Source organism: Pseudomonas sp. IT-P100, assembly GCF_949767185.1.
Classification (GTDB): Bacteria; Pseudomonadota; Gammaproteobacteria; order Pseudomonadales; family Pseudomonadaceae; genus Aquipseudomonas; species Aquipseudomonas fluorescens_B.
In genome coordinates this window covers 55,562-112,215 of sequence record NZ_CATKQK010000008.1, presented here as the reverse complement: position 1 = coordinate 112,215, position 56,654 = coordinate 55,562, and the positions used below count along the sequence as shown (strand labels likewise).

Sequence of the window (56,654 nt, the reverse complement as noted above, 5' to 3'; positions counted from 1 at the left end):
TCGCAATAACCCTCCACCCGCACCTCAACCTGCGCAATCGCCAGCGAAGACAGCGGCACAAGGCTGCCCAGAAAATGCGCCAATGGTGCATTCCCCGCCATTTCCGCCAACTTCAGATGAAACTCCCCCGACAACCGGATCGCCGACCCACGCGCTGCACAGTGACGCTCGCTATCGATCAGGGCTCGTAGACATTTCAAGTCCTGTGAACGGGGCTGCTGGCACGCCAGCCGCACCACCATGGTCTCAGTCAACCGCCGGGCATGCAGTGTCTGCCGAATCAGCTCGCTATCGAGCATGGCGACGCGGGGGCGATGGTTGGCCCGAAGGACGATGACTTGCTGATGGGACAGTTGCGTCAACACCCCGCGAATCTCACTGCGGCGAACACCGAACATTTGCGCCAGGCTCTCTTCAGTAAAGCGGCTGGCAGCATGGAGGCGTTGCTCGAGAATGGCGTCGAAGACTCGCGAGTAGAGATCATCCGCCGGCGGAGAAAAGGGCAGGGCGACAAGAGTGTGTGGTGAAGCGAAGCTGTTCATGGCCTGTCTCCGGTTTTATAGGTTTCAACTGCCGAGGTTGTCGTCCGGAATATTCAATTCGATGCCCATCCGCTTTCCTTCGCGAAGGATATGGCGGCGCATTTCGGCACTGGCCTGGGCGCTGTTCTTGCTGCGAATCGCGCGCACCACGGCTTCGTTCTCTTCCAGACGCTCAGCCAGATGCTCGGGGGAGTTGCGCAACACCTGTGCGCTTTGCTTGAGGGCATTGCTCGTCTGCTGCACCACGCTCTGGAAGATCGGGTTCGAGGTCAGGGTGAACAGCTCTTCGTGGAAGGCGATGTAGGCGTTTACGCCCGCCTCGCTGTCGTTGGCCTCCAGGGCTTCGCGCATGTCCATCAACGTCAGGCGCAGTTGCCCGACTTCCTTGCTGCTGATGGATTGCGCCACCAGGCCGACGATAAACGGCTCAAGGGTGTAGCGCAGTTGCAGCACATCTTCGAGGCTTGCACCGGCCACCGCGCTGTCGTGGCTTTGGCTGTCACTCAGATTGGCGTCCAGCACCACCACGCCTTTGCCGGGCATCGAACGCACCAGGCCGAGGGTCTCCAGCACGATCACCGCTTCGCGCAGGCTAGGGCGGCTGATGCCCAGTTGCTCGGCCAGTTCACGCTGGCCCGGCAACATTTCGCCGGAGCGCCACTGACCACGGGCCAGGGCGGCCCGAAGTTTTTCTACCACTGAATTGACGACGGTTGACGAGGTAATCACTGTTCGCTCCAAGTCGCGATGAATGTGCCCGCCCGCAGGCAGGCACATGTTGTTTAAAATTCCTGCTGATGCGCCGGGGCAACCGGTTTTTTCGGCTGGAAGGTATAACCGACCTGACCCGAAAGCACTTTATTTGCCCGTTGGATATCGATGTCTTTTTCCCAGCGTGCGATGGCCACGGTGGCAACGCAGTTGCCGATCAGGTTGGTCAGCGCGCGGCCGATGCCCATGAACCAGTCCACCGCCAGCACCAGCACCAGGCCGACCACCGGAATCGCCGGAATCGCGGTCAGCGTCGCCGCCAGAATCACCAGCGCCGAGCCGGGAATCCCGTGGGCGCCTTTGGACGTGATCAATGACACCAGCAGAATCGTCAGCAGATCGGTCATGGCCAGCGGCGTACCGGTGGCATTGGCGATGAAGACGATGGCCAGGGTCAGGTAGATCGAAAAACCGTCCAGGTTGAACGAGTACCCGGTTGGAATCACCAGGCCCACCGTCGAGCTGCCGATGCCCAGATGCTCAAGCTTGCGCATGATTTGAGGCAGCACGGCGTCGGACGACGCGGTGCCCATGACGATCAGCAATTCTTCACGCAGGTATTTGAGCAAAGGCCACATCTTCAGGCCCGAAAGGCGCATCACCAGGCCGAGAATCAGTGTCACAAACGCCACGCAGGTCAGGTAAAACAGACCGACCAGGCTGCCCAGGTGTTGCAGCGAATCCAGGCCATATTTGCTGGTGGTGAAAGCGATCGCGCCGAACACGCCGATCGGCGCCAGGCGCACGATCATGCCCATGATGCGGAAAATCACGTGGCTGAGCTCGTTGATCAACCGGGAAATACCCGATGCCGCTTCGCCCACCAGGTTCAGCGCGCTGCCGAACAGCACCGAAAACAGCAGCACTTGCAGAATGTTGTTCTCCGCGAAGGCGCCGATGACCGAGCTCGGGATCAGGTTCATCAGGAACTGCGAGGTGGTTTGCATATGCTGACCGCGCTGGGCGATGTCGCCCATGTCGGCGGCGGACAACTGCTCCAGATGAATGTTCGCGCCGCTGCCGATGCCGGTGGTGAACGCGAACACCAGGCCAATCACCAGGGCAATGGTGGTCAGCACTTCGAAGTAGATCACCGATTTCAGGCCGATGCGCCCGACCTTCTTCAGGTCGCCGGCACCGCTGATGCCGCTGACCACCACGCAGAACACGATCAGACCAATGAGCATCTTGATCAGCTTGATAAAGCCGTCACCGAGCGGTTTGAGCTGGGCGGAATATTCGGGAAGGGTCAGCCCGCAGACGATGCCGAGCACCAGTCCGAGAACCACTTGGAGGAAGATTGAACGCGAGCACCATCTGAGCATGGGAGGAATCCTGGTCGGTGTCCTGGCTGCCGTGCGCGGGGCGCATCAGATTCAGGACTTAATTATTGTGGTCTTACCGGTATGTCCAGTGCAGGCGCAGTCTACGCTGGATTTTTTCAGGATTACAAGGGTAAGCAGACAAATTGGCATTACCGGTCTGACCAGTGGTGCTGGTTCCGTAGGAGCTGCCGTCAGATTAGCCGTCAGGAATTTCAGTCAAAAAAAACCGGCCATCGCTGGCCGGTTTTTTCATTGCTGCGGTTTAGCGGCTGATTAAGCGCCGTACACCGGCAGCTTCTTGCAGATGGCCTTGACCTTCTCACGAACGGCGTCGATCACCGCTTCGTTGTTCAGGTCAGCCAGGATGTCGCAGATCCAGCCGGCCAGCTCTTTGCACTCAGCTTCCTTGAAGCCACGAGTGGTCACAGCCGGAGTGCCGAAGCGCAGGCCGGAAGTAACGAACGGGGAGCGTGGATCGTTTGGCACGGAGTTCTTGTTCACGGTGATGAACGCTTTGCCCAGAGCGGCGTCGGCGTCTTTACCGGAGATTTCCTGCTTGATCAGCGACAGCAGGAACAGGTGGTTTTCAGTACCGCCGGAGACCACGTCGAAACCGCGCTCGATGAATACGCTGGCCATGGCCTGGGCGTTTTTCACCACTTGTTGCTGGTAAGCCTTGAACTCAGGTTGCAGGGCTTCCTTGAAGCAGATCGCTTTAGCGGCGATCACGTGCTCCAGCGGGCCACCCTGGGCGCCCGGGAATACCGCGGAGTTCAGCTTCTTCTCGATGTCGGCGTTGGCGCGCGCCAGGATCAGACCGCCACGTGGACCGCGCAGGGTCTTGTGGGTGGTGGTGGTCACGACGTCAGCGAAAGGAACCGGGTTCGGGTAGACGCCAGCGGCGACCAGACCGGCCACGTGGGCCATGTCGACGAACAGGTAAGCGCCAACCTTGTCAGCGATTTCACGGAAGCGCGGGAAGTCCAGGATCTGCGAGTACGCAGAGAAACCGGCCACGATCATTTTCGGCTTGTGCTCAACGGCCAGACGCTCGACTTCGTCGTAGTCGATCAGACCATTGGCGTCGATGCCGTACTGAACGGCGTTGTACAGCTTGCCGGACGAGGAAACGCTGGCACCGTGGGTCAGGTGACCACCATGGGCCAGGCTCATGCCCAGGATGGTGTCGCCTGCTTGCAGCAGGGCCAGGTAAACGGCGCTGTTGGCTTGCGAACCGGCGTGTGGCTGAACGTTGGCGTATTCGGCGCCGAACAGCTCCTTGGCGCGGTCGATGGCCAGTTGCTCGACGATGTCGACGAACTCGCAACCACCGTAGTAGCGCTTGCCCGGGTAACCTTCGGCGTACTTGTTGGTCAGTACCGAGCCTTGAGCTTCCATCACCGCAGGGCTGGTGTAGTTTTCCGAAGCGATCAGCTCAATGTGCTCTTCCTGGCGCTGAGCTTCTTGCTCCATGGCGGCAAAGAGATCGGCGTCGTACTTGGCAATAGTCAAATCACGGCTGAACATGGCGGTCCTCAAGGATCGGGGCAGAAAAGGGGGGCATTCTAACCCAATGGGTTTTAGATGGCATATGAAAGGAGATCATGTCGCAGACAAGTGGGCTTCATGACGGGATCAGCGGTGATCATGCCAGCCTGTGGCGAGGGAGCTTGCTCCCGTTGGGCTGCGAAGCGGCCCCAAAAATCTTGTGAGCGCTGCGCACTCAAGCGGGAGCAAGCTCCCTCGCCACAATAATTGCGCTTCAGTCGAACATGAACAACGCATCATTGCTGAACTGCGCTTCAAACCGGCCCGCCGGCATCGGACGCCCGAACAGATACCCCTGAACCTCATCGCAACCATGCTCACGCAGGAAGTCCAGTTGCTCATGGGTTTCCACGCCTTCGGCGATCACCGCAAGATTGAGGCTGTGGGCCATGGCGATGATCGCCCGGGCAATCTGCGCATCCTGTTCACCTGAGGGCAATCCGTCGACAAAGGTGCGGTCGATTTTCAGCACGTCGATCGGGAACTGCTTGAGGTAGTTGAGCGATGAATAACCGGTGCCGAAGTCGTCGACCGCGATGCTCAGCCCGAGGTTTTTCAGCCCGGCGAGAATCTGCATCGCCTCGCTGACTTCGCGCATCAGGATACTTTCGGTCAGTTCCAGTTCCAGGCACGCCGGCGGCAGGCCGGTTTCCTTGAGAATGGTGGCGATCCGCGTGCCGAGCTGGCCGTCGGAGAACTGCCGGGCGGAGATGTTCACCGAGACCTTCGGCACCCGCACCTTGGCCTGATGCCAGGACTTGAGCTGACGGCACGCCTCGCTGATCACCCAGTCGCCAACGTCCACCACCAGGCCGAGCTCTTCGAGCACTGGAATGAAGTCCCCCGGCGGCACCAGGCCACGGCGTGGATGACGCCAGCGCAGCAAGGCTTCGGCGCCGGTCAGGCGTTTGCCGTCGCCGCTGAACTGCGGCTGGTAATACAGAACGAATTCGTTTTGCTCCAGGGCATGGCGCAAGTCGCTTTCCAGCTCCAGGCGCTCGAGGGCGCTGGCGTTCATGTCGGCCTGATAGAACTGGAAGTTGTTTTTGCCGCGTTCCTTGGCGTGGTACATCGCGGTGTCGGCGTTCTTCATCAACTGACTGAGTTCGTTACCGTCCTGCGGACTCAGGGCGATGCCGATACTGGCGGTGACGAAAAACTCGCGGCCTTCGAGCACGAACGGTTTCACCAGGCTGGCGAGGATCTGCTCCGCCACGTGTATCGCCCGGTTCAGGGCGATTTCCCGATTGATGCGCGGTTGCAGCAGCAGGGTGAACTCGTCGCCGCCCATGCGCGCTACGGTGTCGTCGTCATCGACGCAACCGAGCAGGCGCGTGGCCATTTCCTTGAGCATGCGATCGCCGGCAGCGTGGCCCAGGGAGTCGTTGATCGGCTTGAAACGGTCCAGGTCGAGGAACATCAGCACCACCCAGGACTTCTGCCGTTCCGCCGATTGCAAGGCGGTGTGCAGGCGATCCTGGAACAGCGTGCGGTTGGGCAGGTGGGTCAGGGCGTCGTAATAGGCGAGGCGGTGAATCCGTTGTTCACTGGCCTTGCGCTCACTGATGTCGCTGAAGAAGCACACGTAGCTGGCCAGATCGCCTTCGTCGTCGAGCACCGCCGTGATGCCGACCCACGCCGGGTAATGCTCGCCATTGCGTCGCTTGAGCCAGACTTCGCCTTCCCAGGTGCTGTGCTGGTTCAGTTGCTTGAGCACATAGCGCAGATGCGCTTCCTGCTGCTCGTCGACGGTCAGCATGTTCGGCAACTGGTCGAGCACCTGCTCCACCGCATAGCCGCTCACGCGACTGAACGCTTCGTTGGCCTGGACGATGTAGCCCGCCGGGTCGGTGATCAGAATCGCCGAGGTCGAGTGTTCGAATACCGTGGCCGCCATGCGCAGGTCTTTCTCGGCGCGGCGTTGCTGGCTGATGTCGCGACCGACACCGAGCACGCCTTCGAAGGCGCCGTGTTCATCCCAGACCAGCACCAGGCGCAGCTCGATAGGAATCTTGCGCCCGTCGGCCCGCAGGCAATCGAACAGGAACAGCTGGGTTTGCACCTGACTGCGCAGCAACGCCAGTTGGTCGGGCTTGTCCAGCGCCTTGCTGACGCGGTCCATCAGGCTGTAGATGCCGGACAATTGCTGTGGGTTGGCAATGGTCGTCTGCCAGCCGTTCTGGAAGATCCAGTCGGTGTCGTAGCCCAGCACGGCCTGCACCGACGGGCTGACGTAGTTGAGCGAGAGCTTGCTGTCGGTGGAAAAGATCACGTCGCTGATGCTTTCGGCGAGCATCCGGTAACGCTGCTCGCTGTCGCGCAGGGACTCGCTGGCTTCGATCTGCTCAGTGATGTCCTTGGCCACACCGATGATCCGCGTGACCTGGTCATGTTTGTCCCGCGCCAGCGCCTGCTCACGAATGTCGAACCGCCGCCATTGGCCATCCCGATGACGGAAGCGCAGTTGGCATTGCAGCAATTGGGTGTAGCCGGCGTGACGCTGGGTCTGGCGCGAACGGTGGTAGTGGTCGGCATCTTCGGGGTGCAGGAGGATTTCCCAGAAGTACTCGCCCATCTGGTGCAGCTCGGTGCGGTTGTAGCCGAGTGTCTGGCCCAGGTGGTGGTTGCTGAAGATCATGCGCTGGCTGATCACGTCCTGCACATACAGATGATCCGGCACCGTGCGCACCACATCGGACCAGAACCCTTCACGCTCGAGCAGCGACAATTCAATGAGCTTGCGGCTGGTGATGTCGTTGATGCTCAGGATCACCGCTTTATAGTCATCCTGGTCTTCCGGCAGGCGCAGCACCAGCCACAAGTGCTGGTCGCGACCGTTGGCGTCCGGGAGTTTTATCTCCAGCTCGAGCTGTTTCTGCTGGTTGAGCACCGCGTCGAGCACTTGATTGCCGATGGCAGTGCCGTCCAGCGGATTGCCGTCGATCAGCAGTTTCCAGGCTTGTTCGCAGGTGTTGACGTTGAGCAGTTGCAGGGCAACCTGGTTGACCTCGGTGATGCGCAGTTCCTGCAGCAATTGCTGCCGTTGCTCCGCAGATTCCAGCCAGCCACGCAGTTGTTCGCTGCTGTGCAACCGGGCTTTGTCGAACGCCTGCTTGAGCCCCGACACGTCAAGTACACACAGCGCCACGCCGGTACCTTCGAAAATATCCTTGTAGCGCCGACGACCTTCAGTCACCTGGCGCTGACGGCGGCGCATGTTCAGCAGGGCAATCAGCGGCAGCAGGGAGAGCGCCAGCCCCAACAGGCATTTGCCGATGAACGCCGGTAACAATTCCTCAATCACGCGCTTGCGGTCGAACAAACCGCGCAATTGCCAGTCGCTGCTGCTCAGGGGAACCGTCAGCACGCTGTTGGCCACATCCTCTTCGGTCAGTTCGCCCGGCTTGGCCGAGGGGCGCGAATCATCGCGACTGATGACTTGGTGGTTGAAGCGGTTTTCCACCAGCCACATTGGGCGGATGCCGGTTTCGTTCTGTTTGGTCAGTGACGAGAAAAAGCTCGGCTTCAGGCGCAGGGCCCAGTAGCCACGCGTGCTGCCGCTGGACTGATGCAGCAGCAAGTGCACCGTCGAACCGTTATCGGCGTTGCTGAAATAGTGGGCCTGGCGACGGCTGTGACGAACCAGGTCGGCGAGGTAGTCGGCGTCCTCGCTGTCGGTGGCGCTGTCACTGAGGATTTTGCCGGAGGGACTCAACAGCGCAAGACTGATCAGGTCGGGCAAGGATTTTTGCAGCTTGCGAAGCAACTCCTGCTGTTCGTCGGCGCTTTGTGGCTGTTCGACGATCGGTAGCAGATTGAGGGCGATCTGCGCGTTGAGTGCCATGTTCAGGCTGACTTGCGCGGCCAGATCGGCGGTGTAGTCGATGGTGTACTGACGCTGGTTTTTCTGGGTTTCGCGCAGCTGATCCAGCAGTTGCCAGAACAGCAGGGCGAGCAGCAGCAACACCAGTGTCGCCAGCGCACCCTTCAAGGTTCCGCGCAGGGGGGAGCCGGGCGCAACAGTCGGTGCACGGGGGATCAGGGGCGGAGTGACATTGGACAAACTGTAATCCTGCGGTTTGGCTGGACTGGCGCGACGTGCACTATAAGCCGGACGCCCGGAGGGCGGCTAGCATGCCTTGAGTTGTGGCAAAGTGCCAGTCCCTCCCGGCTGGACTGCCTCTCGTCATTCAGGTAGCTTTGCCGGTTACGCGGGAGCGTTCCAGCTCCTAGAATCAGGCTTTTTCAGCGCGCACATATTGATAGCTTTCAATCGAGCGACGCGCACGGCCTGGCCAGGCATCGCCTGCGCCCTAATCATTCATCTGTCACTGACCCAAGGTTCTCCATGGCTCAATACGTCTTCACCATGCATCGGCTGGGCAAAGTTGTTCCGCCGAAGCGGGAAATCCTGAAAAACATTTCGCTGTCCTTCTTCCCTGGCGCCAAGATCGGCGTGCTCGGCCTTAACGGTTCGGGTAAATCCACGCTGCTGAAAATCATGGCCGGCGTCGACACCGAGTTCGAGGGCGAAGCCCGTCCGATGCCGGAGCTGAACATCGGTTACCTGCCGCAAGAGCCGATCCTGGACCCGACCAAAACCGTGCGTGAAGTGGTCGAGGAAGCGGTCAGCGTGATCAAGAACGCCCAGGCGCGCCTGGACGAGGTCTACGCGGCTTACGCTGATGAAGATGCCGACTTCGACAAGCTGGCAGCCGAACAGGCCAAGCTCGAAGCCATCCTGCAAGCCAGCGACGGTCATAACCTGGATCGCCAACTGGAAGTCGCCGCCGATGCGTTGCGCCTGCCGGCCTGGGACGCCAAGGTCGAATTCCTCTCCGGTGGTGAAAAGCGTCGTGTAGCCCTGTGCCGCCTGCTGCTGTCCGCCCCCGACATGCTGCTGCTCGACGAACCGACCAACCACCTGGACGCTGACTCCGTCGCCTGGCTGGAGCATTTCCTCCACGACTTCCCGGGCACCGTCGTTGCGATCACGCACGACCGTTACTTCCTGGACAACGTTGCCGGCTGGATTCTGGAACTCGACCGTGGCGCGGGCATTCCTTACGAGGGCAACTATTCCGGTTGGCTCGAAGCCAAGTCCGATCGTCTGGCGGCCGAATCCAAGCAGCAGTCGGCCCACGAAAAAGCCATGAAGGAAGAACTGGAGTGGGTGCGCAAAGGCGCCAAGGCCCGCCAGTCCAAATCCAAGGCACGTCTGCAACGCTTCGAAGAAATGCAATCGCAGGAATTCCAGAAGCGTTCGGAAACCAACGAGATCTACATCCCGGCCGGTCCGCGCTTGGGTGACAAGGTCATCGAGTTCAAGAACGTCACCAAGGGCTACGGCGATCGCGTGTTGATCGACAACCTGTCGTTCTCGATGCCGAAGGGCGCCATCGTGGGCGTGATCGGCGGTAACGGTGCCGGTAAATCGACCCTGTTCCGCATGCTGATGGGCAAGGAAACCCCGGATTCGGGCAGCATCGAAGTCGGCGAAACCGTGCAACTGGCGTGCGTCGACCAGAGCCGCGAAGACCTGGACGGCAGCAAGACCGTGTTCCAGCAGATCTCCGACGGTTCGGACCAGATCCGCATCGGCAACTACGAGATTCCGTCGCGTACCTACGTCGGTCGCTTCAACTTCAAGGGCGGCGATCAGCAGAAGTTCGTCAAGGACCTGTCCGGTGGTGAGCGCGGTCGCTTGCACTTGGCCCTGACCCTGAAGGAGGGTGGCAACGTCCTGCTGCTCGACGAACCGTCCAACGACCTCGACGTTGAAACCCTGCGTTCCCTGGAAGAAGCCCTATTGGACTTCCCGGGCGCCGCCATTGTGATCTCTCACGATCGGTGGTTCCTTGACCGTGTGGCGACGCATATCCTGGCGTACGAAGACGACTCGCAAGCGGTGTTCTTCGAAGGCAACTACACCGAGTACGAAGCCGATCGGAAAAAACGCCTCGGCGAAGCGGCTGCCCAGCCGCATCGTGTACGGCACAAAAAACTGGCCTGATATCGGGTTGGTTGCATGAAAAAAAACGGAGCCCCGAAGGCTCCGTTTTTTTATGGGCCTCAGAAAGACCGCGGCGCGCCTTGCTCGTGAAAGCGATCTCCATGACGGTGCAATACTTGAATTGTGAATCCCTGTTTAGGTGCGACGAACGGCTTAAACACGCATTATTTATATCCAGCGCACCATTTAATTTCATAACTGCGACATTTTGCGCTGTCGTGGTGCGCATTCCGTTTGCTAAAGTCCGGCTCAATCTTCTCCAACGATAATAAATTTTACCGAGACTTTTCCATGATCGAATCCGTCGAAACCTTCCTTGTCCGACTGAAAAAACGCGACCCGGATCAACCTGAATTCCATCAGGCTGTGGAAGAAGTCCTGCGCAGCCTGTGGCCGTTTCTTGAAGCCAATCCGCATTATCTGACCTCCGGGATCCTGGAGCGGATGTGCGAACCGGAGCGGGCCATTGTCTTCCGGGTTTCCTGGGTCGACGATCAGGGCAAGGTGCAGGTCAATCGCGGTTTCCGGGTGCAGATGAACAGTGCAATCGGTCCGTACAAGGGCGGCTTGCGTTTCCATCCTTCGGTCAACCTCGGCGTACTGAAATTTCTCGCCTTCGAACAAACCTTCAAGAACTCCCTGACCTCGTTGCCCATGGGGGGCGGCAAGGGTGGCTCGGACTTCGACCCGAAAGGCAAAAGCGACGCTGAAGTCATGCGCTTCTGCCAGGCATTCATGAGCGAACTGTACCGTCACATCGGTGCAGATGTTGACGTGCCGGCCGGCGATATCGGCGTGGGGGCCCGCGAGATCGGTTTCCTGTTCGGCCAGTACAAGCGCCTGAGCAACCAGTTCACCAGCGTATTGACCGGCAAGGGCCCGAGCTATGGCGGCAGCCTGATTCGCCCAGAAGCGACCGGTTTCGGCTGCGTGTACTTTGCTGAGGAAATGCTCAAACGCAACGGTGAAACCGTCGAAGGCAAACGCGTTGCGATTTCGGGTTCGGGCAACGTTGCACAGTACGCGGCACGCAAGGTCATGGACCTGGGCGGCAAGGTGATTTCGCTCTCGGATTCCGAAGGTACGCTGCACTGCGAAAGCGGTTTGACCGAAGAGCAATGGCTGGCGCTGCTGGAGTTGAAAAACGTCAAGCGTGGACGGATCGGCGAGTTGGCCAGTCGCTTCGGCCTGGAGTTTCGCGCCGGTCAGCACCCCTGGAACCTGGCGTGCGACATCGCGCTGCCATGCGCGACGCAAAACGAGCTGAATGCCGAGGCTGCTCGCACATTGCTTCGCAACGGCTGCCTCTGTGTGGCAGAAGGCGCGAACATGCCAACCACCCTTGAGGCCGTGGACCTGTTCATCGAGGCGGGAATCCTGTTCGCGCCGGGCAAGGCGTCCAATGCCGGCGGGGTGGCGGTGAGCGGGCTGGAGATGTCACAGAACGCGATGCGCCTGTTGTGGACCGGGGGTGAAGTGGACAGCAAGCTCCACGGGATCATGCAGTCGATCCACCACGCCTGTGTGCACTACGGCGAAGAGAACGGTCGCATCAACTATGTCAAAGGCGCGAACATCGCCGGCTTCGTCAAAGTCGCCGACGCCATGCTCGCCCAAGGCGTGGTTTAAGCCGGTTCGATGCGGATGATTTCGATCATCTGATTGCCCGCCGGGCGTTGCCACAACACCTCGTCGCCGAGCTGCGCCCCGAGCAATGCCCGGCCCAGCGGCGAACCCCAGTTGATCAGGCCCGCCGCCGCATCGGCCTGGTCCTCGCCGACCAGTTGCACGGTTTGCTCGGCGCTGTGTTCGTCGGCGAACGTTACCCGGCTGCCGATCTGCACCTTTTGCGTTGAGGTGGCGGGCGTCACCACCTGAGCGCTTTGCAGGCGCTGATTGAAATACCTCAAATCCCGCTCAAGGTCAGCCTGGCGCTGCTTGTCGGCCTGCTCGCCCATGGCGGACTGGTCGCTGTGCAACTGTTGCAGCTCGGCGACTTTCGCCTGCAACTGGGCAAGTCCGGCGGGGGTGACGTAATTGGGCTGCGCGCTGACCTGCCGTTCGACTGGCTGATCGGCTTGCGCAGCAGCGTTATCTTCATTGACGAAGGCGCGACTCATGGTTTTCTCCCGTTATAGGGTTTGGGCCATGGTCACTGTCTTTTAGTTTCGGCGGATGTCTGGAAGCGACTCATTGCGAGCGAAACGCACGGGCAGCGTCCTGGTCTTTCTGGTGCTGCCAGGCTCTTTCACGCTCGTCCCAATGGTGGCTGCGATAGTCCTCGCGATCTTCGCTTTCGCGCATGGCCTGGCATTGGCGAAAACCATCGCTCCAGCCTTCAGCGTATTGCTTGTCCTTGAGATAACGCGGCACGTTCTTGCGAAATTCACCGGTGATCGCCCCGGCAGCTTGTCGGCCACTGCTGCAGCCGTCGTCGAAGCCGTCGGCGAAGGCCGGTGGATAGCCCTTGGCAATCAAATCTTCATGGGTGGTCTGGCAGCCCGCGATCGACATCAACACAACCACCATACCTACACAACGCCACATCTCGGACTCCCGGCCGTGCGCCGGCCTATACGTGAAGTCTAGGAGTGGATTCGTGAGGCGTTTGTAGTCGCTCTGTGAAAAATCCATTCAACATCACAGGGGAGCAAGTGCCTCTGAGTCAGTAGTGATACCACTTCACCTCAAGCATCACTTCGTTTTCAGGGGAGGCGAGGTGGCTGAATTCACGCTGTGCACTCAGGCGCAAACCGAGGTTGCGCGACAATTCCCACTGCTGGTTCAGGCTCACACTACGACGCACTTCGCCATTGGTGAAGAAATCTCCCTTGGCCTCAAGGCTGAAGTTGCCCAGCGGGTTCTTCCACAGCACGCCGCTGTTGAAACCCGCCGCCGGAGCGATGAAACCGGCAAAGTCATTGTTGTGCTCGACGCGCACCGTGCCCAAGGCGAAACCGAGCATGTCCTCGCTCAACTGCCAGGTGCCGCCGCCACCGCCGTTGACGTGGCTGACCAGGGTTTCATCGTCATGTTTGCCCGGTACGCGCTCAAGGCCGCCCGTGACTTGCCACGACAGCGGCTGCAACAACTCATTACGCGGTGTCAGGGAGCGAATGGTCGCCAGGTCCAGTTGCTGCAACTGCCATTGATTGCCTTCGTACTGGCGCAGTTTCATCTGCAGGATTTCAATCTGCGCGCCGAGGGGGAAGCTTTCCGAGTTGTCGTTGAGGTCGTGATAGGCCATGCGCAGGCCATATTCACCAAACGCCTTGTCGCCCCGGGTGCCGATGCCGGCTTGCCAGGTGCGCGATTCATGGCCGTCTTCAGGCAGGCCGGGTTGGGGAATGTTCAGCTCGGGGGGCGGGTTCTGGTTGATCGCGCGCAGCAATTCGAAACTTCGTTGGGCCCGTTGCGGGTCGCGCTCCTGGCCGTTGGCGCGGTAGCGTTCCAGCCGGTAAGCCGCGTCGATGATCAGCGCCTGACGCTCGCGCGATTGCGCCTTGAATACTGGCTCCTGTAATTGTTTCTGGTCGGCGCTGACTTTCAGCACCCACTGCTGCTCTTCAGGATTCAACGGTTCGGCGCGGCTCAGCAGCTCACGCTCGCGGGACGGACGATACTCAATCGACTCCACCAGACCGGCTTCTTTGACGGCTTTGACGGTGTCGGTTGGAATCGCGGTCAGCGGGAATTGTTCGGTCAGGCGCAAACTCGGACGCGCCACTTGCAGTAATTCCAGCAGGCGATAGGAGCAGTTTTCGTCGAAGAAGAAATAATCGAACTGGATCTGCTTGAGCTCCCAGACATGCTCGACCATGCGCTCGGTTTCTTGCTGCGTCAGGTTCAGCCGGTATTCCCACAGGTCGCGGTTTTCGAGGCTGCGGTATTCCGAGAGTTTTTCCTGATACGGCACCAGCGCAAACAGGCCCGGATAGCCGCCCATCAAGCCCTTCCAGGCGTAGAGGATGCTGTTGTCCGAACCTTCGATGTAGGCGCCGAAATTGATCGCGTAGCTGAGCAGCGACGTCTTGTCGCTCTGCACACCCGCCTGATCGATCCGCAGCAACGTATGGCCGAACATCGATGACGGGCTGTTCAGATAGGCCGCCGGGAAAATCATCACCGCGCTATGGGGTGAGACATCCTTGAACCATTGCTTGAACTCGGCGCAGTCCAGGGGCGGCAGGTCGGTCAGATTGAGTTGTGCTTTCAGCCAGCGAGTACGGGCCGGGTAGACGCATTGCGCGTGCAGCTCACCGGCAGTGGCCGGGGCGTACAGCGCTTGCACGGTGGCGGCCAGTTCACGGTCGGGATGTTCGTTGCCGTCGGGCGCCAGGAAGAATTTCCTGTCGCTGACATAGCTGCGCCAGCCGCCCAGTTTGGCGGTTTCGTAATGACCGAGGGAAATCCAGAAGGGGTCATTGGCCAGTTGCTGCAAACGTTGATTGTCGATGTGTGGCGCGGCGGACAGCGGGGCGCAGACACAGAGCGCCAGCCAGGCAAGGCGTTTGAGCATAGTGGGCAACTTAGAGATTCGAGAATAAAGACCCAAAAAAAGGGGCAGGTCCAAAAAACAAAACCCGCTCCCCGAAAGGAACGGGCGGGTCGAGCTTAAGCTTGAGTGGCGTACTTGGCCAGACGTGGATCGCTCTTCAGAACGGCCAGGGTGTTGGTATGCACGTCGTCAGCGGTCACGTCAGCCTTGCTGAAGATCTGCTGGAAGTGCTCATGAGTGACGGCGGCGAAGTGCGCACGGTCTTCCGGCGCCACGCCCAGTACCACGGCGTAAGTGGTCAGCGCTTCGCCCTGACCCTTGGCCATGTCTTCGGACAGCTCGTTCATCATGCCATTCATGGCAATCCAGGATTTGCCGCCATAGGTCAGCGACGCATTAGTCGAGCAACCGTTGGTACCGGAGGTCATACCGAAGGTTGCGTTGCCGGAAGTGCCGTTGGTGGTGGATGCCAGGAAGTGAGCCGGGGTGCCACGCTGACCTTCGAACAGCATGTTGCCCCAACCGCAATCCGGGCCGCCTGGCGCCTGAGCCATGGCATTGAGGGATACAGCGGTGAAGAGAGTACCGAGAAGAATCCGTTTCATAGCTTTGTTCTCTTTATGTGCATACCAATGGACAAGGGGTCTGGCCCGATCTGGCGCCAGTGGGCCGGTTATTGTTCCAGCCGCGCAGTTTGGAGTTTAGGCACGTTCCAAGGGTTCCGTGACATTTTGCGAAATATTCGTTGAAAACGTTGATTTAGACCCGGTCCGCCTGGGGATAGCAGTTTAGCTATGCTTTGGCTAAAGGCGCGCCTTGCCAGTGGGGTACGGGCAGCGCCAGAATGCCGCTATCTGCCCCGCCTGATGTAAGGAAGCCCGATGCCTGATCCTGTTGCTGCCAGCTTGCGTCTAGCGCCCGAAGCGCTGACCCGTCCGTTTTCCGCTGAACAGTTCAGCTTCTCTACCACCAATGATCTGGAGCCTTTCCGCGGTGTGCTTGGCCAGGAACGTGCGGTCGAAGCCTTGCAGTTCGGTGTGGCCATGCCACGCCCCGGTTACAACGTCTTCGTCATGGGCGAGCCTGGCACCGGCCGGTTTTCGTTCGTCAAACGCTACCTGAAAGCCGAAGGCAAACGCCTGCAGACCCCGGCGGACTGGGTCTACGTCAACAACTTCGATGAGCCCCGTGAACCCCGCGCCCTGGAATTGCCCTCGGGCACCGCTGGCGCGTTCATCGGTGATATCAACGCGCTGATCGACAACCTGCTGGCGACGTTTCCGGCTGTATTCGAACACCCGTCCTACCAGCAGAAGAAAAGCGCCATCGACCGCGCTTTCAACCAGCGCTACGACAAGGCGCTGGACATCATCGAACGCCTGGCGCTGGAGAAAGAAGTCGCGCTTTACCGCGATGCCAGCAACATCGCGTTTACCCCGATGAGCGAAGGCAAGGCATTGGATGAAGCGGAATTCGCCCAGTTGCCGGAAGCCGATCGCGAGCGTTTTCACGATGACATTTCCGGTCTGGAGGAGCGCCTGAACGAAGAGCTCGCCAGCCTGCCGCAATGGAAGCGCGAGTCGAGCAATCAACTGCGCCACCTCAACGAAGAAACCATCACCCTGGCCTTGCAACCGTTGTTGTCGCCGCTGTCGGAGAAATACGCCGAGAACGCGGCGGTATGCGGTTACCTGCAGGCGATGCAGGTCTATCTGCTGAAAACCGTGGTCGAGCAACTGGTGGACGACAGCAAAGCCGACGCCGTTGCCCGCAAGATGCTGGAAGAGCAATACGCGCCGAGCCTGATGGTCGGTCATTCGGCCAGCGGCGGTGCGCCGGTGGTGTTCGAACCGCACCCGACTTACGAAAACCTGTTTGGCCGCATCGAATACAGCACCGATCAGGGCGCGCTCTACACGACGTATCGTCAACTGCGCCCGGGCGCGCTGCACCGTGCCAACGGCGGCTTCCTGATCCTCGAAGCGGAAAAAATGCTCAGCGAACCGTTTGTGTGGGATGCGCTCAAGCGCGCCCTGCAATCGCGCAAGCTGAAAATGGAATCGCCGCTGGGCGAGTTGGGCCGCCTGGCCACCGTGACCCTGACACCGCAGCACATTCCGTTGCAGGTCAAAGTCGTCATCATCGGTGCCCGACAGCTGTACTACACGCTGCAAGACCTCGATCCGGACTTCCAGGAGATGTTCCGCGTCCTGGTGGATTTCGATGAAGACATCCCGATGGTCGACGAGAGCCTGGAACAGTTCGCCCAGCTACTGAAAACCCGCACCTCCGAAGAAGGCATGGCGCCGCTGACCGCCGACGCGGTGGCGCGTCTGGCGACGTACAGCGCGCGTCTGGCCGAGCATCAGGGGCGTTTGTCGGCGCGGATCGGCGATCTGTTCCAACTGGTCAGCGAGGCGGATTTCATTCGTCATCTGGCGGGCGACGAAATGACCGACGCCGGGCATATCGAGCGTGCGCTTAAAGCCAAGGCCACCCGCACCGGGCGTGTTTCGGCGCGGATTCTCGATGACATGCTGGCCGGGATCATCCTGATCGACACCGATGGCGCGGCAGTCGGCAAGTGCAACGGGCTGACGGTGCTGGAGGTCGGTGACTCGGCGTTCGGTGTGCCGGCACGGATTTCCGCCACGGTCTATCCGGGCGGCAGCGGCATTGTCGACATCGAACGCGAAGTCAACCTCGGCCAGCCGATTCACTCCAAAGGCGTGATGATCCTCACCGGGTATCTGGGCAGCCGTTACGCCCAGGAATTCCCGCTGGCGATTTCCGCGAGTATCGCGCTGGAGCAGTCCTATGGTTACGTCGATGGCGACAGTGCGTCGCTGGGTGAAGCGTGCACGTTGATCTCGGCCTTGTCGAAAACGCCGCTCAAGCAGTGCTTTGCCATCACCGGTTCGATCAACCAGTTCGGTGAAGTGCAGGCGGTGGGCGGGGTCAACGAGAAGATCGAAGGCTTCTTCCGTCTCTGCGAAGCTCGTGGGCTGACCGGCGAGCAGGGGGCGATCATTCCCCACGCCAACGTCGCCACGCTGATGCTCGACGAGAAGGTATTGGCGGCGGTGCGTGCGGGGCAGTTCCATGTCTACGCGGTGCGTCAGGCCGATGAGGCATTGAGCCTGTTGGTCGGCGAGCCCGCCGGTGCGCCGGATGAGAATGGCGAGTTCCCTGAAGGGAGCGTGAATGCGCGGGTGGTGGAACGCTTGCGGGTGATTGCGGAAATGATCAGCGAAGAAGACCTGAAAGAGGCCGAGAAAGAAGCTGCGCAGGAAGCCTTGGTCGAAGCCAAGCCGGCCTGACGCGCAACAAAACTGTGGGAGCGAGCCTGCTCGCGATGAGGGCTTCACATTCAACGAAGATGTTGAGTGTCAGTCCGCAATCGCGAGCAGGCTCGCTCCCACCTTTGTATTCGGGTCGACCTGAAAAAGTGCCATCACTCTGACGTCAATATTCACACAATGACCATTCGGCGCCTTCTGGTCTCAGTTGACGTGCTGGTCAGACTTTTCTTCTATTCTGAGCTCAAGGATATCGACAGTAATCACTGGATCGAGACAGCTCTCCCGTGGGGGCTGAATACCGGATCTAACGAGGGTCGCCGCCATGTCGCGCAACCTCTGCCTCACCCGTCAATGCCTGGGTCTTGTGACCCGTATCGAATGCGCCATCAAGCCATTGGCTGGCGATACGGGCATGTGGACCTTGCTGTTTGCCGCCGGAATGGCCGGCGAACAACCGTCAGCCATCAAGGCCCAGGGCCCGTTTCATGGCCCTTTCGTGGCTGAATCAATCCTCGACACCATTGTTGAAAGCCTGACCCTGCACGGCTACGAACTGGCCGACGATCCACAAATCTGGTGCCTGCACCTGCAAGCCCAGCTGCGGGAAATCAATGGTGGCCGTTGCCGCAACCTGGGCGGCTTCGAGTTTCGCCCCGACCATTGAGAAGGCTATTGGTCAAGGCTGGACGTGTCAGCCTTGTCGAGCTTGACCTCGAAGCCGTATTGCACGGTGGTGAGGTCGGTTCGCTGATAGGTTTCCAGATGAGTGGGCTGGCCATAGAAGTAATGCACACCGAATAACGCCGGGCCTTCTGCGCTCGCGTCGTGAATGACCGAAAGAATCTCCTTGAGATAGTGACCGCTATCGTCCCTGGCGAAAAAGCGCCAGTCCTGGGCGGGAAACAGCTTCAGATCAACCACCAGCGCATTGCCTTTCAATTCCAGGCCTTTGGGCAGTTGGTGGGCATCGAGTGTCTGCTTGTCGACCGTCGCCAGGAACAGCGGCATGGAGCCCACCGCGTAGGCCGGCGTTTGCGCAAACAGGTTCAGATCGTAGGTGATGATGCCGCGCAGAGGATCGATCTGAAACGCCTCCGGCGGTAACTCGATCGGCTCATCGCGTTGACCGCTGCTGTCCTCGGTAAAGAAGCTGACCGGGCTGTCCCCGGGGTTGAAGGACGTCCCCAGCAATTCATCGTTGAAACTTCGGGCGTGGTCGAATTCGATGCGCGCCGCGCTAGGATCTTCCACCGCTTGACGGATGCTGACGCTCTTTTTCAGTTGTTCCTCAGTCAGCGTCGCACCTTTGAGCCAGGTCGGGGCCTGATCGTCGTACACCACCACCGGCAAGGTCAGTGGCTGGATGGTTTTATCGGTGGTGTGCTGGTCGAAGCGACGGACTGGCAGGTCCAGGTCCTTGCGTGTGACCGTGACCGCCGAGAAGTCGAGCAGGCTGACTTCAAGGGTCTCGATCGGCCCGTTGAAGTACACCTTGGAGTAATGGTTTTTTTGCTGCTTTTCAAAAGCGCGTTGCTCTTCATAGAGTTGTTTTTCGAACGTTTCGCTCCAGGCCTTTTGTTGCTGCATTTTTGCGAGCTGTTGTTGAAAAAAGGCAATTTGCGCGGCGGTTTCGTTGATCGAGCCGGCGCGCGAAAGAAATTGCCCGGTGGTGTCTTTGGCCTGGACGATCAGCGGGTTGAGCGGCGTTCCGCCCACCTCGGGCGCCAGCGGTGCGCTGTTGTTGAATTCGATCTCGGCGTAGTTGTTTGTCAGTTTAAGCAAGGTGACGCTGAGGTTGTCGTTGGTGCGGGTCTGGCCCACGTCCTTTTTTGTCAGGTCGAAGCTATAAAGCCTGCGGGGTGCGATGACTTCCACTTTGCCTTGCAGGCTGACCGGCTGCGGTTGGTGCTTGTTGTCGACGTCAAGGCCATCGATGAACGGATAAGTCACTGTCAGGTCATCGGGGTTGGTCAGGTTGGAGCTCGACGGGCTTAGCTGAATGCCGGGGTCGGTTTCCGACCATTCCGGCTGGAACGCGATCACGCGTTTGTTGCTCAGGGTCACCGACTGCCATTCCAGGCCATGGGGAAAGAGAAACGCGGCCGGAATGTCGAAGTTGAAGGGGAACACTGGCTGCAGGTCGGTCAGGTAGTCGGAGCTGGAGTCCTTGTGCAACACGATCAGGCCGTTGATGTACGTGTCGACCAGCGCCTGGGGCGTGGGATAGTGCTTGAGCACCGCAAGGACGTCTTCACCGTACTCGGTGACCACGGGTTTGCTGTCGAGTTTGAGTTGTGCGCGCTCGAGCAACAGCAGCGAACCACCCAGTTCGGCCACGATATCCTTGAGTTTCGGGTCCTGAATGGCATCCAGGGCCTTCTCGAACTGCGCGGTTTTTTCCTCGAGGCTGACCTGGCGTTTGTCATCGCTGGGCGAGCAGCCGCTCATCAGCACGGCCAGGCAAACCCCGGCGCTCATCAAAGGCAATCGCACACCCATTTCCCGTCTTCCTGTCCGCTGTCGCTGAGCTGTCAATGGTTTGGACACTAGCAGAAAAACCTTGTGACACACGTGCAGGTGGCGGATTTCCCGATGGTTTCTGGCTGTAACAGGTGGCTGGTATACTCGCGGCCATTTCCAGTCCACATGTGAGATTCAATGGAACGCTTTATCGAAAATGCAATGTACGCCTCCCGCTGGCTGTTGGCGCCGATCTACTTCGGCCTGTCCCTCGGTCTGCTGGCTCTGGCGCTGAAATTCTTCCAGGAAGTCTTCCACGTCATTCCCAACGTGTTCTCGATGGCTGAGTCGGACCTGATCCTGGTGCTGCTGTCGTTGATCGACATGGCACTGGTGGGTGGTTTGCTGGTGATGGTGATGATTTCCGGTTACGAGAACTTCGTCTCTCAACTGGATATCGACGACAGCAAGGAAAAACTCAACTGGCTGGGCACCATGGATTCGTCTTCGTTGAAGATGAAGGTCGCGGCGTCCATCGTGGCGATTTCATCGATCCATCTGTTGCGGATCTTCATGGACGCCAAAAACGTCGATCCCGAGCATTTGAAGTGGTACGTGATCATTCACATGACTTTCGTGGTGTCGGCCTTTGCCATGGGGTATCTGGATAAGCTGACCAAGCACTGATTGCTGCGTTTTTGCCTTTTTTACACCGCCCGTCCGTTGCGAAACAGACGGGCGGTGTCGTTTGTGGCTTGTGCTTTGATGCAGTGAGGCCTATGCCTGTAAGGATGTTGGCTCGCCACTGTGTGAGGTGCGTTCATGAACCTGCAAGAGCTGAATGCTTATGCCATCGCCGGGAAGGTCGATGAGTTGAACCTGATCTCCATGGAAGGTGGAATCTACCTGCTGGAAGCGCGCATGCATGGCGCGGCGTACCCCTTGAGCGACGCTCGCGGCCAGATGTTTCACCTGCGCTCGGTCGAGCATGCACGCGAAATACTCCATGCCTGCCCCAGCTTGCCGTTCAACCTGGTGCATACCTCGGTTCATGACGAAATGTGCGGTCTGGGCGGCAGTGCTGGAGAAAGTCTGAAGGTGCCGATCTCTTTCCGTACAACAGGGCTGCGCTGACAGCCCTCATCAGCGCAGCGACATCTGTGCTAGTCTGCTGGCCCTTTTGGTTCCGGGCGCTCCGGGACGCGCTGTGCACGCACGGCAAGTTCCAGGGCCGTCCGCACAGCGGAGCAGTGTCATGTCCGAAGTAAATCTGTCCACCGACGAAACCCGCGTCAGCTACGGTATTGGCCGTCAGCTGGGCGACCAACTGCGCGACAACCCGCCGCCGGGCGTTAGCCTGGACGCGATCCTCGCAGGCCTGACCGACGCGTTCGCCGGCAAGCCAAGCCGTGTGGGTCAGGAAGAAATGTCCGCGAGCTTCAAGGTTATTCGCGAAATCATGCAAGCCGAAGCGGCTGCCAAAGCTGAAGCGGCTGCTGGCGAAGGCCTGGCATTCCTGGCTGAAAACGCCAAGCGCGATGGCATCACTACCCTGGCTTCCGGTCTGCAATTCGAAGTGCTGACTGCCGGCGAAGGCGCCAAGCCATCCCGTGAAGACACCGTGCGTACTCACTACCACGGCACCCTGATCGACGGCACTGTGTTCGACAGCTCCTACGATCGTGGTCAGCCAGCAGAGTTTCCGGTTGGCGGCGTGATCGCTGGCTGGACCGAAGCCCTGCAACTGATGAACGCCGGCAGCAAATGGCGCCTGTACGTGCCGAGCGAACTGGCTTACGGCGCTCAAGGCGTTGGCAGCATTCCGCCGCACAGCGTACTGGTCTTCGACGTCGAGCTGCTCGACGTTCTGTAAGGTCTGGGCTGTCACCATGACGGTCTAATGTGGGAGCCAGCCTGCTGGCGATGGGAGCGACCGGGTTTCTTCAAGACCGCGTTGATACCCTCGCCAGCAGGCTGGCCCCACAGTTTTTACGGCGCTATTCATACTTCAAGCTTGTTGTGCAGCTCACTGGTCGGGCGCAACGCCCGGGCATAGCAGAACAGAAACAGATTGCGTACCAGTTCCTTGAGCACCACCGGCTCGCTGGAACTCAGGCCGTTGACGTCCAGATCACCCTGATCCTGCAACTCGTTCAAGGCTTCCTCTTCAAGCACCGCGCAGACTTCCCCGGTTTCCCGATGCAGGATCCTGAGGTATGGGTGTGGGCGGTCCAGCCAGGCATCGATCAAATAAGTCATGGTTCTCATCTCCATTGGGTTGTTCCAATGAGAATAATTCTTATTCATCAAATAGCAAGGGCCTATTGGCGGTTTGCGGTTTTTTCCGGGTAAAGATTGCGTAAGGTCAAAACGGCTGGCGTTTGGCTATTGCCAGGGATTGCTGGGCGAAGCGGAGGAGGGCGAAGCACCATCCCACGCAGGGCGCGGGATGGATTGCAGACGGCTCAGACTTTTCTGACGAACTCGGATTTGAGCTTCATCGGCCCGATGCCGTCGATCTTGCAGTCGATGTCGTGGTCGCCATCACACAGGCGGATGTTCTTGACCTTGGTGCCAACCTTGACCACCAGCGACGTGCCTTTGACCTTGAGGTCCTTGATCACGGTGATGGTGTCACCGTCCTGCAGGACGTTGCCTACGGAATCTTTTTTCACGGTGTCATCGGACGCTGCTTCAGCTTCGCCGCTGGCGGACCACTCGTGGGCGCACTCGGGGCAGATCAGCTGAGCGCCGTCTTCGTAAGTGTATTCGGAATTGCATTTCGGGCAGGGTGGCAACGTGCTCACTAAAGCTCCTTGGATTCAGGATCGCTAAAAAGCGCACATTATATAGGGTTTTTTCGGGCGAGGGAGCTGACAGCAAAAGATCGCAGCCTTCGGCAGCTCCTGCGGGGTTTTGTGTCCGCCCGTAGGAGCTGCCGAAGGCTGCGATCTTTTAATCTTGCTTTTAGTGTGTGCGGGCTACTGCGAACTCGCTCAATTCCACCAATGCATCGCGGTATTCGCTGGCAGGCAGCGCATCGAGGCATTTGATCGCACGGGCCACATAATCACGGGCCAGTTGCGCGGTGTACTCAAGGGAGCCGGACGCTTCAACGGCCTCGCGGATGCTTTCGAGGTCCTCGATGCCACCTTTCTGAATCGCCTTTCGCACCAGTGCCGCCTGTTCCGGCGTACCTTCGCGCATGGTGTAGATCAGTGGCAGGGTCGGCTTGCCTTCAGCCAGGTCGTCGCCGACGTTCTTGCCCAGGGTTTCCGCATCGCCCTTGTAGTCCAGCAGGTCGTCCACCAGTTGGAAAGCCACGCCCAGGTGATCACCAAAGGTGCGCAGGGCTTCGGCCTGTTCCGGAGTGGCTTCGCAGAGGGCTGCAGCACTGTGGGTCGAAGCTTCGAAGAGCATCGCGGTCTTGCCGCGGATGACTTCCATGTAGGTTTCTTCGGTGGTGCTGGCGTCGCGGACCTTCGACAGCTGCAACACTTCGCCTTCGGCGATGATGCGCGTGGCCTGCGAAAGGATTTTCATCACCGGCATGGAGCCCAGTTCGACCATCATTTCGAAGGAACGCGAATACAGGAAGTCGCCCACCAGCACACTCGGAGCGTTGCCCCACATGGCATTGGCGGTCGAGCGGCCACGGCGCATGCCGGACATATCGACCACGTCGTCATGCAGCAGGGTGGCGGTGTGCAGGAACTCGATGGTCGCGGCCAGCAGACGCAGGTCGTCGCCTTCGCGGCCAAGGGCCTTGCCACACAACAGCACTAATAAAGGACGCAGGCGTTTTCCGCCGGCCGAGGTAATGTAGTCGCCGATTTTCGATACCAGCGGCACTCGGGAAGTCAGCTGCTTCTTGATGATGCCGTCGACGGCGCTAAAATCGTCCGCCACCGCGCGGTAGAAAGCTTGGGGTTGCATCAGCGACAGTTGCTCCAGAAGGGTTGCGCGGCATGCTAGGACCCACGTCGGCGGGTGTCAAGGCACGATGGACGGCCTCTTGCATCGCCCCGGCAGCTTGCGTACAATCGCGCACCCTGAACTTCCTGGGCAGCACCTGCCTTACGCAATTGCAAACAGGCCTTCCAGCCTTATGCAGCCATGCCAGCCAATACCTCTTCTTATAAAGAGCTGGGTGAGCAGGATTATCGGAGAAATACCATGTCGTACGCAGTAATCGTTACTGGTGGCAAGCAGTACAAAGTCGCCCCAGGTGAATACCTGAAGATTGAAAAACTGGAAATCGCTACCGGCGAATCCGTAACTTTTGATCGCGTTCTGTTGGTCGCCAATGGCGATGACGTGAATATCGGCGCTCCAGTTGTTGCTGGCGCTACCGTTGTGGCTGAAGTGATCTCCCAAGGTCGTCACGATAAAGTCCGCATCATCAAGTTCCGTCGTCGTAAGCACCACATGAAGCGTATGGGCCACCGCCAGTGGTACACCGAGATCAAAATCACCGGTATTCAGGCTTAATTTCAGCCTAATTCCTCACTAGGAGAATTGAACTCATGGCACACAAAAAAGCTGGTGGTAGTACCCGTAACGGTCGCGACTCAGAAGCCAAACGCCTTGGCGTGAAGATGTATGGCGGCCAGGTTATCATTCCGGGCAACATCATCGTGCGTCAGCGCGGCACCCAATTCCACGCCGGTTACGGTGTTGGCATGGGTAAAGATCACACTCTGTTCGCTAAAATCGACGGCGTGATCAAGTTCGAAGTAAAGGGCGCCTTCGGTCGTCGTTACGTAAGCATTGTCCCGAAGACTGAAGTCGTCGCGGCATAATTACGTGGTTGCTGGAAAAGCCCTGTCTTGCGACGGGGCTTTTTCGTTTGTGGGGTGAGTCTCTTGCAAAGCTGTTTGTAATGGGCTCCAGCGCTGGATTTGCGGTCGTTGATTGAGGTCGCTGCGCTCATTTTTGCAAGAGTCTTATGTCTAGATTTTTTCGGCTCGTCCGTATGGCGAGAGGCGTTTTGTTATGAAGTTTGTTGATGAAGTATCGATTCGAGTAAAGGCCGGCGACGGCGGCAACGGTTGCATGAGCTTCCGTCGCGAGAAATTCATCGAAAACGGTGGCCCGAACGGCGGTGACGGTGGTGATGGCGGTTCGGTGTACATGATCGCCGATGAAAACCTCAACACCCTGGTGGACTACCGTTACACCCGGCACTTCGATGCCGAGCGCGGCTCCAACGGCGGCAGCACCGACTGCACCGGCAAGAAAGGTGAAGAGCTGGTGTTGCGTGTTCCGGTCGGCACGACTGTCATCGATGCGGCCACCCAGGAAGTGATCGGCGACCTGACCAAGGCTGGCCAGAAACTGCTGGTGGCTCACGGCGGCTGGCACGGCCTGGGCAACACCCGTTTCAAATCCAGTACCAACCGCGCTCCGCGTCAGACCACTCCGGGCAAGCCGGGTGAGGCGCGTGACCTGAAACTGGAAATGAAAGTGTTGGCGGACGTGGGTCTGCTGGGCTTGCCGAATGCGGGCAAAAGTACCTTCATCCGCTCGGTGTCGGCCGCCAAGCCGAAAGTCGCCGACTACCCGTTCACCACGCTGGTGCCGAACCTGGGCGTGGTCAGCGTCGATCGCTGGAAGAGCTTTGTGGTCGCGGACATTCCGGGCCTGATCGAAGGCGCTTCCGATGGTGCAGGCCTGGGGATTCGCTTCCTCAAGCACTTGTCGCGTACCCGTTTGCTGTTGCACCTCGTGGACATGGCGCCGCTTGACGACACCAGTGCCCCGGATGCTGCCGAAGTGATCGTCAGCGAACTGACCAAGTTCAGCCCGTCCCTGGCTGAGCGTGATCGTTGGCTGGTGCTGAACAAGTGCGACCAGATCCTTGAAGAAGAGCACGATGCTCGCGTCAAGGAAATCGTCGATCGCCTGGAGTGGACCGGTCCGGTTTACGTGATCTCTGCCATTTCCAAGTTGGGCACCGAGCGTCTGTGCCACGACATCATGCGTTACATGGAAGATCGTGCCGATCGCCTGGCGAACGACCCGGCTTACAAGGAAGAGCTGGCCGATCTCGATCAGCGCATCGAAGACGAAGCCCGTGCTCAGTTGCAAGCCCTGGACGACCAGCGTGCACTGCGTCGCAGCGGCGTGAAGTCGGTCCATGACATCGGCGACGATGATTGGGACGAGGAAGACGTGGATGATGAGGACGGTCCGGAAATCATTTACGTGCGCGACTGATTCGTTGCAGTAAACTTAAGCGCCGCTCAATTGAGCGGCGTTTTGGTATCTGGAAATCGGTAGTCACGAATAACGTTACGGGCAGCGCTGGGTCGCGCTGTCCTCAAGCTAAGGTTGAAGATGATGCGGAGCAAGGTGACAGGTGCGCAGCGTTGGGTCGTGAAAATCGGCAGCGCTTTGCTGACGGCGGACGGCAAGGGCCTGGATCGCGCGGCAATGGGTGTCTGGGTCGAACAGATGGTGGCCTTGCATGAGGCGGGCGTTGAGCTGGTGCTGGTGTCCTCCGGGGCGGTGGCAGCGGGCATGAGCCGTCTGGGCTGGACCGTACGACCCAGTGCGATGCACGAGTTGCAGGCGGCGGCCGCCATCGGTCAGATGGGCCTGGTTCAGGCCTGGGAATCGAGCTTTGCCGAGCATGGCCGACATACCGCGCAGATTCTCCTGACGCACGACGACCTGTCCGACCGCAAGCGCTACCTGAACGCCCGCAGCACCTTGCGTGCCTTGGTCGAGTTGAAAGTGATCCCGGTGATCAACGAAAACGACACGGTGGTGACGGATGAAATCCGTTTCGGTGACAACGACACGCTGGCGGCGCTGGTGGCCAACCTGGTCGAAGCTGATTTACTGGTGATCCTGACGGATCGCGACGGCATGTTCGATGCCGATCCGCGCAACAATCCCGATGCCAAGCTGATTTACGAAGCGCGCGCCGATGACCCGGCGCTGGACGCCGTGGCGGGTGGTACCGGCGGTGCGTTGGGGCGCGGCGGCATGCAAACCAAGTTGCGCGCGGCGCGTCTTGCGGCGCGTTCCGGTGCGCACACCATCATCGTTGGCGGACGCCTCGAGCGTGTCCTGGATCGCCTGAAGGCGGGCGAGCGTATCGGCACCTTGCTGTCGCCTGAACGCGGCATGCTGGCAGCGCGCAAACAATGGCTGGCCGGCCATTTGCAAACCCGCGGCACGCTGGTGCTGGATGCGGGCGCGGTGACGGCGTTGTCCCAAGGCAACAAAAGCCTGCTGCCGGTCGGCGTCAAGCTCGTCCAGGGCAGTTTCCGTCGCGGCGAAATGGTGGTGTGTGTGGCGCCGGACGGTCGTGAGATCGCCCGTGGCCTGGCCAACTACAGCGCGCTGGAAGCGCAGAAAATCATCGGTCAGTCGTCTGAGGCGATTGTCGGTCTGTTGGGTTACATGGCGGAGCCGGAACTGGTTCACCGCGATAACCTGATCCTGGTCTGAAGGAATACCTGAATGCGCGTGACAAAAGGATTGTTGGGTCTGCTGTTGGTAATGCCGCTGCTGGCCTCGGCCGAGGAGATTGGCCAGGTGTCGACGGTGTTCAAGTTCGTCGGCCCGAATGACCGCATCGTGGTCGAGGCATTTGACGATCCGAAGGTGGAGGGCGTGACGTGCTACCTGTCGCGTGCCAAGACGGGTGGCGTGAAGGGCGGTCTGGGCCTGGCTGAGGATCGCGCTGAAGCGTCTATCGCCTGTCGTCAGGTGGGTCCGATCAACTTCAAGGGCGAGTTGAAGGATGGTGAGGAGGTGTTCAAGGAGCGCACCTCGCTGGTGTTCAAGACCATGCAGGTGGTGCGGTTCCTCGACAAGAAGCGCAATACGCTGGTGTACCTGGTCTACAGCGATCGCTTGATCGAGGGCAGCCCTCAGAATGCGGTGACGGCGATTCCGATTCTGCCGTGGACGCACGCTCAATAAGCTAGCGAAGATCCAAATTGTGGGAGCGAGCCTGCTCGCGATAGCGGACTTTCAGTCAGCAGAGATGTTGAATGTTAGTCACTCATCGCGAGCAGGCTCGCTCCCACATTTTTTTGTCCTGTGTTTGCCAAATCACAGGCAATAAAAAACCGACCCTGGGGTCGGTTTTTCAACAAGCTTATCGCTTATGCGGCAACAGCAAGGTTCAGAGCCTTGACGTGACCGTTCAGGCGGCTCTTATGACGAGCAGCCTTGTTCTTGTGGATGATGCCTTTATCGGCCATACGGTCGATAACTGGCACGGCCAGAACGTAAGCAGCTTGAGCTTTTTCAGCGTCTTTTGCGTCGATGGCCTTAACTACATTCTTGATGTAGGTACGAACCATGGAACGCAGGCTGGCGTTGTGGCTGCGACGCTTCTCAGCCTGTTTTGCACGTTTTTTGGCGGAAGGTGTGTTGGCCACCGTCGAGCTCCTCGAAAGACTTTTTAGGAAATAGCAAACAAAATAGGCCGCGAATCATGCCGATGAGTTGATGTCTTGTCAAGGGCGGTTGAGACGTTCCGCTAAGTGGTAGGTATAAAGAGGCGGGATATTTATTTCCGGCGCTTGACCTGTAAACTCGCGAGCTTTGGCTCTGTGCTGCTGCGGCGCGGAGTATCGCATAAGTGGGCGCGTTGTTCGCCTGCTGTTTATCGACAGGCACAAACTCTTTCAATGAATCTGCTCAAATCGTTGGCCGCCGTCAGCTCTATCACGATGCTTTCCCGGATTCTGGGGTTCGTCCGTGACACCCTCATTGCGCGTACATTTGGCGCGGGGATGGCGACGGACGCCTTCTTCATCGCCTTCAAACTGCCCAATCTGCTGCGCCGGATCTTCGCCGAAGGGGCTTTTTCCCAGGCATTCGTGCCGATTCTTGCCGAATATAAAAACCAGAAGGGCGAAGAGGCGACGCGCACTTTTGTTGCCTACGTCTCCGGTCTGCTGACGCTGGTGCTCGCCCTGGTCACTGCACTGGGCATGCTCGCGGCGCCATGGGTAATCTGGGCGACCGCGCCAGGTTTTACCGACACCCCGGAAAAATTCGAGCTGACCGCCAACCTGTTGCGGGTGACCTTTCCTTATATATTGCTGATCTCCCTGTCTTCGTTGGCCGGGGCGATTCTCAACACCTATAACCGCTTCTCGGTGCCGGCCTTCGTGCCGACCTTGCTCAACGTCAGCATGATCATCTTCTCGGTGTTCCTGACGCCGTACTTCGATCCACCGGTCATGGCACTGGGCTGGGCGGTCCTGGCAGGTGGCCTGGCACAATTGCTTTACCAGCTGCCGCACCTGAAAAAAATCGGCATGCTGGTGCTGCCGCGCCTGAACTTGCGCGACAGCGGTGTCTGGCGGGTCATGAAACAAATGCTGCCGGCGATTCTCGGCGTTTCGGTGAGTCAGATTTCGCTGATCATCAACACCATTTTTGCCTCGTTCCTGGTTGCCGGTTCCGTGTCGTGGATGTATTACGCCGACCGCTTGATGGAATTGCCATCCGGGGTCCTGGGCGTGGCGTTGGGCACGATTCTGCTGCCGACCCTGGCCAAGACCTATGCCAGCAAGGACCGCGCCGAGTATTCGCGGATTCTCGATTGGGGCCTGCGCCTGTGCTTCATGCTGGTGTTGCCGTGCTCGCTGGCGCTGGGGATTCTGGCCGAGCCGCTGACGGTTTCACTGTTCCAGTACGGCCAGTTCAGCGCGTTTGATGCCTCCATGACCCAGCGGGCGCTGATCGCCTATTCGGTCGGTTTGCTCGGAATTATTGTGATCAAAGTGCTGGCGCCCGGCTTTTATGCGCAACAAAACATCCGTACCCCGGTGAAAATCGCGATTTTCACGTTGATCGTCACGCAGTTGTTCAACCTGGTGCTGATTGGCCCGCTGGCCCATGCCGGTCTGGCGCTGGCGATCAGCGCTGGTGCCTGCATCAACGCCGGGTTGCTGTTCTATCAACTGCGCAAGCAGCAGATGTATCAGCCGCAACCAGGCTGGGCGAAGTTTGGCGGCAAACTGGTGGTCGCGGTTGCGGTGATGTCTGCGGTGTTGCTGGCCGGAATGCACTTTATGCCGGCCTGGGATCAGGGCCACATGCTTGAGCGATTCCTGCGGCTGGGCGCTCTGGTAGGGGCTGGCGTGGTCTCGTATTTCGGCATGTTGCTATTGATGGGCTTCCGTTTGCGCGACTTCAATCGCAAGGCGTTGAGCTGAGGCTTCGGCCTCGATAAACACGGGCGGGGCGGCGGTTTTGTCGGCTCGATCACTTTGGGTTACGGTGTTGCCTGTCGTCGGCCGCCGGGTGTGGTTATAATCGACCACTTTATGAGCAAGAAGCGCGTTATGCAGCTGGTTCGAGGCCTCCACAACCTGCGCCCCCAGCATCGGGGCTGTGTCGCCACTATTGGCAACTTTGACGGTGTTCACCGTGGCCACCAGGCTATCCTGGCGAGGCTGCGTGAGCGAGCGCTCGAGTTGAGCGTACCCAGCTGCGTGGTGATTTTCGAGCCGCAGCCGCGGGAGTTTTTCGCCCCGGATACGGCACCGGCCCGTCTGGCTCGTCTGCGAGACAAACTGCAGCTGCTGGCTGACGAAGGTGTCGACCGGGTTCTGTGCCTGGCCTTCAACCAGCGCCTGAGCAAGCTCAGTGCCAGTGAGTTCGTCGATACCATTCTGGTGGACGGCCTCGGCGTCCAGCACCTTGAGGTCGGTGACGACTTCCGCTTCGGCTGTGACCGGGTAGGGGATTTCGATTTCCTGCAACAGGCCGGCGTCATGCAAGGCTTCACTGTCGAAGCGGCGCAAACCGTTGAGCTGGAGGGTATTCGCGTCAGCAGCACGCAGGTGCGAAATGCCTTGGCCGCTGCAGATTTTGCCTTGGCCGAACGCCTGCTCGGTCGTCCGTTCCAGATTACCGGGCGCGTGTTGCACGGCCAGAAGCTGGCGCGCCAACTGGGTACGCCCACCGCCAACATTCAACTCAAGCGTCGTCGTGTGCCGTTGTCCGGGGTTTACCTGGTCGACATCGACATCGACGGCAAGACCTGGCCAGGCGTCGCCAATATCGGCGTGCGGCCAACGGTCCAAGGGGATGGCAAGGCCCACCTCGAAGTCCATCTTTTAGATTTTGCCGGCGATCTGTATGACCGGCGTTTGACGGTGGTTTTCCACCAAAAGCTGCGTGAAGAGCAGCGTTTCGCCTCTCTGGAGGCGCTTAAGACGGCGATCAATGCGGATGTCGCCGCCGCCCGTGCCCTGTCGCACCTAGCGCCAATCGCTAATGAAGAGCCATAAATGACCGACTATAAAGCCACGCTAAACCTTCCGGACACCGCCTTCCCAATGAAGGCCGGCCTGCCTCAGCGCGAACCGCAGATTCTGCAGCGCTGGGACAGCATTGGCCTGTACGGTAAGTTGCGCGAAATTGGCAAGGATCGTCCGAAGTTCGTACTTCACGACGGTCCTCCGTACGCCAACGGCACGATTCACATCGGTCATGCGCTGAACAAGATCCTCAAGGACATGATCATTCGCTCGAAGACCCTGTCGGGTTTCGACGCGCCTTATGTTCCGGGCTGGGATTGCCACGGCCTGCCGATCGAGCACAAAGTCGAAGTGACCCACGGCAAGAACCTGGGCGCGGACAAGACCCGCGAACTGTGCCGTGCCTACGCCACCGAGCAGATCGAAGGCCAGAAGTCCGAGTTCATCCGCCTGGGCGTGTTGGGCGACTTCGCCAACCCGTACAAGACCATGGATTTCAAGAACGAGGCCGGTGAAATCCGCGCGCTCGCCGAAATCGTCAAGGGCGGTTTCGTGTTCAAGGGCCTCAAGCCTGTGAACTGGTGCTTTGACTGCGGTTCGGCCCTGGCTGAAGCGGAAGTCGAGTACGAGAACAAGAAGTCCTCGACCATCGACGTGGCGTTCCCGATTGCCGATGAAGCCAAACTGGCTGCCGCTTTCGGTCTGTCGTCCCTGGCCAAACCGGCTTCGATCGTGATCTGGACCACCACCCCGTGGACCATCCCGGCCAACCAGGCGCTGAACGTTCACCCGGAATTCAACTACGCCCTGGTCGATGTCGGCGACAAACTGCTGGTGTTGGCTGAAGAGCTGGTCGAATCCTGCCTGGCCCGTTACAGCCTGGAAGGCTCGGTCATCGCGACCACCACCGGTAAAGAACTGGAACTGATCAACTTCCGTCACCCGTTCTACGATCGCCTGTCGCCGGTTTACCTGGCCGACTACGTTGAACTGGGCGCCGGCACCGGCGTGGTTCACTCCTCGCCGGCCTACGGTGTAGACGACTTCGTGACCTGCAAGAAATATGGCATGGTCAACGATGACATCATCAATCCGGTTCAAAGCAACGGCGTTTACGTACCGTCGCTGGAGTTCTTCGGCGGCCAGTTCATCTGGAAAGCCAACCCGGCCATCGTCGACAAACTGACCGAAGTCGGTGCGCTGCTGCACACCACCATCATCGAACACAGCTACATGCACTGCTGGCGTCACAAGACTCCGTTGATCTATCGCGCCACCGCGCAGTGGTTCATCGGCATGGACAAAGAGCCTGCGACCGGCGAAACCCTGCGCAAGCGGGCGATCAAAGCCATCGAAGACACCAAGTTCGTTCCAGCCTGGGGCCAGGCGCGCCTGCACTCGATGATCGCCAACCGTCCGGACTGGTGCATCTCCCGTCAGCGCAACTGGGGCGTGCCGATCCCGTTCTTCCTGAACAAGGAAAGCGGCGAACTGCACCCGCGTACCGCCGAGCTGATGGAAGAAGTCGCCAAGCGCGTCGAAGTCGAAGGCATCGAAGCCTGGTTCAAGATGGACGCGGCCGAGTTGCTCGGTGACGAAGCGCCGCAGTACGACAAGATCAGCGACACCCTGGACGTCTGGTTCGATTCGGGCACCACGCATTGGCACGTCCTGCGCGGTTCGCACCCGATGGGCCACGAGACCGGCCCGCGTGCCGACCTGTACCTGGAAGGTTCGGACCAGCACCGCGGCTGGTTCCACTCGTCGCTGCTGACCGGTTGCGCCATCGACAACCACGCGCCGTACCGCGAGCTGCTGACCCACGGTTTCACCGTGGATGAGTCCGGTCGCAAAATGTCCAAATCGCTGGGCAACGTGATCGCACCGCAAAAGGTCAACGACACACTGGGCGCCGACATCATGCGTCTGTGGGTCGCTTCTACCGATTACTCGGGTGAAATGGCGGTGTCCGAGCAGATCCTGCAACGCAGTGCGGACGCCTACCGGCGGATCCGTAACACCGCGCGGTTCCTGCTCTCCAACCTGACCGGTTTCAACCCGGCCACCGACATCCTGCCGGCCGAAGAAATGCTCGCGCTGGACCGTTGGGCCGTGGACCGCACGCTGCTGCTGCAACGCGAGCTGCAAGAGCACTACGGCGAATACCGCTTCTGGAACGTCTACTCCAAGATCCACAACTTCTGCGTGCAGGAGCTGGGCGGTTTCTACCTCGATATCATCAAGGACCGTCAGTACACCACTGGCGCCAACAGCAAGGCCCGCCGTTCGGCGCAAACCGCGCTGTACCACATCTCCGAAGCGCTGGTGCGCTGGATCGCGCCGATCCTCGCGTTCACCGCCGACGAACTGTGGGAATACCTGCCGGGCGAGCGCAACGAATCGGTGATGCTCAACACCTGGTACGAAGGCCTGACCGAACTGCCGGAAAACGTTGAACTGGGCCGCGCCTACTGGGAGCGGATCATGGCGGTGAAGGTCGCTGTGAACAAGGAAATGGAAATCCAGCGCGCGGCCAAGGCCGTCGGTGGCAACCTGCAAGCCGAAGTGACGCTGTTTGCCGAAGACGCGCTGAGCGCCGACCTGGCCAAGCTGAGCAACGAACTGCGCTTCGTGCTGATCACCTCGACCGCCAGCGTTGCACCTTTTGTTCAGGCACCAGCGGACGCGGTAGTCACCGAAGTCAGCGGCCTGAAGCTGAAAATCGTCAAGTCGGCCTTCGCCAAGTGCGCCCGTTGCTGGCACTGCCGTGAAGACGTCGGCGTGAATCCGGAGCACCCGGAAATCTGCGGTCGTTGCGTCGACAACATCAGCGGCGCAGGCGAGGTTCGTCACTATGCCTAATGCCATTGGCCGTTTCGGACGGCTGGGCTGGCTCTGGTTGAGTTTGCTGGTCCTGGTCATCGACCAGGCCAGCAAGTTCTACTTTGAAGGCTCGCTGAAGATGTATCAGCAGATCGTGGTGATTCCCGATTACTTCAGCTGGACCCTGGCCTATAACACCGGTGCGGCGTTCAGCTTCCTGGCCGACAGCTCGGGCTGGCAGCGCTGGCTGTTTGCCCTGATCGCGGTCGTGGTCAGTGCGGTGCTGGTGGTGTGGCTCAAACGTCTGGGGCGCAACGAAACCTGGCTGGCCATTGCGCTGGCCCTGGTACTCGGTGGCGCGCTGGGCAATCTGTATGACCGCATTGCCCTGGGCCATGTGATCGATTTCATTCTGGTGCATTGGCAGAACCGCTGGTACTTCCCGGCGTTCAACTTTGCCGACAGTGCGATTACTGTGGGTGCGGTGATGCTGGCGCTGGACATGTTCAAATCCAAGAAAACCGGAGAAGCCGTTCATGACTGAACAGGTATTGGCTGAGCAACGCATCCGCCAGAACACGGAAGTCACCTTGCACTTTGCACTGCGCCTGGAGAACGGCGACACCGTCGACAGCACCTTCGACAAAGCCCCGGCGACCTTCAAGGTCGGCGACGGTAACCTGTTGCCAGGTTTCGAAGCGGCCCTGTTCGGCTTCAAGGCGGGCGACAAGCGTACGCTGACGATTCAGCCGGAAAACGCTTTTGGTCAGCCGAACCCGCAAAACGTACAGATCATCCCGCGCTCGCAGTTCAAAGACATGGAACTGTCACCGGGTTTGCTGGTGATCTTCAACGATGCGGCCAATACTGAGCTGCCTGGCGTTGTGAAAGAGTTCGATGACGAGCAAGTGACCATCGACTTCAACCATCCGCTGGCTGGCAAGACATTGACCTTTGATGTCGAGATCATCAGCGTCAAATCGCTGTAGATGCTTTTCTGTGGGAGCCGGCAAGCCGGTTCCTGCAATGATTTAATTTTCTTGCGCGCAAGACACGAGGCACAGCATGCAAATCAAACTCGCCAACCCCCGTGGCTTCTGCGCCGGTGTGGACCGGGCGATCGAAATCGTCAACCGCGCCCTGGAAGTCTTCGGGCCGCCGATCTATGTGCGCCACGAAGTGGTACACAACAAATTCGTCGTTGAAGACCTGCGTGCTCGCGGCGCGATCTTCGTCGAGGAGCTGGATCAGGTGCCTGACGACGTCATCGTGATCTTCAGTGCCCACGGCGTTTCCCAGGCTGTACGCACCGAAGCTGCCGGCCGTGGCCTCAAAGTGTTCGACGCGACGTGCCCGCTGGTGACCAAGGTGCACATCGAAGTCGCGCGTTACAGCCGCGATGGCCGTGAATGCATTCTGATCGGCCACGCCGGTCACCCGGAAGTCGAAGGCACCATGGGCCAGTACGATGGCAGCAATGGTGGCGCGATCTATCTGGTCGAGGACGAAAAAGACGTTGCCGCGTTGCAGGTTCACAACCCCGAAAAACTGGCGTTCGTCACCCAGACTACCCTGTCCATGGACGATACCAGCCGCGTCATCGACGCCCTGCGTACGCGCTTTCCGGCGATCGGTGGTCCGCGCAAGGACGACATCTGCTACGCGACGCAAAACCGCCAGGATGCAGTCAAGCAACTGGCTGACGAATGCGATGTGGTGTTGGTGGTCGGCAGCCCGAACAGCTCCAACTCCAATCGCCTGCGTGAGCTGGCCGAGCGCATGGCCACCCCGGCCTACTTGATCGACGGCGCCGAAGACCTGCAAAAAAGCTGGTTCGATGGTGTCGAGCGTATCGGCATCACCGCGGGCGCTTCCGCTCCGGAAGTGCTGGTGCGTGGCGTGATTCAGCAACTGCAGGCCTGGGGCGCCACCGGTGCCGATGAGCTGGCCGGTCGTGAGGAGAACATCACGTTCTCCATGCCTAAAGAGTTACGCGTTCGTTCGCTGCTTTGATTTTTCTCCTTTCTCGCACAATGCCTGTGCCGTCTTATCGCTGCGCAGGCTGACGCGACCGGTTGCGGCCAGCACCACCTGAAGCTGGCTCACCGGCGCACGAGCATCGCAAAGGTGCAACGTTCCGGCTTGAAAAGCTTTTTTGGGCATCAGCGGCTCACCCAGACTGCTGAAACGTATGTATCGCCTGACCCACCAATTGCCGACAATCGGCACCCCGGTGCCGCTCGCGTGCTCGACCACAACCGGGTTGCTGCGATCCTCCGACCCTTTTCCACTGATGTCGAGAATGATTCGCCAGCCCTGACCCCAATCGCCGTTGATGCCGTGAATCACAACGCTCTGATTGCGCGAGATAGCGAGGGTTCTGGCATTGCGTATACCGTTGATCAACGACTGCGCTGCTACTTCTCGATGGTTCGATTCCGTAAGCGCTGCGAACGCCGGACTGACCAAATGCAGAACAATTCCGACAATCATCAGTCCCATGAGCAGTTCAACCAGACTGAAACCCTGCTGGCGCATGAAATCTCCCTCCCTGGAATGCGGTGGCCCGCGCAATCCTTGCGCGAGTAATGGCAAAACAACCGAACATCTGTCGGTCGAATGTTCTAGCGTGTAACAGCAGGTATAGCCGACGGCAACGGAGGGCACCGATGGGTCATCGTACAAAAGGTTTCACGCTGATCGAGTTGCTGGTCGCGCTCGCGGTCTTTCTGATCCTGATTACCCTGGCGGTGCCGGCGTTTACCCGTTCGGTGCAAGGCACCAAGGCAGACACCGAGATCGGCGATCTGCAGCGAGCTTTGAATTTCGCCCGACTCGAAGCCATCGACCGCGGCATTACTACCCGGGTGCGGCCAACGGCCGGCGGTAGCGTCTGGACCGGGGAACTGGCGGTCTACGACAGTACTGGCACGCCGGCCAATGTATTGCGGGTTGTTCCAGCGATGAGCAGCGGCGCGACTCTGACACTAACCTCAGGAGTGACCGCCATCGATTTCAACAATCTGGGGGGGCTGTCGGCACCGTCCACGACGGTGGTGATCAGCTATGTACTGGGGGCGCAAAGCAGGACGCTGAATGTGTGTTTGAACGGACGAATTCTATTGGGTGGAAGTTGCGGATGAGGGGATGGAGCAAGCGTGCACAGGAGGGCATGACGCTGATCGAGGTGCTGGTGGCGTTGTTGATTCTGAGCGTGGGCCTGTTGGGGGCGGCGGCGTTTCAGCTCAATGCGCTGAAGTACACCGACAGCTCGCGGATGACCAGCCAGGCCAGTTTCATCGCCTACGACATGATGGACCGCATCCGCGCCAACTCCGGCGCCGATTACACCGTCACGCCGCCGACGTCGGGCAACCTGAGTGTCGCGCGGGATCAGGACCTGTACGACTTCACCTCCAACATCGTCAATTTCCTCGGCAGCACCGCCACGGGCAGCGTCACGCTCAATCAGCGCGTGTACACCATCACCATCACCTGGGACGACTCCCGGGCAGCCAACACCGCCAATTCCCGCCGCAGCTTTGTGCTGACCAGTCGTGCCGCGGTCGATCCGGTGTCGACGCCATGAGCCGGCTCAACAGAGGTTTCGGCCTGATCGAAATGCTGATCGCCCTGGCGTTGAGCCTGGTCGTGGTACTCGGCGTGGCGCAGGTTTTTATCGCCGCCAAGAACACCTACGTCAGTCAGAACGCGGCGGCGAACATACAGGAAGATGCGCGTTTCGTGCTGAGCAAGATGATTCAGGAAATCCGCATGGTGGGGATGTTTGGTTGCCTGGGGACGATTACCGATGCCAGCGCGGGGGGAAGTTTTTATCTCAGCCAGGTAGCGCCGATCAGTTGGGACAATGCCACGCTCAAGCTGACCCTGGTGACGGCCGATGTGGGAGCAGGCGGCGGTACGCCGACCTGGACGGTGGTTTCCGATTGCCGAAACACGGCGACGGCTTATTCCAATGTGCAGTCTCCTGCGACGGGACAGCTGGCGTTTCCGATTCGGCGGCTGATCTACAGCCTCAAGAACGGGCAATTGACGATGGGCACTGGCATCGGGACGCCGGCTCAGGCGGTACTTATCGACAATGTCAGCAAATTCGACGTGAGCTTCGGTCTCGCTGCGTCGGCCACCGATACCGCCGCTTCCAGTTACAGCCCCAACCCATCCGACCCTGCGCGAATCCGTAGCGTGCGCCTGACACTGACGCTGAGAGATCCGGACAGTCGCGTTCGCGAGCAAACCTTCAACGCGGTTGCAGCATTGCGCAACCGCCTGCCATGAGGGGAGGGCCGATGAATTTCTCTTCCGTGACCTCTCACACCCAGCGCGGCATGGCGTTGCTGGTCAGCCTGGTGTTCCTACTGTTGCTGACCCTGATCGGCATTTCATCGATGCAGAACGCCACCCTCCAGGAAAAAATGGCCACCAGCGTGACCCTGCGCAATCAGTCGTTCCAGATCGCCGAAGCTGCGTTGCGCATCGGTGAAAGTGCGGTGCAACTGAGTACTTATACGTTGCCGGTTTGCAGCGGCAATCAATGTTTGCCGCCCGCCGAGTCATCGACCATCACGGCTGCCGGTCTCAATTCCACTTCGGGGGTCACCTGGATCGCCGCCGCCAACGGTTTCTACGGGGTGCAGAACATCGGCACCACGTTGAACGCGGTGAATGTCCCGAGCAACACCTCTGCGACGCTTTATCGGGTCACGGCAGTGGCCATCGTCGGCAATAACGTTCGCAGTGTGGTGGAGAGTATTTATGCGAAGTACTGAAAGACGCGCCGGGTGGTGGCGACTGTTGTGTGGCATGTTGTCAGGGCTTTATCTTTCAGCGCCGGCGTATGCATTCACACCCTCCGACTCACCGCTGTTGAGCGCTGCCGCAGTGCCGCCAAACGTGATGTTGTTGATTGATAATTCGGGGAGCATGAACAGCATCATTTATGCCCCGAAATTTGATCCGACAGCCACCAATTGGACACCGGCGAGGGAGTGCAATCTTTTCCTGGGGTCTTGCTTCAGCTCGAATTCACCCGCCATCACCGACGACTTGGTATTTCTTTCAAGCCTCCCGAGATCGGGCTGCTCCAGTGGCTACAACGCGTTCTACAACAACAGTTTCACGCCCTTGTGCATCAAATTGCCCGATCCGGCAGGTAACGGCGATACGCGATACTCCGCTGCCTATATTTCCTACGTCGTCAGCTTGGCCAATGGTCGGAACACCGATTTTTCGACGGCCACCTCAAGCATTCCCACCGAATCTCGTATCAGTGTTGCACGCAGTGTTGCCATCGATCTGGTCAACACCAACCGCACGCTTCGAATGGGGCTGGCGACTTTCAATGGCGTAACCAGTAACAACAGCGGCAACGGCGGCTACATCGCTCTTCCCATCGATGACGTGACCACGGATGCAAAAGCCAAAGCGTTGACTGACTCGATTGGCGCTTTGAGGGCCATTGCGAATACTCCGCTGGCCGAAGCCTACTACGAAGTCACCCGTTACATGCGCGGGATTACACCGTATTACAACGGTACGCCCAGCACCTACAGCAGCCCGATTCAGTATCGTTGCCAGAAAAACTATGGGGTGGTCGTCACCGATGGTTTACCCACGTTTGATCGGACTTTTCCCGGCAATGACCCGCAGGCAATTGCCACCAATGGCCCCCGACTGCCCAATTGGGACAGGATCAGTAACGATGGCGATAATCCCCTGACTGGCGATAAAGAGGGGGACTCCCTTTTTCTGGACGACATTGCCAAATTCGCCTTCGACATCGACATGCGCGGTGCGGGTGTCGATTTGTCGAAAAAAAGCTGGGACTCTCCGGACTTTCAGAAGCAAAACATGAATACCTACACCGTTGGTTTCACGACCGCTAACAAGATGCTGGAAGATGCCGCCACGTATGGGCAGGGCAAGTATTATCAGGCGACCGACAGCGACGAACTCAATACCGCTCTGTCCTCCGCTCTGAGCGAAATCACGTCCAAGGCTGGATCCGGCGGCAGTGGCACCACCAGCAGTTCCATCGTCGGTGTCGGTTCCTCCTACTATCAGACCAGCTACGACCCCAAGGACTGGCGAGGTGCGATCAAGTCCTATGGGATTACCGCCACCGGCTCGGTGAATACCGCAGCGGTGCTCTGGACTACCGACACGGCCATCGTCCCCGGCGCCACCGCGCCCGTTTACCAATCCTGGAACTCTGCGAGCAACGCGCCGATCACTTTGGCCTTCACCAATTTTGCCCCGGCGCAGCAGACGCTGCTGGGCCAGAGCCTGCCCACCGGTATCACCGGCGCCGATCTGGTGGAGTGGAGCAAAGGCACCAACAAAACCGGCTTGAAAGTGCGCAGTGTGCTGCTCGGCGATATCATCAACTCGCCACTGGTGCTGGCCTCGCCGACGGAAAAAACCGCGTCCGACCTGACGGGCGACACCAGCTACAGCACCTATCTGGCTACAAAAGCCATCAACATGAAAAGTAGCCTGGTGGTCAACGGCAATGACGGTTTTGTCAGTGTCATCGACAACGGTAACGGTGCCAGGCGCTATGCCTACATGCCTTCCAGTGTCTTGCCATCGCTGCGCTATATCGCCGATACCGCTTACATCAACGGCGTCAGCCACAAGTTTCTGGTCGACGGTCAGGTCGGCGTATTCGATGCACAACTTAACAGCGCCTGGAAAACCCTGGCGCTCGGCGGGACCGGGGCGGGTGGCAAGACTTTTTACGCGCTGCAGTTGTTCGACGCGTCGCCCAGTAACGTGATCAAGGCGTTGTGGGAAATCAGTGCTCCCGCGACTGCAGATCCGGCGAATGTTTTCAATGATCTGGGTTATGCCTACGCCCGTCCGGAAGTGGCACGCTTGTCGAATGGGCGGTGGGCAGCGTTCATCTCCAACGGCTATGGCAGCAACTCGGGCGTGGCAGCGTTGTACGTGGTGGATGTCCTTGATGGGTCGCTGATCAAGAAAATCGTGGTCGACAGTACGGAGACTACCAACGGCTTGTCGTCGGTGAAGCTCAAGGTCAACTCGCAGAATGTGGTGCAGGCCGCCTATGGTGGCGACCTGAAAGGAAGGCTGTGGAAATTTGATTTAAGCGGCGCCAGCACGGACACCTGGGGCGTAGCGTTTTCCGGCAAGCCGCTGTTCACCGCAGCAGGTGGTGCCACGCAGCCGATCACCGCGCAGCCATTGCTGGCGGACAACTCCCTGGGCGGCAAAGTGGTGTTTTTCGGCACCGGCAAATTCAACGAGACCATCGACAAGACGAACAAGGATTTGCAGGCGTTTTATGCGGTGTGGGATGCGGAGGGCGGTTCCGGGCAGATCACCACGGCCAGTTTGCAGATCCAGTCGGTGACGGGCGTGTTCTCGGGAAGCTCGGGACAGTTCATCACTACCAGCCAGAGCGAAGTGACTTATCCGTCGGAGAAGGGCTGGTACTTGCCTCTGGTCTATAACAGCGTATTGACCGGTGAGCGGGTGATCAATCAGGCGTCTCTGGTGCTGGGGCGAATCGTATTTACCACCGCCAACGTCGACACCACGGACCCTTGCGCCAGTTTCGGCACCGGCAAACTGGTCGAACTGGATGCGTTCAGCGGTAAGATGCTCAACTACGCGGTACTCGACACCAACGGCGACGGGTTAGTCGACAGCAACGATGTGTTGTCCAGTGGTGTGATCTCTACGGGCGGTATTCCGATGTTGAACGCCATCGTCAACGGTGGAACTGGTAAGTTCTTGGGTGATACCAGTGGTGCGGTGGTCAGGCTTGTTGAAAAAGGCGGCGGCGGCAGCCGTCGCATCATGTGGCGACAAATTCAGTAAGTGAGAGTTGAGGCATGCGCAGATCCAACCGAGGTTTTACCCTGATCGAAATCATGATCGTGATTGCGATCATCGGGATCGTCATCACCATTGGCTACCCGAGCCTCACCGAATACGTGAAAAAGGGGCGTCGGGCTGAAGTGGCGGGTCTGCTCTCCGAGCAGGCGCAAATTCTCGAACGGTTTTACTCGAAGAGTAATGTCTACACCGGTGCCACCGGCCTGAGCACCGGCAATGACTATTACACGATCACCCCGGCCCTGACCGACCAGACCTTCCTGCTGACCGCGACACGCAAGGCCGGCAGCATGGCCACTGACAAGTGTGGCGACTTCACTATCACCAACACCGGTGTCAGAAGCATGGTCGGAGCAAAGACCGGGCTGACCACCAAGGATTGCTGGGGACGCTGAGTTTCTTTTTCGGGCGCCTTTTGCGCCCTCTGTCTACTTAAGGTTTGGATCGGAACATGACCATGCAACAGCAAGTGGTGATTGTCGGCGGCGGTGTGATTGGCTTGATGACGGCGTTCAATCTCGCGTCCGAAGTGCAGAGTGTTGTGCTACTGGACCGTTCGAATGTCGGTCAGGAATCGTCCTGGGCGGGCGGAGGCATCGTTTCCCCACTTTACCCATGGCGCTACAGTCCGGCGGTCACCGCGCTGGCCCATTGGTCCCAGGATTTTTATCCACAGCTGGGCGAGCGGCTGTTTGCCGCGACCGGGGTTGATCCCGAGGTTCACACCACCGGTCTGTACTGGCTGGATCTGGATGATGAGGCCGAGGCGCTCGCCTGGGCCGAGCGGGAAAACCGTCCGCTGCGGGCTGTGGATATCTCGGCGGCGCACGATGCCGTGCCGGTACTGGGCGCCGGTTTCTCTCGGGCGATCTACATGGCCGACGTGGCCAATGTGCGCAATCCGCGGCTGGTGAAATCCCTCAAGGCTGCTTTGCTGGCGCTGCCGAACGTGACGATTCACGAGCAGTGCGAGGTCAGCGGGTTTATTCGTGAAGGCGATCACGTCGTCGGCGTGCAGACTTCGACGGGGGCCATCCACGGTGATCAAGTGGTGCTGACGGCTGGCGCCTGGAGTGGTGATTTGCTCAAAAGCCTGGGGCTGGAGCTGCCGGTCGAGCCTGTGAAAGGGCAGATGATTCTGTACAAGTGCGCGGCGGACTTCCTGCCGAGCATGGTGTTGGCCAAGGGGCGTTACGCGATTCCTCGCCGGGATGGCCACATTCTGATTGGCAGTACGCTGGAGCATGAAGGCTTCGACAAGACACCGACCGCGTCTGCGCTGGAGAGCCTGAAGGCTTCTGCGGTGGAGCTGATTCCAGCGCTGGCGGAGGCGGAGGTGGTCGGGCACTGGGCCGGGCTGCGACCGGGTTCGCCGGAGGGGATTCCCTACATCGGCCGGGTGCCGGGGTTCGATGGGTTATGGCTCAACTGCGGGCATTACCGCAACGGGCTGGTGCTGGCGCCGGCGTCGTGCCAGTTGTTTGTGGATGTGATGTTGGGCAGGGCGCCGATCATTGATCCGGCGCCGTATGCGCCAGCCGGGCGGATCTGACAGCAGATCAAAAGATCCCTCAATCCAACCCGAATTTCTTCAGCCTGTAGCGCATCGACCGAAACGACAAATTCAACCGCTGAGCCGCCGCCGTGCGGTTCCAGCGGGTTTCCTCCAGGGCCTGGAGGATGAGTTTGCGTTCGACGTTATCCAGATAGACCTCCAGATTGTCGATCTGCGTCAGGTCCTGCACCCCACTGTCTGCGGTGCAGTTGCCTTCGGCCAGTCGCAGGTCGCTGGCTTCGATCTGCTTGTTTTCACACAAAGTGTGAGCCCGTTCGAGCATGTTCTCCAGCTCGCGCACGTTGCCCGGAAAACGATAGTTTTTCAGCGCTTCCAGGGCTTGCGGTTGGAGTTTCGTGGCGGGCTCGCCGGCGCGGGCTGCCAGACGCATGAGAACATGGCTGGCCAACGATTCAATGTCGTCGCGGCGTTCGCGCAAGGGCGGAACACGTAGTTCGATGACGTTGAGCCGGTAGTACAAATCCTGGCGAAAGCGTTCGGCGGCGACTTCGGCGGCGAGGTCTTTGTGAGTGGCGCAGAGGATGCGCACATCGACCACGGTTTCCTGTTGCCCGCCCACGCTGCGAACGGCTTTTTCCTGAATCGCCCGCAACAGTTTGACTTGCATCGCCAGCGGTAAATCAGCCACTTCGTCGAGGAACAGCGTGCCGCCATGGGCTGCCTGGAACAATCCGGGTTTGTCTTCGATGGCGCCGCTGAAGCTGCCTTTGCGATGCCCGAAAAATTCGCTCTCCATTAGCTCCGACGGGATTGCCCCGCAGTTCACCGGGATAAACGGCTGGTTGGCGCGTGACCCTTGTTCATGGATCAGCCGGGCGACCAACTCCTTGCCGCTGCCGGACTCGCCGCTGATGTACACCGGCGCCTGACTGCGGGCCAGCTTGTCGATCTGTTTACGCAAATTGCGCATGGGCAACGAGTCGCCCAGCAAACGACGATCGACGGTGGCGCCTGGCGCGGGCATACGCAGTGCACTGGTGACCAGTTCGCGCAGGCAAGCGAGGTCCACCGGTTTGGTCAGGAAGTCGAAAGCACCAGCCTTGAGCGCGTTGATCGCCGTTTCCAGGTTGCCATAAGCGGTGATCATGGCAACCGGCAGTTGGGGATAGCGTTGCTGAATGTGTTGCACCAGCTCAAGGCCGGTGCCGTCCGGAAGACGCATGTCGGTCAGGCACAGATCGAATGTTTCACGCTTCAACAAGGTCTGGGCTTCGCCAAGGTTGCGGGCGCTGAACGTGTCGAGTTTCATTCGTCCCAGGGTGATTTCCAGGAGTTCGCGGATATCCGGTTCGTCGTCGACGATCAGGACTTTTTGCTGGGGGCTGGTGTTCAACTCTGTTTCCGTCCGTGAGCAAAGGTGATGCGAAAGCAGCCGCCGCCTTGGCGTGGCTTGAAGTCTAGGCGGGCCTGGTTGCTTTCGCACAGTTCACGGGACAGATAAAGCCCCAGACCTGTGCCTTGGGCGCTGGTGGTGAAAAACGGTTCGAACAGATGCACCTGCTGATCCGGCGCCACACCGGCGCCATCGTCCAACACTTCGATGATGGGCAACTGGGTGTCGGGGTCGATGAACAGATCAAGCCAGACCTGCGCCTGATCATGGGTTTGAGCACTGTGGCGCCAGGCATTGCGCAGCAGGTTGTCGAGAATCTGGGTCAACTGGTTCGGGTCCATCAGGGTTTTGAAGTCGCCCGAGCCGATATGCAGATGAATTTTTTGGCGGTCGAGCGCGCCTTCGCGACTTTCTGCAACGAATTGTTCCAGCCACGGCTTCAGATCGAGCCGTTGCGGCGCGGTTTGTTGGCGGCGGGACAGTTGCAGGACGTTTTCGATAACCCGATTCATACGCTGAGAGTGATCTTGAATAATCTGGGTCAGACGTCGGTCCGCGCCGTTCAGTTCCTCGGATTCCCGCAATAGCTGGGCGGCATGACTAATGGCGCCCAGCGGATTGCGTATTTCGTGGGCGATACCGGCAGTCAGGCGGCCAAGGGCGGCGAGTTTCAGTTGTTGAGCCTGTTGGGCGATTTGCGCGAGGTCTTCGAGAAACACCAGGGTCTGGTGGTGCGGGCTTTGGTCCAGCGCAATGAAGCTCGGTTGCAATTCCAGGCCGCTGCTGGTGATTTTCAGGCTTTGGGGGCGCAGCGTCGGGTTATTCCGCCACAGTTGCAGGCGCTCGACGAGAGCGGGTGAGCAGTCATCGATCCTTCGGCCTTCGAGGTTGTCCCGGCCCAGCAGGGCCTGGGCGCTGTGATTGGCCAGTTGCACTCGCCGCTGTTCGTCGAGCACCAGGATGCCGGTGCGCATGCGCTGCAGGATCAACGCATTGAGGGCTTCCAGGCCCACGACTTCACTGGCCCGTTGCTCGGCGAGGGTTTCGCTGACTTCCACCCGCTGGATCAGCCCTTGCACCAGCAATGCCGCGGCAAAACACAGCGCACCGAGCGTACCGACTTGCAGGTAATCGTTAGGGGTGGCGGGATGGCTGAAGCTCAGCAGAAAACTCAGCCCGACGATGCCGAGTGCGCCGACGGCGGCAATCAGCAGGCCGATACGACTTCGCAACAAGGCATTGCTGATGGCCACCGAGACGATCAGCAGGTTGCCAATGGCGCTGGCGACACCACCGGCGGCATAGAACAGGCCGCACAGCAGCAGGACATCGATCAGCGCCAGGCTGAACAGTTGTGCCGGACGGCGGGTGTTCTCAAGGAAGACCACCAGCAGAATGTTCAGGACCAGATACAACCAGCTGCCACTGCGCAACAGGTCGTCATTGGAATAGGTCAGCAACTGGTTGTCGAGGTTGCTGGAGATCAGCAGCACCAGGGTGATGCCGACACTTAAACGGTAGAGATGATAAAGGCGCAGCAGTCGCTGGGCCTGTTTGCTGCCGGGACTGGACGTCTCAGCGATCACGGGTGCTTGGGCCTTGCTCAAGGTGAGCCTGGCTGCAATACCATTGTTGTTGAAGGCTCAGCGCGCGGTCGCGGGGCAGGTGGACGCCACACTGGGCGCAGCGGACCATGGGCGCTGCTTCCAGTTCGGCAGAGGACTTGGGCACAGAGGGTTGAGCCTTGAACTTGCGCCAGAACCATACCGCAACGGCAATCAGGGCGATCCAGAACAATAGACGAAGCATGGTGAGCTGCTTTATGACGAGTGATTCTGCAGTTTAGCCAAGGACATGACGGGCGCACAGCGTAATAAATCGCGGAAATAAAAAGGGAGACTCAAGCGTCTCCCTTTTTGCACAACCCGGTGTGTCAGTCGAACACGCCGAAGGTCATGTAGCTGAACCACGAGCGGTCGCTGTTGTTGGCTTCGGACTCGTGTTCCTCTTCTTCGATCACGTCGCCATTTTCATCTTTAGGCTTGAGATCGTTCGGAATCGCGTCCTTGGCGTCCTGGAATTGCTTCTGTACGTCCTGGTTGGCGCGGGTTTCGCCCGGCGGCAGCGGTGGACGGGACTCGATCAGGCCCAGGGTGGCCTTGCTCAGCCACGAACGGTTGTCGGCTTCGTCTACCGTCGGCACGAACTGACCGTCCACCAGGGTTGGATGGTTCGGGTAGTTGAGCTTGAGTGTTTCGAGGCTGGTGGCCGCCAGGTCGTCCAGGTGCAGACGCTGGTAGGCTTCGGTCATGATCGCCAGGCCGTCACCGACCGATGGGGTTTCCTGGAAGTTTTCCACGACGTAACGGCCACGGTTCGCGGCAGCGACATAGGCCTGACGGGTCAGGTAGTAGTCGGCGACGTGAATCTCGTAGGCTGCCAGCAGGTTGCGCAGGTAAATCATGCGCTGCTTGGCGTCCGGCGAGTAGCGGCTGTTCGGGAAGCGGCTGGTCAGCTGGGCGAACTCGTTGTAGGAGTCACGCGCAGCGCCCGGGTCACGCTTGGTCATGTCCAGCGGCAGGAAACGCGACAGCAGGCCGACGTCCTGGTCGAAAGAGGTCAGACCCTTGAGGTAATAGGCGTAATCCACGTTCGGATGCTGTGGGTGCAAACGAATGAAACGCTCGGCGGCAGACTTCGCAGCCTCAGGCTCGGTGTTCTTGTAGTTGGCGTAGATGAGCTCGAGTTGAGCCTGATCGGCGTAGCGACCGAACGGATAACGCGACTCCAGCGCCTTCAGCTTGGCTGTGGCGGCGGTGTAGCTATTGTTGTCCAGATCGCGCTGTGCCTGCTGGTACAGCTCGACTTCGCTCAGGTTTTCGTCTACGACTTCCTTCGATGAGCAAGCAGCGGTCAATGCGAGGATGGCGATCAGCAGCAGGTGTTTCACTTGCATGGCGGCTTGCGTCCCTATGACGGCCGCTGTCTTGGGCGGGGCCGTCCTGTTATGATGAGCGCCCCGTTGAATAGCCTCGGGGCAAAAGACGCCGTATTTAACCACAAGCGCGCAGCCGAAACCAAAGGCTGTGCCGACGCCTAGTCCGAGCATGTCCGATAAAATTGAACTTCGCGCAGAGGTGCCGTCCGAATTGGGCGGCCAACGCCTCGATCAAGTCGCCGCACAATTATTCGCTGAGCACTCGCGCTCGCGCCTTTCCGCCTGGATCAAAGACGGCCGCCTGACTGTGGATGGGGCGGTAATCCGCCCGCGAGACATCGTTCACGGTGGCGCCATTCTTGAGCTGACTGCCGAGCAGGAAGCTCAGGGCGAATGGATCGCTCAGGACATCGAGCTGGACATCGTCTATGAAGATGACGACATCCTCGTGATCAACAAGCCTGCGGGCCTGGTGGTGCATCCTGCCGCCGGCCACGCTGACGGCACCTTGCTCAACGCCTTGCTGCACCACGTGCCGGACATCGTCAATGTGCCCCGCGCCGGTATCGTGCATCGCCTGGACAAGGACACCACCGGTCTGATGGTTGTGGCCAAGACCATTCAGGCGCAGACGCAGCTGGTTACACAGTTGCAGAGCCGCAGCGTCAGCCGGATCTACGAGTGCATCGTGATCGGCGTGGTGACGGCGGGTGGCAAGATCAATGCGCCGATTGGCCGTCACGGCCAGCAACGCCAGCGCATGGCCGTGATGGAAGGTGGCAAGCAAGCCGTCAGCCATTACCGCGTGCTCGAGCGTTTCCGCTCCCACACTCACGTGCGGGTGAAGCTGGAAACCGGTCGTACGCACCAGATTCGGGTGCACATGTCCTACATCAACTTCCCGTTGGTCGGAGATCCTGCCTACGGCGGTCGTTTCCGAATCCCGCCAGCCGCCAGCCAGACCATGGTCGATTCCTTGAAGACGTTCCCGCGCCAGGCGCTGCATGCGCGGTTCCTGGAGCTGGATCACCCGACCACTGGTGTGCGCATGAGCTGGGAATCGCCACTGCCGGACGACTTCGTCTGGTTGCTGACCCTGCTCAAGCAAGACCGCGAGGCGTTCATCGGATGAGTGACTGGCTGATTCCCGACTGGCCTGCGCCTGCCGGGGTGAAAGCCTGTGTGACCACCCGTGCGGGCGGCGTCAGTCTGGCGCCGTTCGACAGCCTCAACCTCGGCGATCACGTCGACGACAGCCCCGACGCTGTTGCCGAGAATCGCCGTCGCCTCACCGATCATTTCTCTATCCAGCCGGCCTGGTTGAAGCAGGTTCACGGCATTGTCGTGGCTCACGCGGACCCAGGCGTTGTGGCAACTGCCGATGCCAGCTGGACGGCGACGCCCGGCATTGCCTGCGCGGCGATGACGGCGGATTGCCTGCCAGCATTGTTCTGCGACCGTGCCGGCACTCGTGTCGCAGCCGCCCATGCCGGTTGGCGCGGGCTGGCGGCGGGTGTGCTCGAAGCGACGCTCGACACGCTGGCCGTGCCATCGGAAGAAGTGCTCGTCTGGCTCGGTCCGGCCATTGGCCCTCAAGCCTTTGAAGTCGGCCCGGAAGTGCGCGAAACCTTCGTCGAGCAACTGCCTGAAGCCGCCAAAGCCTTTGTGCCCAGTGCAAATGCCGGCAAGTTCATGGCCGATATCTACGAACTGGCGCGCTTGCGTCTGGCTGTTCGCGGCGTTACCGCTGTTTATGGCGGCGGTTTCTGCACCGTAACCGATCCGCGCTTCTTTTCTTACCGCCGCAGTCCACGCACTGGTCGGTTTGCCTCCCTTGTCTGGCTGGAACGCTAGACTTCTCTGATCTACATCAACTGTACGACGCTTGAAACTCCCAGAATCGACCGCATCTATAACGGTATCTGGCAGGTTTCTTCATTCAGGATGTTTTATAGGTCCGGCCTGCTCAAAAGGAAGGTGACCCATGCGTATCGATCGTTTAACCAGCAAATTACAGTTAGCTCTATCCGACGCCCAATCGCTGGCCGTCGGTCTTGACCATCCCGGCATTGAACCGGCGCACTTGATGCAAGCCATGCTTGAGCAGCAGGGCGGCTCGATCAAGCCCCTGCTGATGCAGGTCGGTTTCGACGTCAACAGCCTGCGCAAAGAGCTGACCAAACAGCTCGATCAGCTGCCAAAAATCCAGAACCCCACCGGCGACGTCAACATGTCGCAGGATCTGGCGCGCCTGCTCAACCAGGCCGATCGCCTGGCCCAGCAGAAGGGCGATCAATTTATTTCCAGTGAGTTGGTGTTGCTCGCCGCCATGGACGAGAACAGCAAGCTCGGCAAATTATTGCTCGGCCAGGGTGTGAGCAAGAAAGCCCTGGAGAACGCGATCAACAACCTGCGCGGCGGTGAGGCGGTCAACGACGCCAACCACGAGGAGTCGCGTCAGGCGCTGGATAAATACACCGTCGACCTGACCAAGCGCGCCGAAGAAGGCAAGCTCGATCCGGTGATCGGCCGTGACGACGAAATTCGCCGGACCATTCAGGTGTTGCAACGCCGCACCAAGAACAACCCGGTATTGATCGGTGAACCTGGCGTGGGTAAAACCGCCATCGCCGAAGGCCTGGCCCAGCGGATCATCAACGGCGAAGTGCCGGACGGCCTGAAAGGCAAGCGCCTGCTTTCCCTCGATATGGGCGCACTGATTGCCGGTGCCAAGTACCGTGGCGAGTTCGAAGAACGCCTGAAATCCCTGCTCAACGAACTGTCGAAGCAGGAAGGGCAGATCATTCTGTTCATCGACGAACTGCACACCATGGTCGGCGCCGGTAAAGGCGAAGGCTCAATGGATGCGGGCAACATGCTCAAGCCTGCATTGGCCCGTGGTGAATTGCACTGCGTCGGCGCAACCACGCTCAATGAATACCGCCAATATATAGAGAAGGATGCGGCCCTCGAGCGGCGCTTCCAGAAAGTGTTGGTGGATGAGCCGAGCGAAGAAGACACCATCGCCATTCTGCGTGGCCTCAAAGAACGCTATGAAGTTCACCATAAAGTGGCGATTACCGACGGCGCGATCATCGCCGCGGCCAAGCTCAGTCATCGCTACATTACCGACCGTCAGTTGCCGGACAAGGCGATCGACCTGATCGACGAAGCCGCCAGCCGCATTCGCATGGAGATCGACTCCAAGCCGGAGGTGCTGGACCGTCTGGAGCGTCGTCTGATTCAGTTGAAGGTGGAGTCCCAGGCGCTGAAGAAAGAGAGCGACGAAGCGGCGATCAAGCGTCTGGAAAAACTCCAGGAAGAAATCGTCCGTCTCGAGCGTGAGTATTCGGACCTCGAAGAAATCTGGAACTCGGAAAAAGCCGAGGTTCAGGGTTCTGCGCAGATCCAGCAGAAAATCGAACAGTCCCGTCAGGAACTGGAAGCTGCGCGCCGTAAAGGCGACCTGAACCGCATGGCCGAGCTGCAATACGGGGTGATCCCGGACCTGGAGCGCAGCCTGCAAATGGTCGACCAGCATGGCAAAAGCGAAAACCAGTTGCTGCGCAGCAAGGTGACCGAGGAAGAAATCGCCGAAGTCGTGTCGAAGTGGACCGGCATCCCCGTGTCGAAAATGCTCGAAGGCGAGCGCGACAAGCTGATGAAGATGGAAAGCCTGTTGCACCAGCGTGTGATCGGCCAGGACGAAGCGGTGATCGCGGTATCCAACGCGGTGCGGCGTTCGCGGGCCGGGTTGTCCGACCCGAATCGTCCAAGTGGTTCGTTCATGTTCCTCGGCCCGACCGGTGTCGGTAAAACCGAGCTGTGCAAGGCGTTGGCCGAGTTCCTCTTTGATACCGAAGAGGCGATGGTGCGGATCGACATGTCCGAGTTCATGGAGAAACATTCCGTGGCTCGACTGATTGGTGCGCCACCAGGCTACGTGGGCTATGAAGAGGGCGGTTACCTGACCGAGGCGGTGCGTCGCAAGCCTTATTCGGTGATCCTGCTGGATGAGGTCGAGAAGGCCCACCCGGACGTCTTCAATATCCTGCTGCAAGTGCTGGAAGATGGCCGCCTGACGGACAGCCATGGCCGCACGGTGGATTTCAAGAACACCGTGATTGTCATGACCTCCAACCTGGGCTCGGTACAGATCCAGGAACTGGTCGGTGATCGTGAGGCTCAGCGCGCAGCGGTGATGGATGCGATTTCCACGCACTTCCGGCCGGAGTTCATCAACCGGGTCGACGAAGTGGTGATCTTCGAGCCATTGGCACGGGATCAGATCGCGGGCATTACCGAGATCCAGTTGAGTCGTCTGCGCAGTCGCCTGACTGAGCGGGAACTGAAGCTGGAGCTCAGCCCTGAGGCCATGGATAAGCTGATCGCGGTTGGCTACGACCCGGTGTATGGCGCACGGCCGCTCAAGCGAGCGATTCAGCGCTGGATCGAAAACCCGCTGGCGCAGCTCATTCTGTCGGGTCGTTTCATGCCCGGCGATACCGCCAAAGGCATTGTGGAAAACGACGAGATCGTCTTCGCCTGATCCACGCCGGCAACAAAATTGAAGAGGCCTCGCATTGCGAGGCCTTTTTTTCGTCAGGTTGTTGAACTGAAAGGAAAAGGCTTGTAAAGTGCGCCCCGCAGTAAGTCGCCCTGAAGGGTTCCCGCTCCCCAAGCAGGAATCTGAAATAAGTTGCAAATCATTAACTTGAAAGCAATTTAGGGGGTTGACAGAGGTGCTTAAGATTGTAGAATAGCGCGCCTCAGACACACGAACGCAGCGATGCGAACGGGTCGAAGAGAACGCAGTAAAGCTTCACCGTTGTAAATTGAAATATGTAGTTCCGTGATAGCTCAGTCGGTAGAGCAAATGACTGTTAATCATTGGGTCCCAGGTTCGAGTCCTGGTCACGGAGCCAATTTCAAACCGGGGTATAGCGCAGTCCGGTAGCGCGCCTGCTTTGGGAGCAGGATGTCAGGAGTTCGAATCCCCTTACCCCGACCATTTTTGGGTCGTTAGCTCAGTTGGTAGAGCAGTTGGCTTTTAACCAATTGGTCGTAGGTTCGAATCCCACACGACCCACCATTTTTGAAACCAGTTAGCGCTGGAATCGAATCTTAAGATCAGACGCCAAAAGCTCTGTTCGCAGAAGGCGCCTTTCAAAGGTGCCTTTTTTTTACCGGGGTATAGCGCAGTCCGGTAGCGCGCCTGCTTTGGGAGCAGGATGTCAGGAGTTCGAATCCCCTTACCCCGACCATATTAAAAATCCTCGTATCGAAAGATACGGGGATTTTTTTTGTCTTCGAAAAAGCCGAATCCTATCAAGTCGTCGTACAACTAGCCGATAACGAGCTGTCGGGGCGCAAACGCGGCCCCCCATTCAAGCCAACAACAAGAAAGGCGCTCGTTATGTTTCTTCGTCAGCTGAATATTGCCCCCCGTGCCGCGCTGGGTTTTGCCTTGATCGCTGTGTTGGTGGCGTTGCTCGGGGTGTTTGCCCTGGGGCAAATGGCGAGCATTCGCGAGAGCGAGGTGGCCGTGGAGAAGCAGTGGCTCCCCAGCATTCGCGGGGGTGACGAGATTCGCGAACTGATGTTGCGTATCCGCACCATTTCCTTGCGCATGGCGCTGGATCAGGACCCAAAGAACATTCCGACCTACCGCGGTCAGATGGACACTCGCGACAAGGAATTGAGCGAGAAGATCGCGGTCTATGACCAGTTGGTCAACACCGCCGAAGGCCAGGCCTTGTATGACCAGTTCAAAACCACCTTTGCCGCCTATCGTACCGGCATTGCCCAGTCGTTCACCCTCGCAGAGCAGGGTCGCCGTGACGAATTGACCAGGCTGCTGCTGGTTGACATGAAAACCGTGGTCGATGGCTCCGGCAAACAACTCAGTGATCTGGCGGACCTGTTCGCCAAACAGGTCGCCGCTGAGAGCCAGAAATCCGCAGCGCACTACGAAACGTCGCGGACCATCGTCAGCCTGTTCATCGCCCTCGCGGCGCTGGCCACTGTCGGCCTGGCCATGTTGCTGACCCGCAGCATCGTCCGCCCCCTGAACGAAGCCCTGACGGCTGCGGAGAGCGTGGCGCAGGGCGATCTGACCCGGCCGATAGCAACCCATGGCAACGACGAAGTGACTCGTTTGCTCAAGGCACTGGCGACCATGCAGCAGAACCTGCGAGAAACCTTGCAAGCCATCAGCGGTTCAGCGACTCAGCTGGCCACGGCGGCGGATGAATTGAATGCTGTCACTCTCGACAGCACCCAAGGCCTGCAACAGCAGAACAACGAAATTGAGCAGGCCGCCACGGCGGTCAACGAAATGACCTCGGCCGTGGAAGAAGTGGCGCGCAACGCCGTGTCGACTTCTGATGCTACCCGCCAATCCAGCGAGTCAGCGCAATTGGGGCAGGAGCGGGTCAGCGAAACCGCCAGCGCGATCAGCGCCTTGGCCAAGGATGTGCAGCACACCGGTGAGTTGGTGCAGTCGCTGGCCAATCAGTCCCAGGACATTGGCAAAGTGCTGGATGTCATTCGGGCCATCGCCGAGCAAACCAATCTGTTGGCGCTCAACGCCGCCATTGAAGCGGCGCGCGCGGGTGAAAGTGGGCGCGGTTTTGCGGTGGTAGCCGATGAAGTGCGTGCATTGGCGCATCGTACGCAGCAATCGACTCAGGAAATCGAGCAAATGGTTCAGGGCATGCGCAACGGTTCCAACCTGGCGCTGGACTCCATGAATGCCAGTGCTTCCCGTGCCACGAGTACGCTGGTGTTGGCTGAACGGGCCGGTGACGCATTGCAGACCATCACGGCCTCGGTCCACGAGATTCACGAGCGCAATCTGGTGATCGCCAGTGCTGCGGAAGAACAGGCTCAAGTCGCTCGGGAAGTGGATCGCAATCTGGTGAATATCCGTGATCTGTCGGTGCGTTCCGCCTCCGGTGCGGATCAGACCAGTGCTTCCAGTCATGAGTTGTCGAAGTTGGCCAATGCTCTGCAGGGCATGGTGCAGCGCTTTCGGGTGTAAATCCGCCAGACAAAAAAGCCGCGTTTCTCGATCGAGAAACGCGGCTTTTTTTCTGGGAGGCTTAAGCGCCGTCCTGGTCTTTCAGGTGCTCGAACAGGCCTTTTGGCATTTTCTTGCCGTTGGCTTCGAAGTTGGCTTTGACGTTGTCGTAAGCCTCTTGCTCGTCGATGAAGCCGTCGTGGTTGGTATCGATCTTGTCGAAGTTGGACTTAGGCGCAACTTTCTGGAATTCGGCGCGGGACACCTTGCCGTCACCGTCGGTGTCGGTTTTTGCCATCGATGCATCGCCGCACTTGCCTTCTCCACATTTGCCTTCAGGGGTTTTCACCACCTGTTCGGCCGAGGCCAGCAGGTAGCCCTGGGTCAAAGGCTGCGAAGCAAAAGCGGAGCCGGTCAACATCATGCCGCCAGCGAGGACTGCACCGAGCAAACCGATAGTGTTTTTGGTGGTACGGGACATTTCAATTCTCCAGGGTTGCACGACACAACCATTCGATAAAAGACGCCACGTAAGTGCGGCGATCACCGTAGCTGGCGGGACGCCTTGCTCGGATGTGGCCATTTAGCGGGCGAGGTGTATCGCTACTGTGTCGCGCAAGGGGGGAGTTTGTAACCGAAGGGGCGAAATTGCGGGGGGAGATACAGTGAGACACAGATCTCAAGGTTGTGATTGAAAAATGTGTGAGCGAGCCTGCTCGCGAAGCGGTGTATCAGCCAACTCACGTGGCGATTGACACTCCGCTATCGCGAGCAGGCTCGCTCCCACAAGGGATGTGTGTCAGTGCAACTTCAGCCGCGGCTCAGTCCCGCGCCCGATTTTGCTGCCCAGCATCAACATTGCCGTGCGGAATGCGCCATACAGCGCCATCTGGTGCATGCGGTACAGCGACACATAAAACATCCGCGCCAGCCAGCCCTCAAGCATCACGCTACCCGTCAGGTTGCCCATCAAGTTACCCACAGCCGAAAAACGCGACAGCGAAATCAACGAGCCGTAGTCGGTGTACTTGTACACAGGCAACGGCTTGCCTTCGATCCGCAGCTTCAGCGATTTGGCCAGCAGCGACGCCTGTTGATGCGCTGCCTGGGCGCGCGGCGGCACGTTGCGATCGGTACCCGGCTGCGGACAGGCGGCGCAGTCACCGAAAGCGAAGATGTTCTCGTCGCGGGTGGTTTGCAGTGTCGGCAGCACTTGCAGCTGGTTGATCCGATTGGTTTCCAGACCGTCGATGTCCTTGAGGAAACCTGGCGCACGAATGCCCGCGGCCCAGACCTTGAGGCTGGCGTTGATCACTTTGCCGTCGGCGGTGATCAGGCTATCGGCGGTCACTTCACTGACGGCCGCATTGGTCATGA

General features: G+C 59.2%; 51 protein-coding genes and 4 tRNA genes (2 of these 55 running past the window's edge). 33 read left to right on the top strand and 22 right to left on the bottom strand.

What is annotated here, in order from left to right; translation table 11 throughout:
• The 5 genes from ACM6IQ_RS06735 to ACM6IQ_RS06715 all read right to left on the bottom strand — a co-directional run.
• Positions 1-542 carry the 5' portion of a GntR family transcriptional regulator gene (locus tag ACM6IQ_RS06735; protein WP_414878327.1) on the bottom strand. The gene continues 148 nt to the left of window position 1, outside the view, so 542 of the gene's 690 nt are visible here — the first part of the coding sequence; its start codon is at positions 540-542; the stop codon falls past the left edge of the window.
• Positions 543-566: 24 nt separating this feature from the next.
• Positions 567-1,271, bottom strand: a complete 705-nt coding sequence (locus ACM6IQ_RS06730) for a FadR/GntR family transcriptional regulator (RefSeq protein ID WP_414878326.1) — start codon at positions 1,269-1,271, stop codon at positions 567-569.
• Between the two features lie 53 nt (positions 1,272-1,324).
• A complete protein-coding gene (locus tag ACM6IQ_RS06725; RefSeq protein WP_414878325.1) occupies positions 1,325-2,638 on the bottom strand; it encodes a C4-dicarboxylate transporter DctA in 1,314 nt (437 codons plus the stop codon).
• A 273-nt stretch (positions 2,639-2,911) separates the two neighbouring features.
• Positions 2,912-4,165: a serine hydroxymethyltransferase gene (gene glyA, locus ACM6IQ_RS06720; RefSeq protein ID WP_414878324.1), complete on the bottom strand. Its 1,254-nt coding sequence runs from the start codon at positions 4,163-4,165 to the stop codon at positions 2,912-2,914.
• 235 nt (positions 4,166-4,400) lie between these two features.
• Complete coding sequence (locus ACM6IQ_RS06715) at positions 4,401-8,249, bottom strand: EAL domain-containing protein (protein ID WP_414878323.1); 3,849 nt, start codon at positions 8,247-8,249, stop codon at positions 4,401-4,403.
• Positions 8,250-8,534: 285 nt separating this feature from the next.
• Here ACM6IQ_RS06715 and ettA point away from each other — a divergent pair, with 285 nt between their 5' ends.
• Positions 8,535-10,199: an energy-dependent translational throttle protein EttA gene (gene ettA / locus ACM6IQ_RS06710; protein WP_017340873.1), complete on the top strand. Its 1,665-nt coding sequence runs from the start codon at positions 8,535-8,537 to the stop codon at positions 10,197-10,199.
• 291 nt (positions 10,200-10,490) lie between these two features.
• Positions 10,491-11,828: an NADP-specific glutamate dehydrogenase gene (gene gdhA, locus ACM6IQ_RS06705; RefSeq protein WP_414878322.1), complete on the top strand. Its 1,338-nt coding sequence runs from the start codon at positions 10,491-10,493 to the stop codon at positions 11,826-11,828.
• Here gdhA and ACM6IQ_RS06700 read toward each other — a convergent pair.
• The 4 genes from ACM6IQ_RS06700 to ACM6IQ_RS06685 form a co-directional block, all read right to left on the bottom strand.
• The gene (locus tag ACM6IQ_RS06700) at positions 11,825-12,319 is read right to left on the bottom strand and encodes a GreA/GreB family elongation factor (RefSeq protein WP_017340871.1); all 495 of its coding nucleotides are present in this window, start codon (positions 12,317-12,319) and stop codon (positions 11,825-11,827) included. The genes gdhA and ACM6IQ_RS06700 overlap by 4 nt on opposite strands.
• A gap of 70 nt (positions 12,320-12,389) precedes the next feature.
• Complete coding sequence (locus ACM6IQ_RS06695; protein WP_017340870.1) at positions 12,390-12,746, bottom strand: hypothetical protein; 357 nt, start codon at positions 12,744-12,746, stop codon at positions 12,390-12,392.
• Between the two features lie 118 nt (positions 12,747-12,864).
• Positions 12,865-14,718: a DUF4105 domain-containing protein gene (locus ACM6IQ_RS06690; RefSeq protein WP_414878321.1), complete on the bottom strand. Its 1,854-nt coding sequence runs from the start codon at positions 14,716-14,718 to the stop codon at positions 12,865-12,867.
• A gap of 95 nt (positions 14,719-14,813) precedes the next feature.
• A complete protein-coding gene (locus tag ACM6IQ_RS06685; protein WP_017340868.1) occupies positions 14,814-15,302 on the bottom strand; it encodes a DUF3015 domain-containing protein in 489 nt (162 codons plus the stop codon).
• A gap of 276 nt (positions 15,303-15,578) precedes the next feature.
• On the opposite strand from ACM6IQ_RS06685, the gene ACM6IQ_RS06680 reads away from it, so the two are divergent.
• Complete coding sequence (locus ACM6IQ_RS06680) at positions 15,579-18,017, top strand: Lon protease family protein (protein ID WP_017340867.1); 2,439 nt, start codon at positions 15,579-15,581, stop codon at positions 18,015-18,017.
• 304 nt (positions 18,018-18,321) lie between these two features.
• Positions 18,322-18,663 carry a hypothetical protein gene (locus tag ACM6IQ_RS06675; protein ID WP_017340866.1) on the top strand — a complete coding sequence of 114 codons (342 nt, stop codon included), beginning with the start codon at positions 18,322-18,324 and terminating at the stop codon, positions 18,661-18,663.
• Positions 18,664-18,668: 5 nt separating this feature from the next.
• On the opposite strand, the gene ACM6IQ_RS06670 is transcribed toward ACM6IQ_RS06675, so the two are convergent.
• Positions 18,669-20,498 carry a hypothetical protein gene (locus tag ACM6IQ_RS06670; RefSeq protein ID WP_414878320.1) on the bottom strand — a complete coding sequence of 610 codons (1,830 nt, stop codon included), beginning with the start codon at positions 20,496-20,498 and terminating at the stop codon, positions 18,669-18,671.
• 159 nt (positions 20,499-20,657) lie between these two features.
• Here ACM6IQ_RS06670 and ACM6IQ_RS06665 point away from each other — a divergent pair, with 159 nt between their 5' ends.
• The 3 genes from ACM6IQ_RS06665 to ACM6IQ_RS06655 all read left to right on the top strand — a co-directional run bounded on the left by ACM6IQ_RS06665 (position 20,658) and on the right by ACM6IQ_RS06655 (position 22,332).
• Positions 20,658-21,146 carry a TIGR00645 family protein gene (locus tag ACM6IQ_RS06665; protein WP_007943976.1) on the top strand — a complete coding sequence of 163 codons (489 nt, stop codon included), beginning with the start codon at positions 20,658-20,660 and terminating at the stop codon, positions 21,144-21,146.
• Positions 21,147-21,281: 135 nt separating this feature from the next.
• Positions 21,282-21,593, top strand: coding sequence for a DUF6482 family protein (locus tag ACM6IQ_RS06660; protein WP_017340864.1), 312 nt, complete (start codon positions 21,282-21,284; stop codon positions 21,591-21,593).
• Positions 21,594-21,714: 121 nt separating this feature from the next.
• Positions 21,715-22,332 carry an FKBP-type peptidyl-prolyl cis-trans isomerase gene (locus ACM6IQ_RS06655; protein ID WP_017340863.1) on the top strand — a complete coding sequence of 206 codons (618 nt, stop codon included), beginning with the start codon at positions 21,715-21,717 and terminating at the stop codon, positions 22,330-22,332.
• 128 nt (positions 22,333-22,460) lie between these two features.
• Here the strand turns inward: ACM6IQ_RS06655 and ACM6IQ_RS06650 are convergent, their stop codons facing one another.
• The 3 genes from ACM6IQ_RS06650 to ACM6IQ_RS06640 form a co-directional block, all read right to left on the bottom strand.
• Positions 22,461-22,718, bottom strand: coding sequence for a hypothetical protein (locus tag ACM6IQ_RS06650; RefSeq protein WP_017340862.1), 258 nt, complete (start codon positions 22,716-22,718; stop codon positions 22,461-22,463).
• Positions 22,719-22,924: 206 nt separating this feature from the next.
• Positions 22,925-23,266 carry a zinc ribbon domain-containing protein YjdM gene (locus ACM6IQ_RS06645; protein ID WP_010467527.1) on the bottom strand — a complete coding sequence of 114 codons (342 nt, stop codon included), beginning with the start codon at positions 23,264-23,266 and terminating at the stop codon, positions 22,925-22,927.
• A gap of 160 nt (positions 23,267-23,426) precedes the next feature.
• The gene (locus ACM6IQ_RS06640; protein ID WP_017340860.1) at positions 23,427-24,395 is read right to left on the bottom strand and encodes a polyprenyl synthetase family protein; all 969 of its coding nucleotides are present in this window, start codon (positions 24,393-24,395) and stop codon (positions 23,427-23,429) included.
• A 240-nt stretch (positions 24,396-24,635) separates the two neighbouring features.
• On the opposite strand from ACM6IQ_RS06640, the gene rplU reads away from it, so the two are divergent.
• From rplU to ACM6IQ_RS06615, 5 genes are all read left to right on the top strand, one after another.
• Positions 24,636-24,950: a 50S ribosomal protein L21 gene (gene rplU, locus ACM6IQ_RS06635; RefSeq protein ID WP_003176051.1), complete on the top strand. Its 315-nt coding sequence runs from the start codon at positions 24,636-24,638 to the stop codon at positions 24,948-24,950.
• 35 nt (positions 24,951-24,985) lie between these two features.
• On the top strand, positions 24,986-25,261 hold the full coding sequence (gene rpmA, locus ACM6IQ_RS06630) for a 50S ribosomal protein L27 (RefSeq protein WP_017340859.1): 276 nt from the start codon (positions 24,986-24,988) through the stop codon (positions 25,259-25,261).
• Between the two features lie 193 nt (positions 25,262-25,454).
• Entirely contained in the window at positions 25,455-26,678 is a 1,224-nt protein-coding gene (gene cgtA, locus ACM6IQ_RS06625) for an Obg family GTPase CgtA (protein WP_017340858.1), read from the top strand.
• Positions 26,679-26,801: 123 nt separating this feature from the next.
• Entirely contained in the window at positions 26,802-27,920 is a 1,119-nt protein-coding gene (proB, locus tag ACM6IQ_RS06620) for a glutamate 5-kinase (RefSeq protein WP_017340857.1), read from the top strand.
• 12 nt (positions 27,921-27,932) lie between these two features.
• On the top strand, positions 27,933-28,397 hold the full coding sequence (locus ACM6IQ_RS06615; protein ID WP_017340856.1) for a CreA family protein: 465 nt from the start codon (positions 27,933-27,935) through the stop codon (positions 28,395-28,397).
• A 185-nt stretch (positions 28,398-28,582) separates the two neighbouring features.
• Here ACM6IQ_RS06615 and rpsT read toward each other — a convergent pair whose 3' ends face one another.
• Positions 28,583-28,861 carry a 30S ribosomal protein S20 gene (rpsT, locus tag ACM6IQ_RS06610; RefSeq protein WP_008154937.1) on the bottom strand — a complete coding sequence of 93 codons (279 nt, stop codon included), beginning with the start codon at positions 28,859-28,861 and terminating at the stop codon, positions 28,583-28,585.
• Between the two features lie 252 nt (positions 28,862-29,113).
• Here rpsT and murJ point away from each other — a divergent pair, with 252 nt between their 5' ends.
• On the top strand, positions 29,114-30,652 hold the full coding sequence (gene murJ / locus ACM6IQ_RS06605) for a murein biosynthesis integral membrane protein MurJ (protein ID WP_017340855.1): 1,539 nt from the start codon (positions 29,114-29,116) through the stop codon (positions 30,650-30,652).
• Here the strand turns inward: murJ and ACM6IQ_RS06600 are convergent.
• Positions 30,602-30,865, bottom strand: a complete 264-nt coding sequence (locus tag ACM6IQ_RS06600; protein WP_414878338.1) for a hypothetical protein — start codon at positions 30,863-30,865, stop codon at positions 30,602-30,604. The two genes, murJ and ACM6IQ_RS06600, sit on opposite strands and share 51 nt — an antisense overlap.
• Here ACM6IQ_RS06600 and ribF point away from each other — a divergent pair.
• From ribF to ispH, 5 genes are all read left to right on the top strand, one after another.
• On the top strand, positions 30,782-31,732 hold the full coding sequence (gene ribF / locus ACM6IQ_RS06595; protein WP_414878319.1) for a bifunctional riboflavin kinase/FAD synthetase: 951 nt from the start codon (positions 30,782-30,784) through the stop codon (positions 31,730-31,732). The two genes, ACM6IQ_RS06600 and ribF, sit on opposite strands and share 84 nt — an antisense overlap.
• Positions 31,733-34,564: an isoleucine--tRNA ligase gene (gene ileS / locus ACM6IQ_RS06590; protein ID WP_017340853.1), complete on the top strand. Its 2,832-nt coding sequence runs from the start codon at positions 31,733-31,735 to the stop codon at positions 34,562-34,564.
• Positions 34,557-35,069 carry a signal peptidase II gene (gene lspA / locus ACM6IQ_RS06585; RefSeq protein WP_017340852.1) on the top strand — a complete coding sequence of 171 codons (513 nt, stop codon included), beginning with the start codon at positions 34,557-34,559 and terminating at the stop codon, positions 35,067-35,069. The genes ileS and lspA overlap by 8 nt, the downstream gene beginning before the upstream one ends.
• A 7-nt stretch (positions 35,070-35,076) precedes the next feature.
• On the top strand, positions 35,077-35,514 hold the full coding sequence (gene fkpB, locus ACM6IQ_RS06580) for an FKBP-type peptidyl-prolyl cis-trans isomerase (protein ID WP_193393009.1): 438 nt from the start codon (positions 35,077-35,079) through the stop codon (positions 35,512-35,514).
• A gap of 76 nt (positions 35,515-35,590) precedes the next feature.
• Positions 35,591-36,538, top strand: a complete 948-nt coding sequence (gene ispH, locus ACM6IQ_RS06575) for a 4-hydroxy-3-methylbut-2-enyl diphosphate reductase (RefSeq protein ID WP_214378885.1) — start codon at positions 35,591-35,593, stop codon at positions 36,536-36,538.
• On the opposite strand, the gene ACM6IQ_RS06570 is transcribed toward ispH, so the two are convergent.
• Entirely contained in the window at positions 36,515-37,063 is a 549-nt protein-coding gene (locus tag ACM6IQ_RS06570; protein ID WP_414878318.1) for a GspH/FimT family pseudopilin, read from the bottom strand. The genes ispH and ACM6IQ_RS06570 overlap by 24 nt on opposite strands.
• Before the next feature lie 131 nt (positions 37,064-37,194).
• Between ACM6IQ_RS06570 and ACM6IQ_RS06565 the strand changes: the two genes are divergently transcribed.
• Genes ACM6IQ_RS06565 through thiO form a run of 7 tightly spaced genes read left to right on the top strand, consistent with a single transcriptional unit; the run spans position 37,195 to position 43,961 of the window.
• Positions 37,195-37,668: a GspH/FimT family pseudopilin gene (locus ACM6IQ_RS06565; protein ID WP_017340848.1), complete on the top strand. Its 474-nt coding sequence runs from the start codon at positions 37,195-37,197 to the stop codon at positions 37,666-37,668.
• A complete protein-coding gene (pilV, locus tag ACM6IQ_RS06560; protein WP_017340847.1) occupies positions 37,665-38,114 on the top strand; it encodes a type IV pilus modification protein PilV in 450 nt (149 codons plus the stop codon). Before ACM6IQ_RS06565 ends, pilV begins: the two co-directional genes overlap by 4 nt.
• The gene (locus ACM6IQ_RS06555) at positions 38,111-38,824 is read left to right on the top strand and encodes a PilW family protein (protein ID WP_414878317.1); all 714 of its coding nucleotides are present in this window, start codon (positions 38,111-38,113) and stop codon (positions 38,822-38,824) included. Before pilV ends, ACM6IQ_RS06555 begins: the two co-directional genes overlap by 4 nt.
• A gap of 11 nt (positions 38,825-38,835) precedes the next feature.
• Entirely contained in the window at positions 38,836-39,315 is a 480-nt protein-coding gene (locus ACM6IQ_RS06550; protein WP_017340845.1) for a PilX N-terminal domain-containing pilus assembly protein, read from the top strand.
• Positions 39,302-42,391: a pilus assembly protein gene (locus ACM6IQ_RS06545; RefSeq protein ID WP_414878316.1), complete on the top strand. Its 3,090-nt coding sequence runs from the start codon at positions 39,302-39,304 to the stop codon at positions 42,389-42,391. The genes ACM6IQ_RS06550 and ACM6IQ_RS06545 overlap by 14 nt, the downstream gene beginning before the upstream one ends.
• 14 nt (positions 42,392-42,405) lie before the next feature.
• Positions 42,406-42,804, top strand: a complete 399-nt coding sequence (locus ACM6IQ_RS06540) for a type IV pilin protein (RefSeq protein ID WP_414878315.1) — start codon at positions 42,406-42,408, stop codon at positions 42,802-42,804.
• A 56-nt stretch (positions 42,805-42,860) separates the two neighbouring features.
• Positions 42,861-43,961, top strand: a complete 1,101-nt coding sequence (thiO, locus tag ACM6IQ_RS06535; RefSeq protein ID WP_017340842.1) for a glycine oxidase ThiO — start codon at positions 42,861-42,863, stop codon at positions 43,959-43,961.
• A gap of 19 nt (positions 43,962-43,980) precedes the next feature.
• Here thiO and ACM6IQ_RS06530 read toward each other — a convergent pair whose 3' ends face one another.
• The 4 genes from ACM6IQ_RS06530 to ACM6IQ_RS06515 all read right to left on the bottom strand — a co-directional run bounded on the left by ACM6IQ_RS06530 (position 43,981) and on the right by ACM6IQ_RS06515 (position 48,274).
• On the bottom strand, positions 43,981-45,318 hold the full coding sequence (locus ACM6IQ_RS06530; RefSeq protein WP_017340841.1) for a sigma-54-dependent transcriptional regulator: 1,338 nt from the start codon (positions 45,316-45,318) through the stop codon (positions 43,981-43,983).
• Positions 45,315-46,904, bottom strand: a complete 1,590-nt coding sequence (locus ACM6IQ_RS06525) for a sensor histidine kinase (RefSeq protein WP_414878314.1) — start codon at positions 46,902-46,904, stop codon at positions 45,315-45,317. Before ACM6IQ_RS06525 ends, ACM6IQ_RS06530 begins: the two co-directional genes overlap by 4 nt.
• Positions 46,894-47,127, bottom strand: a complete 234-nt coding sequence (locus ACM6IQ_RS06520) for a PP0621 family protein (protein ID WP_017340839.1) — start codon at positions 47,125-47,127, stop codon at positions 46,894-46,896. The genes ACM6IQ_RS06525 and ACM6IQ_RS06520 overlap by 11 nt, the downstream gene beginning before the upstream one ends.
• A gap of 124 nt (positions 47,128-47,251) precedes the next feature.
• Entirely contained in the window at positions 47,252-48,274 is a 1,023-nt protein-coding gene (locus tag ACM6IQ_RS06515; protein ID WP_414878313.1) for an outer membrane protein assembly factor BamD, read from the bottom strand.
• 151 nt (positions 48,275-48,425) lie between these two features.
• On the opposite strand from ACM6IQ_RS06515, the gene rluD reads away from it, so the two are divergent.
• The 8 genes from rluD to ACM6IQ_RS06475 all read left to right on the top strand — a co-directional run bounded on the left by rluD (position 48,426) and on the right by ACM6IQ_RS06475 (position 55,298).
• Complete coding sequence (gene rluD, locus ACM6IQ_RS06510) at positions 48,426-49,388, top strand: 23S rRNA pseudouridine(1911/1915/1917) synthase RluD (protein WP_017340837.1); 963 nt, start codon at positions 48,426-48,428, stop codon at positions 49,386-49,388.
• A complete protein-coding gene (gene pgeF, locus ACM6IQ_RS06505) occupies positions 49,385-50,110 on the top strand; it encodes a peptidoglycan editing factor PgeF (protein WP_414878312.1) in 726 nt (241 codons plus the stop codon). The genes rluD and pgeF overlap by 4 nt, the downstream gene beginning before the upstream one ends.
• Positions 50,111-50,240: 130 nt before the next feature.
• Entirely contained in the window at positions 50,241-52,805 is a 2,565-nt protein-coding gene (clpB, locus tag ACM6IQ_RS06500) for an ATP-dependent chaperone ClpB (RefSeq protein WP_414878311.1), read from the top strand.
• Positions 52,806-53,105: 300 nt separating this feature from the next.
• Positions 53,106-53,181, top strand: a tRNA-Asn gene (locus tag ACM6IQ_RS06495).
• A gap of 9 nt (positions 53,182-53,190) precedes the next feature.
• A tRNA-Pro gene (locus ACM6IQ_RS06490) sits at positions 53,191-53,267 on the top strand.
• Positions 53,268-53,272: 5 nt separating this feature from the next.
• A tRNA-Lys gene (locus ACM6IQ_RS06485) sits at positions 53,273-53,348 on the top strand.
• A 95-nt stretch (positions 53,349-53,443) separates the two neighbouring features.
• A tRNA-Pro gene (locus ACM6IQ_RS06480) sits at positions 53,444-53,520 on the top strand.
• Positions 53,521-53,672: 152 nt separating this feature from the next.
• Positions 53,673-55,298: a methyl-accepting chemotaxis protein gene (locus ACM6IQ_RS06475; protein WP_414878310.1), complete on the top strand. Its 1,626-nt coding sequence runs from the start codon at positions 53,673-53,675 to the stop codon at positions 55,296-55,298.
• Between the two features lie 61 nt (positions 55,299-55,359).
• Here the strand turns inward: ACM6IQ_RS06475 and ACM6IQ_RS06470 are convergent, their stop codons facing one another.
• Positions 55,360-55,758, bottom strand: coding sequence for a hypothetical protein (locus tag ACM6IQ_RS06470; RefSeq protein ID WP_017340833.1), 399 nt, complete (start codon positions 55,756-55,758; stop codon positions 55,360-55,362).
• A 318-nt stretch (positions 55,759-56,076) separates the two neighbouring features.
• Positions 56,077-56,654, bottom strand: partial view of an NAD(P)/FAD-dependent oxidoreductase gene (locus ACM6IQ_RS06465; protein ID WP_017340832.1) — the final stretch only. Its footprint extends 721 nt past the window's final position; only the last 578 of its 1,299 coding nucleotides appear in the window; its start codon lies beyond the right edge, outside the window — the gene reads right to left on this strand; it ends in the stop codon at positions 56,077-56,079.

Excerpts from the sequence above, each read along its gene's own strand:
- ileS (WP_017340853.1), top strand. The coding sequence starts at position 31,733 with ATGACCGACTATAAAGCCACGCTAAACCTTCCGGACACCGCCTTCCCA.
- ACM6IQ_RS06725 (WP_414878325.1), bottom strand. The coding sequence starts at position 2,638 with ATGCTCAGATGGTGCTCGCGTTCAATCTTCCTCCAAGTGGTTCTCGGA.
- ACM6IQ_RS06570 (WP_414878318.1), bottom strand. The coding sequence starts at position 37,063 with ATGCGCCAGCAGGGTTTCAGTCTGGTTGAACTGCTCATGGGACTGATG.
- rpmA (WP_017340859.1), top strand. The coding sequence starts at position 24,986 with ATGGCACACAAAAAAGCTGGTGGTAGTACCCGTAACGGTCGCGACTCA.
- ettA (WP_017340873.1), top strand. The coding sequence starts at position 8,535 with ATGGCTCAATACGTCTTCACCATGCATCGGCTGGGCAAAGTTGTTCCG.
- ACM6IQ_RS06615 (WP_017340856.1), top strand. The coding sequence starts at position 27,933 with ATGCGCGTGACAAAAGGATTGTTGGGTCTGCTGTTGGTAATGCCGCTG.
- ACM6IQ_RS06520 (WP_017340839.1), bottom strand. The coding sequence starts at position 47,127 with ATGCTTCGTCTATTGTTCTGGATCGCCCTGATTGCCGTTGCGGTATGG.
- ACM6IQ_RS06680 (WP_017340867.1), top strand. The coding sequence starts at position 15,579 with ATGCCTGATCCTGTTGCTGCCAGCTTGCGTCTAGCGCCCGAAGCGCTG.
- thiO (WP_017340842.1), top strand. The coding sequence starts at position 42,861 with ATGACCATGCAACAGCAAGTGGTGATTGTCGGCGGCGGTGTGATTGGC.
- ACM6IQ_RS06690 (WP_414878321.1), bottom strand. The coding sequence starts at position 14,718 with ATGCTCAAACGCCTTGCCTGGCTGGCGCTCTGTGTCTGCGCCCCGCTG.
- ACM6IQ_RS06540 (WP_414878315.1), top strand. The coding sequence starts at position 42,406 with ATGCGCAGATCCAACCGAGGTTTTACCCTGATCGAAATCATGATCGTG.
- gdhA (WP_414878322.1), top strand. The coding sequence starts at position 10,491 with ATGATCGAATCCGTCGAAACCTTCCTTGTCCGACTGAAAAAACGCGAC.
- ACM6IQ_RS06695 (WP_017340870.1), bottom strand. The coding sequence starts at position 12,746 with ATGTGGCGTTGTGTAGGTATGGTGGTTGTGTTGATGTCGATCGCGGGC.
- ACM6IQ_RS06650 (WP_017340862.1), bottom strand. The coding sequence starts at position 22,718 with ATGACTTATTTGATCGATGCCTGGCTGGACCGCCCACACCCATACCTC.
- ACM6IQ_RS06655 (WP_017340863.1), top strand. The coding sequence starts at position 21,715 with ATGTCCGAAGTAAATCTGTCCACCGACGAAACCCGCGTCAGCTACGGT.
- ACM6IQ_RS06670 (WP_414878320.1), bottom strand. The coding sequence starts at position 20,498 with ATGGGTGTGCGATTGCCTTTGATGAGCGCCGGGGTTTGCCTGGCCGTG.
- cgtA (WP_017340858.1), top strand. The coding sequence starts at position 25,455 with ATGAAGTTTGTTGATGAAGTATCGATTCGAGTAAAGGCCGGCGACGGC.
- ispH (WP_214378885.1), top strand. The coding sequence starts at position 35,591 with ATGCAAATCAAACTCGCCAACCCCCGTGGCTTCTGCGCCGGTGTGGAC.
- ACM6IQ_RS06515 (WP_414878313.1), bottom strand. The coding sequence starts at position 48,274 with ATGCAAGTGAAACACCTGCTGCTGATCGCCATCCTCGCATTGACCGCT.
- ACM6IQ_RS06640 (WP_017340860.1), bottom strand. The coding sequence starts at position 24,395 with ATGCAACCCCAAGCTTTCTACCGCGCGGTGGCGGACGATTTTAGCGCC.
- glyA (WP_414878324.1), bottom strand. The coding sequence starts at position 4,165 with ATGTTCAGCCGTGATTTGACTATTGCCAAGTACGACGCCGATCTCTTT.
- murJ (WP_017340855.1), top strand. The coding sequence starts at position 29,114 with ATGAATCTGCTCAAATCGTTGGCCGCCGTCAGCTCTATCACGATGCTT.
- ACM6IQ_RS06700 (WP_017340871.1), bottom strand. The coding sequence starts at position 12,319 with ATGAGTCGCGCCTTCGTCAATGAAGATAACGCTGCTGCGCAAGCCGAT.
- pgeF (WP_414878312.1), top strand. The coding sequence starts at position 49,385 with ATGAGTGACTGGCTGATTCCCGACTGGCCTGCGCCTGCCGGGGTGAAA.
- rplU (WP_003176051.1), top strand. The coding sequence starts at position 24,636 with ATGTCGTACGCAGTAATCGTTACTGGTGGCAAGCAGTACAAAGTCGCC.
- ACM6IQ_RS06470 (WP_017340833.1), bottom strand. The coding sequence starts at position 55,758 with ATGTCCCGTACCACCAAAAACACTATCGGTTTGCTCGGTGCAGTCCTC.
- ACM6IQ_RS06545 (WP_414878316.1), top strand. The coding sequence starts at position 39,302 with ATGCGAAGTACTGAAAGACGCGCCGGGTGGTGGCGACTGTTGTGTGGC.
- ACM6IQ_RS06685 (WP_017340868.1), bottom strand. The coding sequence starts at position 15,302 with ATGAAACGGATTCTTCTCGGTACTCTCTTCACCGCTGTATCCCTCAAT.
- lspA (WP_017340852.1), top strand. The coding sequence starts at position 34,557 with ATGCCTAATGCCATTGGCCGTTTCGGACGGCTGGGCTGGCTCTGGTTG.
- ACM6IQ_RS06565 (WP_017340848.1), top strand. The coding sequence starts at position 37,195 with ATGGGTCATCGTACAAAAGGTTTCACGCTGATCGAGTTGCTGGTCGCG.
- ACM6IQ_RS06475 (WP_414878310.1), top strand. The coding sequence starts at position 53,673 with ATGTTTCTTCGTCAGCTGAATATTGCCCCCCGTGCCGCGCTGGGTTTT.
- proB (WP_017340857.1), top strand. The coding sequence starts at position 26,802 with ATGCGGAGCAAGGTGACAGGTGCGCAGCGTTGGGTCGTGAAAATCGGC.
- rluD (WP_017340837.1), top strand. The coding sequence starts at position 48,426 with ATGTCCGATAAAATTGAACTTCGCGCAGAGGTGCCGTCCGAATTGGGC.
- ribF (WP_414878319.1), top strand. The coding sequence starts at position 30,782 with ATGCAGCTGGTTCGAGGCCTCCACAACCTGCGCCCCCAGCATCGGGGC.
- ACM6IQ_RS06665 (WP_007943976.1), top strand. The coding sequence starts at position 20,658 with ATGGAACGCTTTATCGAAAATGCAATGTACGCCTCCCGCTGGCTGTTG.
- ACM6IQ_RS06555 (WP_414878317.1), top strand. The coding sequence starts at position 38,111 with ATGAGCCGGCTCAACAGAGGTTTCGGCCTGATCGAAATGCTGATCGCC.
- ACM6IQ_RS06660 (WP_017340864.1), top strand. The coding sequence starts at position 21,282 with ATGAACCTGCAAGAGCTGAATGCTTATGCCATCGCCGGGAAGGTCGAT.
- pilV (WP_017340847.1), top strand. The coding sequence starts at position 37,665 with ATGAGGGGATGGAGCAAGCGTGCACAGGAGGGCATGACGCTGATCGAG.
- ACM6IQ_RS06675 (WP_017340866.1), top strand. The coding sequence starts at position 18,322 with ATGTCGCGCAACCTCTGCCTCACCCGTCAATGCCTGGGTCTTGTGACC.
- ACM6IQ_RS06550 (WP_017340845.1), top strand. The coding sequence starts at position 38,836 with ATGAATTTCTCTTCCGTGACCTCTCACACCCAGCGCGGCATGGCGTTG.
- clpB (WP_414878311.1), top strand. The coding sequence starts at position 50,241 with ATGCGTATCGATCGTTTAACCAGCAAATTACAGTTAGCTCTATCCGAC.